At 59.2% G+C, this 56655-nt stretch carries 56 protein-coding genes and 5 pseudogenes (2 of these 61 running past the window's edge); 47 read left to right on the forward strand and 14 right to left on the reverse strand.

Annotated elements, in window-relative coordinates; translation table 11 throughout:
- Positions 1 to 169, reverse strand: the 5' portion of a protein-coding gene (locus CKA38_RS05535) for an L-ribulose-5-phosphate 4-epimerase (protein ID WP_108824600.1). 527 nt of this gene lie to the left of the window's left edge; the window shows 169 of its 696 coding nt (coding positions 1-169); its start codon is at positions 167 to 169; its stop codon lies beyond the left edge, outside the window.
- A 300-nt stretch (positions 170 to 469) separates the two neighbouring features.
- On the opposite strand from CKA38_RS05535, the gene CKA38_RS05540 reads away from it, so the two are divergent.
- From CKA38_RS05540 to CKA38_RS05590, 11 genes and pseudogenes are all read left to right on the forward strand, one after another.
- Positions 470 to 1810: a sn-glycerol-1-phosphate dehydrogenase gene (locus CKA38_RS05540; protein ID WP_108824601.1), complete on the forward strand. Its 1341-nt coding sequence runs from the start codon at positions 470 to 472 to the stop codon at positions 1808 to 1810.
- Between the two features lie 175 nt (positions 1811 to 1985).
- Positions 1986 to 3374, forward strand: a complete 1389-nt coding sequence (locus tag CKA38_RS05545) for an MFS transporter (RefSeq protein WP_108824602.1) — start codon at positions 1986 to 1988, stop codon at positions 3372 to 3374.
- A 198-nt stretch (positions 3375 to 3572) separates the two neighbouring features.
- A complete protein-coding gene (locus tag CKA38_RS05550; RefSeq protein WP_108824603.1) occupies positions 3573 to 4346 on the forward strand; it encodes a DeoR/GlpR family DNA-binding transcription regulator in 774 nt (257 codons plus the stop codon).
- A 50-nt stretch (positions 4347 to 4396) separates the two neighbouring features.
- A complete protein-coding gene (locus CKA38_RS05555) occupies positions 4397 to 5926 on the forward strand; it encodes a carboxypeptidase M32 (protein ID WP_108824604.1) in 1530 nt (509 codons plus the stop codon).
- Positions 5927 to 5964: 38 nt separating this feature from the next.
- Positions 5965 to 6771 (forward strand): TatD family hydrolase, encoded by an 807-nt coding sequence (locus CKA38_RS05560; protein WP_108824605.1) that lies wholly within the window; start codon positions 5965 to 5967, stop codon positions 6769 to 6771.
- A 22-nt stretch (positions 6772 to 6793) separates the two neighbouring features.
- On the forward strand, positions 6794 to 7168 hold the full coding sequence (locus CKA38_RS05565; protein WP_108824606.1) for a metallopeptidase family protein: 375 nt from the start codon (positions 6794 to 6796) through the stop codon (positions 7166 to 7168).
- A gap of 66 nt (positions 7169 to 7234) precedes the next feature.
- Positions 7235 to 7624: a hypothetical protein gene (locus CKA38_RS05570; protein WP_108824607.1), complete on the forward strand. Its 390-nt coding sequence runs from the start codon at positions 7235 to 7237 to the stop codon at positions 7622 to 7624.
- Positions 7621 to 8543 (forward strand): annotated as a pseudogene (gene nadC, locus CKA38_RS05575) (carboxylating nicotinate-nucleotide diphosphorylase). The gene CKA38_RS05570 and the pseudogene nadC overlap by 4 nt, the downstream one beginning before the upstream one ends.
- A gap of 15 nt (positions 8544 to 8558) precedes the next feature.
- Positions 8559 to 9578: a biotin--[acetyl-CoA-carboxylase] ligase gene (locus tag CKA38_RS05580; protein ID WP_108824608.1), complete on the forward strand. Its 1020-nt coding sequence runs from the start codon at positions 8559 to 8561 to the stop codon at positions 9576 to 9578.
- Between the two features lie 100 nt (positions 9579 to 9678).
- Positions 9679 to 10464: a type III pantothenate kinase gene (locus CKA38_RS05585; protein ID WP_108824609.1), complete on the forward strand. Its 786-nt coding sequence runs from the start codon at positions 9679 to 9681 to the stop codon at positions 10462 to 10464.
- Positions 10437 to 11672, forward strand: a complete 1236-nt coding sequence (locus tag CKA38_RS05590) for a helix-turn-helix domain-containing protein (RefSeq protein ID WP_108824610.1) — start codon at positions 10437 to 10439, stop codon at positions 11670 to 11672. Before CKA38_RS05585 ends, CKA38_RS05590 begins: the two co-directional genes overlap by 28 nt.
- Positions 11673 to 11731: 59 nt before the next feature.
- On the opposite strand, the gene CKA38_RS05595 is transcribed toward CKA38_RS05590, so the two are convergent.
- The gene (locus tag CKA38_RS05595; RefSeq protein WP_161554755.1) at positions 11732 to 12643 is read right to left on the reverse strand and encodes an archaemetzincin; all 912 of its coding nucleotides are present in this window, start codon (positions 12641 to 12643) and stop codon (positions 11732 to 11734) included.
- Between the two features lie 252 nt (positions 12644 to 12895).
- On the opposite strand from CKA38_RS05595, the gene CKA38_RS16315 reads away from it, so the two are divergent.
- Complete coding sequence (locus tag CKA38_RS16315) at positions 12896 to 13288, forward strand: YajG family lipoprotein (protein ID WP_236919174.1); 393 nt, start codon at positions 12896 to 12898, stop codon at positions 13286 to 13288.
- On the forward strand, positions 13285 to 13539 hold the full coding sequence (locus CKA38_RS16320; RefSeq protein ID WP_236919175.1) for a hypothetical protein: 255 nt from the start codon (positions 13285 to 13287) through the stop codon (positions 13537 to 13539). Before CKA38_RS16315 ends, CKA38_RS16320 begins: the two co-directional genes overlap by 4 nt.
- A gap of 24 nt (positions 13540 to 13563) precedes the next feature.
- Here CKA38_RS16320 and CKA38_RS05605 read toward each other — a convergent pair whose 3' ends face one another.
- Entirely contained in the window at positions 13564 to 13983 is a 420-nt protein-coding gene (locus CKA38_RS05605) for a hypothetical protein (protein ID WP_108824613.1), read from the reverse strand.
- 136 nt (positions 13984 to 14119) lie between these two features.
- Between CKA38_RS05605 and CKA38_RS05610 the strand changes: the two genes are divergently transcribed.
- On the forward strand, positions 14120 to 14953 hold the full coding sequence (locus CKA38_RS05610) for an ABC transporter ATP-binding protein (protein WP_108826437.1): 834 nt from the start codon (positions 14120 to 14122) through the stop codon (positions 14951 to 14953).
- A gap of 77 nt (positions 14954 to 15030) precedes the next feature.
- On the opposite strand, the gene CKA38_RS05615 is transcribed toward CKA38_RS05610, so the two are convergent.
- The gene (locus CKA38_RS05615) at positions 15031 to 15711 is read right to left on the reverse strand and encodes a TIR domain-containing protein (protein ID WP_108824614.1); all 681 of its coding nucleotides are present in this window, start codon (positions 15709 to 15711) and stop codon (positions 15031 to 15033) included.
- Between the two features lie 149 nt (positions 15712 to 15860).
- On the opposite strand from CKA38_RS05615, the gene ruvB reads away from it, so the two are divergent.
- Positions 15861 to 16907, forward strand: coding sequence for a Holliday junction branch migration DNA helicase RuvB (gene ruvB / locus CKA38_RS05620; protein ID WP_108824615.1), 1047 nt, complete (start codon positions 15861 to 15863; stop codon positions 16905 to 16907).
- Between the two features lie 30 nt (positions 16908 to 16937).
- Here the strand turns inward: ruvB and CKA38_RS05625 are convergent, their stop codons facing one another.
- Both CKA38_RS05625 and priA read right to left on the reverse strand, forming a co-directional pair.
- Entirely contained in the window at positions 16938 to 17909 is a 972-nt protein-coding gene (locus tag CKA38_RS05625; RefSeq protein WP_108824616.1) for a DNA polymerase III subunit delta', read from the reverse strand.
- Between the two features lie 61 nt (positions 17910 to 17970).
- A complete protein-coding gene (gene priA, locus CKA38_RS05630) occupies positions 17971 to 20232 on the reverse strand; it encodes a replication restart helicase PriA (protein ID WP_236919176.1) in 2262 nt (753 codons plus the stop codon).
- A 95-nt stretch (positions 20233 to 20327) separates the two neighbouring features.
- Here priA and CKA38_RS05635 point away from each other — a divergent pair, with 95 nt between their 5' ends.
- The 14 genes from CKA38_RS05635 (at position 20328) to CKA38_RS05700 (ending at position 30082) form a co-directional block, all read left to right on the forward strand.
- The gene (locus CKA38_RS05635; protein WP_108824617.1) at positions 20328 to 20798 is read left to right on the forward strand and encodes a Fur family transcriptional regulator; all 471 of its coding nucleotides are present in this window, start codon (positions 20328 to 20330) and stop codon (positions 20796 to 20798) included.
- A gap of 42 nt (positions 20799 to 20840) precedes the next feature.
- Entirely contained in the window at positions 20841 to 21227 is a 387-nt protein-coding gene (locus CKA38_RS05640; protein WP_108824618.1) for a TPR end-of-group domain-containing protein, read from the forward strand.
- 277 nt (positions 21228 to 21504) lie between these two features.
- A complete protein-coding gene (locus CKA38_RS05645) occupies positions 21505 to 22182 on the forward strand; it encodes a PduL/EutD family phosphate acyltransferase (protein WP_108824619.1) in 678 nt (225 codons plus the stop codon).
- Between the two features lie 98 nt (positions 22183 to 22280).
- Positions 22281 to 22550 (forward strand): BMC domain-containing protein, encoded by a 270-nt coding sequence (locus CKA38_RS05650; protein WP_108824620.1) that lies wholly within the window; start codon positions 22281 to 22283, stop codon positions 22548 to 22550.
- A gap of 68 nt (positions 22551 to 22618) precedes the next feature.
- The gene (locus CKA38_RS05655) at positions 22619 to 22897 is read left to right on the forward strand and encodes a BMC domain-containing protein (protein WP_108824621.1); all 279 of its coding nucleotides are present in this window, start codon (positions 22619 to 22621) and stop codon (positions 22895 to 22897) included.
- Between the two features lie 135 nt (positions 22898 to 23032).
- On the forward strand, positions 23033 to 24244 hold the full coding sequence (locus CKA38_RS05660) for an acetate/propionate family kinase (RefSeq protein ID WP_108824622.1): 1212 nt from the start codon (positions 23033 to 23035) through the stop codon (positions 24242 to 24244).
- 113 nt (positions 24245 to 24357) lie between these two features.
- A complete protein-coding gene (locus CKA38_RS05665; protein ID WP_108824623.1) occupies positions 24358 to 24651 on the forward strand; it encodes a BMC domain-containing protein in 294 nt (97 codons plus the stop codon).
- Between the two features lie 187 nt (positions 24652 to 24838).
- Positions 24839 to 25138 (forward strand): EutN/CcmL family microcompartment protein, encoded by a 300-nt coding sequence (locus CKA38_RS05670; RefSeq protein WP_108826439.1) that lies wholly within the window; start codon positions 24839 to 24841, stop codon positions 25136 to 25138.
- Positions 25139 to 25207: 69 nt separating this feature from the next.
- Complete coding sequence (locus tag CKA38_RS05675; protein WP_108824624.1) at positions 25208 to 26254, forward strand: phosphatase PAP2 family protein; 1047 nt, start codon at positions 25208 to 25210, stop codon at positions 26252 to 26254.
- The gene (locus tag CKA38_RS05680; protein WP_108824625.1) at positions 26251 to 26706 is read left to right on the forward strand and encodes a PI-PLC domain-containing protein; all 456 of its coding nucleotides are present in this window, start codon (positions 26251 to 26253) and stop codon (positions 26704 to 26706) included. Before CKA38_RS05675 ends, CKA38_RS05680 begins: the two co-directional genes overlap by 4 nt.
- Before the next feature lie 36 nt (positions 26707 to 26742).
- Positions 26743 to 28206 (forward strand): aldehyde dehydrogenase family protein, encoded by a 1464-nt coding sequence (locus CKA38_RS05685; protein ID WP_108824626.1) that lies wholly within the window; start codon positions 26743 to 26745, stop codon positions 28204 to 28206.
- Positions 28207 to 28269: 63 nt separating this feature from the next.
- Entirely contained in the window at positions 28270 to 28542 is a 273-nt protein-coding gene (locus tag CKA38_RS05690; RefSeq protein ID WP_108824627.1) for a EutN/CcmL family microcompartment protein, read from the forward strand.
- Positions 28542 to 28865, forward strand: a complete 324-nt coding sequence (locus tag CKA38_RS05695) for a EutN/CcmL family microcompartment protein (RefSeq protein WP_108824628.1) — start codon at positions 28542 to 28544, stop codon at positions 28863 to 28865. The genes CKA38_RS05690 and CKA38_RS05695 overlap by 1 nt, the downstream gene beginning before the upstream one ends.
- A 107-nt stretch (positions 28866 to 28972) precedes the next feature.
- Positions 28973 to 30082, forward strand: a complete 1110-nt coding sequence (locus CKA38_RS05700; protein WP_108824629.1) for a class II aldolase/adducin family protein — start codon at positions 28973 to 28975, stop codon at positions 30080 to 30082.
- A gap of 23 nt (positions 30083 to 30105) precedes the next feature.
- Here the strand turns inward: CKA38_RS05700 and CKA38_RS05705 are convergent.
- A pseudogene (locus tag CKA38_RS05705) lies at positions 30106 to 31022 on the reverse strand (phosphoribosylaminoimidazolesuccinocarboxamide synthase).
- 193 nt (positions 31023 to 31215) lie between these two features.
- On the opposite strand from CKA38_RS05705, the gene CKA38_RS05710 reads away from it, so the two are divergent.
- The 8 genes and pseudogenes from CKA38_RS05710 to CKA38_RS05745 all read left to right on the forward strand — a co-directional run bounded on the left by CKA38_RS05710 (position 31216) and on the right by CKA38_RS05745 (position 39956).
- Positions 31216 to 33360 carry an ATP-binding protein gene (locus CKA38_RS05710; RefSeq protein ID WP_108824630.1) on the forward strand — a complete coding sequence of 715 codons (2145 nt, stop codon included), beginning with the start codon at positions 31216 to 31218 and terminating at the stop codon, positions 33358 to 33360.
- A gap of 17 nt (positions 33361 to 33377) precedes the next feature.
- Positions 33378 to 34289 carry a nuclease-related domain-containing protein gene (locus CKA38_RS05715; RefSeq protein WP_108824631.1) on the forward strand — a complete coding sequence of 304 codons (912 nt, stop codon included), beginning with the start codon at positions 33378 to 33380 and terminating at the stop codon, positions 34287 to 34289.
- Between the two features lie 46 nt (positions 34290 to 34335).
- Positions 34336 to 34755, forward strand: coding sequence for a SufE family protein (locus CKA38_RS05720; protein ID WP_108824632.1), 420 nt, complete (start codon positions 34336 to 34338; stop codon positions 34753 to 34755).
- A 65-nt stretch (positions 34756 to 34820) separates the two neighbouring features.
- Positions 34821 to 35654 (forward strand): TatD family hydrolase, encoded by an 834-nt coding sequence (locus CKA38_RS05725; RefSeq protein ID WP_108824633.1) that lies wholly within the window; start codon positions 34821 to 34823, stop codon positions 35652 to 35654.
- 105 nt (positions 35655 to 35759) lie between these two features.
- Entirely contained in the window at positions 35760 to 36806 is a 1047-nt protein-coding gene (gmd, locus tag CKA38_RS05730) for a GDP-mannose 4,6-dehydratase (RefSeq protein WP_108824634.1), read from the forward strand.
- A 42-nt stretch (positions 36807 to 36848) separates the two neighbouring features.
- Positions 36849 to 37831: pseudogene (locus CKA38_RS05735) on the forward strand (GDP-mannose 4,6-dehydratase).
- A gap of 56 nt (positions 37832 to 37887) precedes the next feature.
- Positions 37888 to 39204, forward strand: coding sequence for a glycosyltransferase family 87 protein (locus CKA38_RS05740; RefSeq protein ID WP_108824635.1), 1317 nt, complete (start codon positions 37888 to 37890; stop codon positions 39202 to 39204).
- Positions 39198 to 39956 carry a polyprenol monophosphomannose synthase gene (locus CKA38_RS05745; RefSeq protein ID WP_108824636.1) on the forward strand — a complete coding sequence of 253 codons (759 nt, stop codon included), beginning with the start codon at positions 39198 to 39200 and terminating at the stop codon, positions 39954 to 39956. Before CKA38_RS05740 ends, CKA38_RS05745 begins: the two co-directional genes overlap by 7 nt.
- 146 nt (positions 39957 to 40102) lie before the next feature.
- Here CKA38_RS05745 and CKA38_RS16950 read toward each other — a convergent pair.
- The 7 genes and pseudogenes from CKA38_RS16950 to dgt all read right to left on the reverse strand — a co-directional run.
- Positions 40103 to 40647, reverse strand: a pseudogene (locus CKA38_RS16950) (transposase); the annotation flags it as partial.
- 239 nt (positions 40648 to 40886) lie between these two features.
- Positions 40887 to 42536, reverse strand: a complete 1650-nt coding sequence (locus CKA38_RS05760) for an ArnT family glycosyltransferase (RefSeq protein ID WP_108824637.1) — start codon at positions 42534 to 42536, stop codon at positions 40887 to 40889.
- 9 nt (positions 42537 to 42545) lie between these two features.
- On the reverse strand, positions 42546 to 43316 hold the full coding sequence (locus CKA38_RS05765) for a glycosyltransferase family 2 protein (protein WP_108824638.1): 771 nt from the start codon (positions 43314 to 43316) through the stop codon (positions 42546 to 42548).
- Positions 43316 to 43843 (reverse strand): class I SAM-dependent methyltransferase, encoded by a 528-nt coding sequence (locus CKA38_RS05770; RefSeq protein ID WP_257791571.1) that lies wholly within the window; start codon positions 43841 to 43843, stop codon positions 43316 to 43318. The genes CKA38_RS05765 and CKA38_RS05770 overlap by 1 nt, the downstream gene beginning before the upstream one ends.
- Positions 43844 to 44014: 171 nt before the next feature.
- The gene (locus CKA38_RS05775) at positions 44015 to 45088 is read right to left on the reverse strand and encodes an NAD-dependent epimerase/dehydratase family protein (RefSeq protein ID WP_108824639.1); all 1074 of its coding nucleotides are present in this window, start codon (positions 45086 to 45088) and stop codon (positions 44015 to 44017) included.
- Between the two features lie 13 nt (positions 45089 to 45101).
- Positions 45102 to 46159, reverse strand: a pseudogene (locus CKA38_RS05780) (NAD-dependent epimerase/dehydratase family protein).
- A gap of 103 nt (positions 46160 to 46262) precedes the next feature.
- Positions 46263 to 47597, reverse strand: a complete 1335-nt coding sequence (gene dgt / locus CKA38_RS05785; RefSeq protein ID WP_108824640.1) for a dGTP triphosphohydrolase — start codon at positions 47595 to 47597, stop codon at positions 46263 to 46265.
- Between the two features lie 200 nt (positions 47598 to 47797).
- Here dgt and CKA38_RS05790 point away from each other — a divergent pair, with 200 nt between their 5' ends.
- The 10 genes from CKA38_RS05790 to CKA38_RS05830 all read left to right on the forward strand — a co-directional run.
- A complete protein-coding gene (locus tag CKA38_RS05790) occupies positions 47798 to 49168 on the forward strand; it encodes a 3-keto-disaccharide hydrolase (RefSeq protein ID WP_108824641.1) in 1371 nt (456 codons plus the stop codon).
- A 63-nt stretch (positions 49169 to 49231) separates the two neighbouring features.
- Positions 49232 to 50575 (forward strand): Gfo/Idh/MocA family protein, encoded by a 1344-nt coding sequence (locus tag CKA38_RS05795; RefSeq protein WP_108824642.1) that lies wholly within the window; start codon positions 49232 to 49234, stop codon positions 50573 to 50575.
- Positions 50576 to 50733: 158 nt separating this feature from the next.
- Positions 50734 to 51291, forward strand: coding sequence for an elongation factor P (gene efp / locus CKA38_RS05800; protein ID WP_108824643.1), 558 nt, complete (start codon positions 50734 to 50736; stop codon positions 51289 to 51291).
- Between the two features lie 246 nt (positions 51292 to 51537).
- Positions 51538 to 52104: a hypothetical protein gene (locus CKA38_RS05805; RefSeq protein WP_108824644.1), complete on the forward strand. Its 567-nt coding sequence runs from the start codon at positions 51538 to 51540 to the stop codon at positions 52102 to 52104.
- Positions 52105 to 52272: 168 nt separating this feature from the next.
- Positions 52273 to 52773: a CD225/dispanin family protein gene (locus CKA38_RS05810; protein WP_108824645.1), complete on the forward strand. Its 501-nt coding sequence runs from the start codon at positions 52273 to 52275 to the stop codon at positions 52771 to 52773.
- A 124-nt stretch (positions 52774 to 52897) separates the two neighbouring features.
- Complete coding sequence (locus CKA38_RS16325) at positions 52898 to 53275, forward strand: DUF2752 domain-containing protein (protein WP_257791577.1); 378 nt, start codon at positions 52898 to 52900, stop codon at positions 53273 to 53275.
- Positions 53276 to 53364: 89 nt separating this feature from the next.
- A complete protein-coding gene (locus tag CKA38_RS05820) occupies positions 53365 to 55092 on the forward strand; it encodes a glycosyltransferase family 39 protein (RefSeq protein WP_161554757.1) in 1728 nt (575 codons plus the stop codon).
- Between the two features lie 85 nt (positions 55093 to 55177).
- Positions 55178 to 56338, forward strand: coding sequence for a DegT/DnrJ/EryC1/StrS family aminotransferase (locus CKA38_RS05825; RefSeq protein WP_108824647.1), 1161 nt, complete (start codon positions 55178 to 55180; stop codon positions 56336 to 56338).
- Positions 56339 to 56378: 40 nt separating this feature from the next.
- Positions 56379 to 56525: a hypothetical protein gene (locus CKA38_RS15685; RefSeq protein WP_161554758.1), complete on the forward strand. Its 147-nt coding sequence runs from the start codon at positions 56379 to 56381 to the stop codon at positions 56523 to 56525.
- Positions 56515 to 56655 carry the beginning of a glycosyltransferase gene (locus tag CKA38_RS05830; RefSeq protein ID WP_108824648.1) on the forward strand. 873 nt of this gene lie beyond the right edge of the window, so 141 of the gene's 1014 nt are visible here — the first part of the coding sequence; its start codon is at positions 56515 to 56517; its stop codon lies beyond the right edge, outside the window. The genes CKA38_RS15685 and CKA38_RS05830 overlap by 11 nt, the downstream gene beginning before the upstream one ends.

Here is a 56655-nt window from a genome sequence, read left to right on the forward strand (position 1 = left end):
CCATGTCGTCGGCGGAGAGCGCGTCATATTCCACACCGCTGGGTTTTATCACAATTAATCCGCGCTCGCGGTCGATCGCGCTGGCGTTTCCCCAAGTAAAAATGACCAGCCCGTATTTCACGAGGTCGAGATTTGCCTTAAGGACTTCTTTTTTAAGATGTTCCAACATTTTTTGAATAAACTAGTAATGGGTTGAGGTGAAAGCTAAATCGCTGAAACACAAGAATAGAAAGCAAAAGGAAAAGAAAAGGAAAGAATAATCCTTATTTTTCTTGTTTTTTGTGAATATTTTTTCCATTTAACTATTAAATAGTATGAAAAAGGAAAAAATTTGAGCGCGAAAAGAATACCTCCCGTGCTCTATTTTTAAGGTAGGACGAAACCAAGGTAGGGCGACCCCGCCGGGGGCGCCGAGATCGTGAGCGGCTTACCCGGAGGGGTCGCCCTACCAAAACAGAATATATTACCCATGAATAAAATACAAAACGCATTATCCCGCACAACCGACACCAAGGCGCTCATTATTGCCCGCGATGCGCTTCCCAAAACAGCGGAGATGTTCGCGGAGCTGTTTCCCGGCAGACGCGCGCTTGTCATGGCGGATACAAACACTTATCCGATTGCCGGGCAGGCGGTTGTTGATTCGTTTCGGCAGGCGGGGATTGGACAGGACGAGCCCGTTGTCTTTCAAGCGCCGGAGCCACATGCGGAATGGACTTATGTTGAGAAACTTATGGGCATTCTCAACGCCACCGACGCGGTGCCCGTTGCCGTGGGTTCGGGTGTGATCAACGATCTCGTCAAGGTCGCCTCGCATCGTTGCGGGCGGCGTTACTTGTGCGTCGGCACGGCGGCCTCGATGGACGGCTACACGGCTTACGGGTCGTCGATCACCTACAAGGGTTCGAAGCAGGCTTTCGATTGTCCGGCGCCGCTCGGAATGCTTATCGACACCCGCGTGGTGGCCGCCGCGCCGAGCGACATGTCCGCTTCGGGATACGCCGATTTGCTGGCCAAGGTGCCCGCCGGCGCCGACTGGATTCTCGCCGACGCCATCGGGGCCGAGCCCATGAACAAGCCCGCTTTCGACATGGTGCAGGACGGGTTGCTGAATGCATTGGGCGATCCGAAAGGTGTGAACGACGGACGGGAGGACCGCGTGGAGCCGCTCGTCGAGGGATTGCTGCTCGCCGGTTTTGCCATGCAGGCGCACCACTCCAGCCGTCCCGCGTCCGGCGCCGAGCACCAGTTCAGTCATCTGTGGGACATGGAGCATCACACTTTTAACGGGCAGGGCGTTTCGCACGGATTCAAGGTGGGCATCGGCACGCTCGCCTCGACCGCGTTTCACGAATTCCTGATCGCCGCGCCCGTCGGCGCGCTCGACATCGACGCGTGCGTCGCCGCCTGGGCGTCGTGGGACGAGACCGAAAAGGAAATACGGCGCGTCTTCAACAACGACGAAAGTTTTCTCGGACGCTGCATCGGCGAAACAAAAGCCAAATACGCGACCCCCGTGGAATTGCGCGCGCAGTTGTCGGCGTTGCGGGAAAAATGGCCGGAGCTGAAACCCGCGCTCGAAAAACAAATACTGCCCTTCGCGGAGATAAAACGCCGCCTGCGCGAAGTGGGCGCGGCACATGAGCCGGAGCAGATCGGCATTTCGCGCGCCAAGCTGCGCGAGACGTTTACCAAGGTGCCCTACATGCGGAGCCGCGTAAACGTGCTCGACGTCGCCGTCAGGTGCCGGTTTTTCGACGGCTGGCTCGACAGGCTCTTCGGCCCCGGCGGAGTGTGGGAAATCAAATGACCGCCGCCGCATGAAAAATCGAGCCGAGCGGCCGTCATGTTTCGTAGGGGCGCACCTGGCGTGCGCCCTAACGTTCGTCCGCTTTGTGGAAACGCACGCAAATAGTTTTTCGCAAACCAGGGCGCACGCCAGGTGCGCCCCACGAGTTAAAATTTCCAACCCCAAAAAAATTGAAATGACCCCCGAGCAAAAACAGAGATTCAAATACTGGCAGACGCGCACGCTGATAGGGACGATGTTTGGCTACGCGCTGTTCTATTTTGTGCGCAAAAACTTTTCGCTCGCCATGCCGGGCATCGAGGCCGACCTCGGCGTCACCAAAACCCAGCTTGGCATTTTCCTCACGCTCAACGGGCTGATCTACGGCGTCTCGCAACTCGTCAACGGGATGTTCGCGGACCGCAAAAACGCGCGCTGGTATATGTCGATCGGGCTCCTCCTGTGCGCATCGGTAAACATATTTTTCGGCTTCGGGGCGGATGTCGCGGCCTTCCTCACGGGCGAGCGCGACGGGGCGCAGTTCACCAGCACAATCGTGCTCTTTCTGGGCCTCATGTGGGTGCTCAACGGCATCTTGCAGGGCGCGGGATTTCCGCCCTGCGCGCGATTGCTGACCCATTGGATTCCGCCAAAGGAGCTCGCCACAAAAATGTCGATTTGGAACACCTCGCACTCGGTGGGCGCGGGCCTGGTGGTCATCATGTGCGGCTACATCATGACCAACATGGGCGAGGGGCCGAATCACGTCGGGGCGTGGAGATGGTGCTTCTGGATTCCCGGGCTGATCGCGCTGGCGGGCTCGGCGGCGCTCTTCATGACGCTGCGCGACACGCCCGCGTCCGTCGGCCTGCCCGAACTGGAGGGCACCGAGGTCAAGAAAAACGCCACCAAAAAAGAACAGTCCGCCGAAACCAAGCTGCTGATTCGCAAAAAAGTGTTCGGCAATCCGATCATGTGGATTCTCGCGTTCGCCAATTTCTTTGTCTACATCGTGCGCTTTGCGGTGCTCGACTGGGGGCCGTTTCTCCTGAGCGATTCCAAGGGCGTGAGCCTCGCGCACGCGGGCTGGCTTGTCGCCATGTTCGAAATCGCGGGCATCGCGGGAATGCTTTTCGCGGGATACGCCACCGACCGGTGGCTCGGCGGCAGGGCGCACCGCACCTGCGTGTTCTGCATGCTGGGCACGGCCATTTTCATGGCGATATTCTGGCGGCTCGAGCCGGGGATTCCCGTGTGGATTTATTACGCGACACTCTGCGCCGCCGGATTCTGCATCTACGGACCGCAGGCGCTCATCGGCATCGCGGCCGCGAACCAGGCGACCAAAAAAGCCGCGGCCACGGCCAACGGATTCAAGAGCATGTTCGGCTACGCGAGCACGATGATTTCGGGCGTGGGTTTCGGTTACGTGGCCCAGCACTACGGATGGAATTACACCTACTTGGCGCTGATCATCGTCTCGTTCATAGGCATGGGCATCCTCATGCTGATGTGGAACACCAAGGCCGACGGCTACGGCGATCTGGAACGCATTGAAAACGCCGAAGCCGGCGAAAAAAGATAGGGAAAGAATCAAAATTGGAATAGCCGCAAAAAGGCGCAAAAGGCTCAAAAATAAAGAAATGCATTTTATGATATGAAATTTTTTCACACCTCCCGCGCCTTTTTGCGGCTATTGGATTGCGAGATTTAATTTAGAACATTCTTTCAAGGACCCGGGAAAAAGGCATCGTCGTGATGTTAACCCGAAAGCAACCATCCCATGTTAAGCATCGCCGAAAGACATAAGTATATTCTCGACCTTCTCAACACGCACGGATTCGTGCGCGTCACGGACCTCGCGGAGCGTCTCGGCATGACAAAAGTCACCATTCGCAACGACCTCAAGATGCTTGAGGGAAAAGGCATGCTCTACCGCATGCACGGCAGCGCCAGCAAAGCCAACCCGCACGTGAGCGACGTGAACGTGAAAGTGAAGGGGCAGTTGAACAGCGAAAAAAAGCGCCTGATCGGACTGGAGGCGGCGCGGCACATTTTGGAGGACGACTCGGTGATCATCGGCTCCGGCTCGACCGTCGAGGCCTTTGCCGCGGTGCTCAAACCGGTGCGCCACCTGAACGTCGTCACGCTGTCGTTGCGCGTGTCCATGCTGCTCTGCGAGCAGGAGAACATCGACGTGCTGCAACTCGGCGGCAACGTGAATCACAACTCGCTTTCCGTGCGCGGGGATTATTCCGCCTCCGGGCTCGCCAACCTCGTCTGCTCGAAATTGTTCATCGGCGTCGACGGACTGGACCTTGAATATGGCGTCACCGCCTCCACGGTGGAGGAGGCCACGCTCACGCAGAAGATGATGCAAGTGGCGTCCCAAGTGGTGGTGCTGGCGGACTCGTCGAAGTTCGGCAAACGAGGTTTCGGCCGCATCGGATCGCTTGAGGACATCGACATGCTCGTGACCGACGACGGCATCCCGGAGCATTTCAAAACCGCCCTGGAAGACGCCGGCGTGGACGTGCGCGTGGTGGCGGCGGGGTGACCTTGTTTCTTGCGCTTGCTTGGCGGGGGCGTCGGTTTTTTCTGCTTTCCATGAAAAACGACGGTCAATTCGCGGATTCCGCGCTCAATGAACTTTCCTCGCTTCTCAAGCGCCCGCATTTGTTTCTCACGATTACCGAGCTCCTCGGCTGGGACGAGCAGGTCTATCTTCCCCCCGGCGGGGCGGAGCATCGCGCGGAGCAGCTTTCCGCGCTGGCCGAGGCGGCGCATGCGGCGGTGAGCGATCCGCGCATCGGCGAACAACTCGCCGCGCTCGAAAGTCCGGAGGCGTTCGAAAAACTGACCGCGCCCGGGCGCGCAATCATCCGTTGTGCGCGCCGCGATTATGACCGCGCGACAAAACTTCCCGCCGAATTTGTCCGCGAGAAAGCCGCGCAAACCAGTCGCGCTTATCATGCGTGGGCCGCCGCGCGCGAGAAATCGGACTTTGCCTCCTATGCGCCGATGCTGGAAAAAAACATCGAGCTCGTGCGGCGCGAAGCCGCGCATCTCGGGCATGGCGGCACAGGCGCCGAGGCTTACGATTACATGATCGACCAGCACGATCCCGGCATGAACGCGGCGGTAACCGAAAAGCTCTTCGGTGAACTGAAAGCCGGCTTGGCGCCGCTCGTGCGCCGCATCACCGAGTCGCCGGTGAAGGCGCGGCCCGATCTTTTGCGCGGATTTCCCGTGGAGAAACAGCACGCGTTTCTCCGCGATGTCACGGAGCGCATCGGGTTCGACTACAATCACGGCCGCATCGACATTTCGATCCATCCGTTTTGCTCGGGCACGGGCGACGACATCCGCATGACGACGCGCTACGACGAAAACAACCCGCTCGATTCGCTTTTCAGCGCGATCCACGAGGCAGGGCACGGCATTTATGAGCAGGGGTTGACCGCCGGCGTGCGCCACACCGCGCTCGGACAGGCCGCGGGCATGGGCGTGCATGAATCGCAAAGCCGCCTGTGGGAAAATCAAGTCGCCCGCAGCCGCGGTTTCTGGCGTTGGTTCGAGCCCAGGTTCCGCGCTGCGTTCCCCGAGCAGATGCGCGCGATTTCGCCGGACGAGTTTTACCTCGCGGTCAACGCCGTGCAGCCAACGCTCATCCGCGTCGATGCCGACGAGGTCACATACAACCTGCACATCATTCTGCGCTTCGAGCTGGAGAAAAAACTGTTCTCCGGCGAGCTCGCCATCGCCGACCTGCCGCGCGCGTGGAACGCCGCGTCGAGGGAGCTCCTCGGGCTCGAGCCGCAAAACGACCGCGAGGGCGTTTTGCAGGACGTGCATTGGAGCGCCGCGTCGTTTGGATATTTTCCGAGCTACTGCATTGGCAACATGGTGGCCGCGCAGCTTTGGTATTCCGCGCTGGCCGAGCGTCCAGCGCTCGAGGATGATTTTGCCCGGGGAGATTTTTCGTGGATGTTGAAATGGCTGCGCGAAAAAATCCACTCGCAAGGCAAGCAACACGACACGCTCGAACTCGTGCGCCACGCAACCGGCGGCGAGCTTTCGCCGAAATGGCTGCTGCGTTATTTGGAGGAGCGTTACGCGCCGCTGTATCTAAAGTGACGCCGGCATATCCATCGGGCCACCTGTTTTAAAAATCCATGCTCATCGACACGCACACACATCTCGAATCCTTCCACCGCAAGGGAACGCTTGACGCCGCGCTGGCGAACGCGCGCGAGGCCGGGCTTTCCGCCATGATCACCATCGGCACCTCGACCGACGACTGGGCGCTCTACCGTTCGCTCGCCGCCGCGCATCGCGGGTTTGTGCATTATTCGGCCGGGCTGCATCCGTGCTCGGTCGATGAGAACTGGGAGCGGGAGGTTTCGCAGATCGGGCAATTCTGGACGCGCCATGAAAACGATCCGCTTCCCGTCGCGCTCGGCGAATGCGGGCTCGACCGCTTTCATCTTCCGAAAAACGACGAGGCGCTCGCCAACCGGATTTTCGCGTGGCAGCGCGCCGCGTTTGCCGCGCAGCTCGAAATCGCCCGCAGTCTTGCGTGCCCGGTCGTGATTCATTCGCGCGGCGCGTTTGACGAATGCGTGCGGATGATTGACGAAAGCGGCGTTGATTGGACTCGCGTGGTGTTTCACTGCTTTGTCGAGGGCGCGCCGCAAATGCGCGAGCTCATGCAACGCGGCGGGCGGGGCTCGTTCACCGGCGTGCTCACCTACAAGAGCGCGGAAATTGTGCGCGAAGCCGCGCGCGAGCAGGGGCTTTCGCGCTTTATGGTCGAGACGGACGCGCCCTATCTCACGCCCGAGCCGCACCGTGGAAAACCCAACGAACCCGCCTTCGTGCGGCACACGGCGGAATACGCGGCGGGAAAAGTTTTCAACGTTTCCGCGGAGGAACTGGCCGGCGTGAGCACGCAAAACGCCCGCTCGTTTTTTGGCATTTGATGCTTTTTGATAAGATTGCCGCATGTCCCTATTCTCCAAACTCGTGGCCGAGGCCGAAAAAACCGTTGCGAAGGCGCAGCGCAAGCTGCCGCCCGATGTCGCGAAGTATGCCGCCGATTTGCCGGTCGTGTATCACGACTGGCCTGGCGAGGAGATTTTGGACGACGAGTTTGAGCCGGATATCCTCGGCCTGTTCGTGGGCGATCCGCTCGGTGTCGAACCGGGGCTGGGCAATGTCGCGCCCGCCCAGGTGCTTTTGTTTTTGGAGAGCATCTATGATTATGCGGAGGGCGACATGGCGATTTTTCGCGACGAGGTGCGTCTCACCTATTTGCACGAACTCGGGCACTACCTCGGTTGGGACGAGGACGACCTCGAGGCGCGCGGACTGGAATGACCGCCCCGAAACCATTCCCACAAAAACACTGGAATCGCGCGCGCCCCCCCGCATAGTGCGGTCACGATGAGCCATCATCCATCAACACAAGATTCGCCGCCGTCCGCGCCGCACGCCATTGAGGGCGTCTGGGTTGCCGTGCGCCTCGAATACGCCGGCGAGGCCGCGCCCGACATGGTGCTCGAAAAAACGGAAGTCATTTTTCGCAACGGCAACTACACCGTGCGCTTTGGCGGTGAGACGTCATTCGACGGCACATACTCGCTCACGGAAACACACATTCTCATTGAGGGCCGCCGCGCGTCCGACAAAAATTCGATGACCCTTCGCGGCATCTACCAGCTCGTCGGCAACCGCCTCCGCACCTGCCTCGGCATGGACGGCGTCGCCCCGGAAACCTTCGCGACCAAACCCGGCTCGCAACACTACCTCGGCACCTACCGCCGCATCTCATGAAACGCAACCGCACCGCTATCGCCCGCTCGCTCATCAAACGGCTCGCTTGGGACGAGCTCGACCCCGCGTATCTGCGCCGCCTGGTCGAAATCGCCCGCGACGAAGACCTCGCCGGACTCGGCCTGCGCGCACGTCCGCGCAAAACCGGCGATCGTTCCACGGGCAGCATCGCCGCCGCGCCGCGCGCCGCCGCCGCAAATCTCGTCGCCCGCCAGGAGCTCATCGCATGCGGACTTCCGCTCCTGCCCGTCATACTCGCCGCCTATGGCTCCGGCGTTTCCGTCCAGCTTCGCGCCAGGGACGGCAGCCGCATCCGCCCCGGCGGCACGCTCGCCACGCTCTCCGGCGATCCGCGCACGCTCCTCGCCGCCGAACGCATCATCCTCAATTTTCTCCAGCGATTCTCCGGCATCGCCACGCAAACCCGGCTCTATGCGGACGCCCTCGGCAAGTCGCGCACCCGGCTTTTGGACACGCGCAAAACCACGCCCGGCTACCGCATGCTCGAAAAATACGCAGTCGCTTGCGGGGCGGCTGGAACCACCGGCTCGGTCTCTTCGACCGCGTCATGCTGAAGGACAACCACCTCGCGCTCCTCGGCTCCAACGACGGGCTCGCCGCCGCCGTCGCCCGCGCAAAGAAAACCGGCCTTCCCGTCGAAGTGGAAGTTGACCGTCTCGACCAAATCCCGCCCGTGCTCGATGCCGGCGCCGACGTCATCCTCCTCGACAACTTCACCCCCGCCATGCTCAAGCGTGCGGTCGCCCTCGTCGGCCGCCGCGCGTTTACCGAGGCCAGTGGCGGCATCACCTTGAAAACACTTCCCAAACTCGCCGCGCTTGGGCTCGACTTCGTATCCACCGGCGCGCTTGTCCACCAAAGCATCTGGGTTGATATCGGCCTCGATTGGAAAAGCTGAAAAACTATCCTCGCAATGTCCGGTCACGACCTTGAAACCAGCATCCTCCGCGCGCTTCTCGAAGACCGCGCGCGCTTCATTTCGGGCGAGCACCTTGCCGAAAATCTCGGCATCACGCGCGTCGCGGTTTGGCAGCATCTGCAGAAGCTCCGCGCCGAGGGATTCGAGTTCGAGGCGATCCGCAACGTCGGCTACCGCATCGCAAGCCTTCCCGAGTCTCCCCATGCCGCGCTTCTGCGCATCCTAGTCGGCCCGCGCAAACACACGCCGACCATCATCGTTCACGAAACGCTCGACAGCACCAACGACGAGGCCACGCGCCAGCTCGCCGCAAATTGCCCCACGCCATTCATCGTGATTTCCCGCGCCCAAACCAAGGGACGCGGACGTTTCGGCCGCCCCTGGCACAGCAGGGAAAACGGCAATCTTTATATCACCTTCGCCTTTCGTCCGCGCGCCACGCCTTCGCACATGCAAACCTTCACGCTCTGGATGGGCGTCAACATTTGCGATCTCGTCACGGCGCACGTGAAAAATACTCCCGGCATCAAATGGCCCAACGACCTTCTTTTCGGCACTCGCAAGGCCGGCGGCATGCTCACGGAGGCTCGCATCGATGCCGACCAGATACGCGACCTCATCTTCGGCCTCGGCCTTAACATCAACAGCGCGCCCGCCGGCTGGCCCGCCGAGCTTCGACCCGTTGCGACTTCACTCGTTGAGCAAAACGACGGCGCCCCGCTCGACATGAACATCTTCACCGCCGCGCTCATCACGCGCATTCTCGACGCCTACGAGCAATTCATCGACGAACCCGAGGCCACGGCGGCGACCCTCGCCGCGCTTTGGAAAAAGCACGATCTCCTGCGCGGCAAACCCATCACCATTCTCTCCGGCAACGAACGCCTCACCGGCATCGCCGGCGGCATCGACCCCGAAGGCTCGCTCATCCTGAAACCCGAATCCGGCCGCCCCCAAAAAGTCCGCGCCGGGGAAGTCACGTTGGAGAAAAAGACTGAAGGGCTGAAAGACTGAAAGCCCCAACACCGGCAAACAAAACAAGAGAGATTGTTGTTTGGTTTTTTCCGTTTTTCTTTCAGCCTTTCAGCCCTTCAGTCCTTCAGCCTTTCCCTAAATGCTTCTCTGCATCGACATCGGCAACACCCACACGCACTACGGCGTCGTAGCCGAAGGCGAAGGCGCGCGCGCGCAATACGACACGCCCACGCGCACCCTTGAGGACGCTGCCAGCGGCATCGGCCCGAAAATCGCCGATCTCCTCGCGCGCCAGCCCGGAATCATCGGGCTCGCTTACTGCTCCGTTGTTCCCGCCGCCACCGAGGCGCTCCGCCGCGTCCTCGCACGCGACAGGTTTTCGCTTCCCGCGCTCCACCTCACGCACGACAAAAAACTCGGCGTTCCCATCACTTATCCGCGCCCGGGGGAAATCGGGCAGGATCGCCTCGCCAATGCCGCCGCCGCGCGCCTTCTCGGCGAGCTCCCCGCCATCGTTATCGACATGGGCACGGCGGTCACCTTCGACATCATCACCCGCGCGCACGGATACGAGGGCGGCATCATCGCCCCCGGCGTCGAACTCATGCGCCGTTATCTCCACGAGCAAACCGCGCAACTCCCCCTCCTCGACGAATCAATCGACGTTACCCGCGCCGTCGGCCAGTCCACAATCGAGGCCATGCGCATCGGCACCGTGGTTGGTTTTGGTGGGATGATCCAGGCGCTCCTCGACACCGTGATCGCCGACCTTGCCAAGCGTGGCGAAACAAACCCGCGCATTTACAGCACCGGCGGTTCCGCCGCCCTCTTGCGCGACCGCCTCAAAACTCCCTTCGAGGTTATCCCCGATCTCACCCTCCGCGGCCTCGCGGCCGCGTGGAAACTCAACGTGGCGCGTGCCTGAACAATTTGCCCTCTCCCTCCGATATCTTCCCTGGCATCCTCACCCGGGAGGCGTTTGAAAAACTCGCCGCCCGCTACAAGCGCGCGCACGGCCTCAACCTCGCCGCCATCGACTCCGCCGGCGAGGTTCTCGCCGGTCGTATCCATTGTGCGGATACAAAAACCGCCCGCGCCGCCGATCCTTCCGCCCTTTCCCACCCGGTCTCTTTCCGGCAGGCGCTCGAGGAAACCCTCCGCTGGGGCGATCCCTGCATCATGTGCTGCCCTTGTGGAAACGCGCTCTGGGCCGTGCCCGTGATGCGCAACCAGCAAATGCTCGGCGGGCTTCTCGTCGCCGGCGTCCCCCTTGAGCCCGACGGCCCCGCAGGCGAGCTTGACCGCAGCCTGCTCTCGGCCAGTCACGACCTTCTCAATCTTGCCGCGCGGGAAAACCTCACCAACACCGCGCTCCTTGAGCAAAACCGCCTTGCGGCGCGCCGCGAGTCGGGTCGCGCCGAGGCCCTGCACGACCTCAAGGAACGCCTCTACGACGAAATCCGCAGCGCCTATCTCCACGAGGAACCCGCGCTTCTCGCCGCCATCCAGCGCGGCGAGCGCGCCGAGGCGCGCGGCATCATCAACCGCATTCTCACGGCCATCTACGCGCGCGGCGCCGGACGCCGCAGCCTGCTCAAAACCCTCTCGCTCGAACTCGTCGTCATGATGGCCCGCGCCGCGGTGCAAGCCGGCGCCGAACCCGAAAAAGTCCTCGGCCTCAACTACCGTTCGCTCACCGAGCTCGCCGACGTGCATTCGCAGGAGGACCTCTCGCGCTGGCTCTGCGACATGCTCGAGCAGCTTATCGACGCGATGGGCGCACCCGCCGCGCACCCCAACGCCGTGCAGCTCGCCCGCGCCGTCGCCTACATCGAGCAACACTACGCCAACGACCTCACACGCGACGAAGTCGCCCGCGCCGCCGGTCTTTCCCCCGGGCATTTTTCGCACCTCATGCGAGAGCACGCCGGGGCCACCTTTACCGGGCTGCTCCTCCGCATCCGCCTCGACAACGCCCGTCGCCGCCTCGCCCGCGACAACGCCGCCGTCGCCGAGATCGCCCAATCCTGCGGCTTCAGCGACCAAAGTTATTTCACCCGCGTCTTCAAAAAAGCCTTCAGCGAAACACCCGCCGCCTACCGCCAGCGCGCCCGCGGCGCGGTAATCGGATAGGCGCGCAAATCACACAGGCAAAACATGCCTCAAAAAGGCCATTCGATTTTGGGTTGGTGTCACTTCACCTTCGCCAATTGCCTTTTCACCCATTCCGCTTCGTCGGTCATGTTGTGCTTGCGATAAAAGGCCTCCAGTTCGCGGTAGCGTTTCACGGGGTCAAAGCGGATTGCCTCGCGCAGTTTTCGGAGGCAGATTATGCACGCATGCTGGGGCTGCCGGTCCGCCTCGGCCAACGTGTTCGAGCCGTTTATCAGGCATTGATAATAAACACAGTGCCACAATCCAAACATGTGGGCGATCTCATGCGCGAGTGTGTGACAGCTTCGCCACAACATCCGCTTTTCGAAATCCGCCGGGCGTTGCGTCGTCCCGATGCCGAAGAACGCGGGATCATGCCTCGCGAAACTGAACACGCCCACGCGTTCCCTCAGTGACGCCTGCCCGAATACAAAATTCCACGACGCCTGCGGATGCAAATCCGTCATTGTCACCCCGATCATGCAGTAGGCGTCCTTTGGCAGCAGTTCGCGCAAAAACGCCATGATGCTTCCCGTGAGAATCTGCCGTTTTCCGCTGTATTTGTTGATGCGCGGCGAGAACAACTCTTCCGCAGGCTCGAAAACCGGAAGCACTCGCACCTCCATTTGAAAAAACACCGCCGCATATTCGCGCAACGCCTCCAGCGACGGGCTCGCTTCCTCCTCGAATTTTCCGATCGGAAAAAGATAAATCACGCGGCGCGCGTTGTCGGGCCGGTTGGCGTTGCTCCGCTTGTAATCCGGAAAAGTTTGCCCGCGTTCCTTGTGGCGCGACAGCCAGTCGCTCGGCCCCGGCTTTGCAATGACCTCAAAGTCCGCATCCGCCGCAAGCAGTTTTCGAAACGGTTCGGACTCGTCCGAAATATCACCCAGAGCCCTTGCGCGCGCCTCCTCCGACGGCGCGACAAATTCCGCGCCGCATGTTTTCACTGGCAAAACTATCAGGGCCAAAACAACGCACATGCGCAGGGGTATGTTCATGTTTCGCATGAAACTGTTTTTTTCCGGGAAATAAAGCGCAATGGACTTCCTGAAAAAACATCGCCGCATCCATGTTGTTGATTGCTCCTCTTTGGGATCCGATATTGCGGGTATGTGGTGAAGCGCACTTGACGCTATCAGCTTGTGGAGAGCATAAATCCATGCGCGATCGAAACTCCAACAAATCCCAACCCCCATATTATGAAAAAGTGCCTCATTGTCTTGTTACTCACCAGCGTAGCCCTGCTCAGCGGCTGTGTTACCGGTCGGCGTTCGGTTTCCCTTGGCGTTCCTCAGGTCACTCCGGGGGCCGTTGACAAGGGTGCCATCCAGATCACTTCGGTTGCGGACAATCGCGAATTTCAAAACAACCCGCTTGATGCGTCAGTGCCCTCAATCAACGGCGATGTTTCGACCATGACGCCCGAACAAAAATCAAAAATGATCGGACGCCAGCGCAACGGCTTTGGAAAAGCGATGGGCGACATCGCCCTCTCCAACAACGAATCCGTCCCGCAGCGCGCCCAGGCCCTTGTCGAGGCCGCGCTCAAAAACGCGGTTATAAAATCGCAACCGATGGCTCCGCGCCCGTGACCGCGTCGGTTTCGGTCGATGAATTTTGGGCGTGGTTCACGCCGGGAATGTGGACGATTTCTTTCGAGGCCAAAGTCGTCTGCACCATTACGCTCACAAGGGCGGGCTCGCCCGCAAGCGTCACTATACGCGGCCATGGCATGAACAAGGGCCAGGTTGCAAGTGATGAAAACTGGCAGCGCGCCTATGATCGCGCCTTTGCGGATTTCCTCGAGAAGTTCGACAAGGAGCTCGACGCCACGCCATTCTGACGCGCGATTCGCTCGCCCCGTTTTTTATCTTAGCAGCGTGATCTCGCGTCGCGCGGCGACGATCCGCTCATCGATTCCCGCGCCGGGAAATTTTTCCGCCGTCAACTCCAGCAACTGCCGCGCATACTGCCACGCGCCGCGCGCCAGCGCCTGTTGTTCCTTGTAAACATACACCCGCGCCATTTCCGATAGCAGGTCGGCTTGCAGCAGGCATTTTGCGCGCGCCTCGTCCGCCGCCTCGCCGAATGTCAGCGCGCGAAACTGCTCCTCCGGCGCGAGTCCCATGAACAACGCCGCCTTGCGCCCGAACAAGCGTTCCTGCGCCTGCAGGATCGCCATCATCGCGTCATCCGGCCGCTCCGCCTCGCGCAGCCGCACAACTTGCGAAAGAAATTCCCGCAGTTGGTCGAGAAGCCGCAAAATATAATCGCGTTGGAGGCTCATGCAAAAAACGTATCCCAAATGAAACGCACTCTGCCAAGCCGCATTGTGCGCGGCCGCAATCCCCCGGCCTGTGTTTTACGCTCCTCGCTCCGCGCTTGGCACGCCGCGCCGCTCCATGTTTCATGTTTTGTTTCACATGAAAAAATCCGCCGCCACGCCCGCGAAAACCGCGCCCATTCTCGAAGTCTCCGGCTTGCGCCTTGAGCGCGGGCAAACCGTCATTCTCGACGACATCGCGTGGCGCGTCGCGCGCGGACAGCACTGGGTTATTCTCGGCCCCAACGGTTGCGGCAAAACCTCGCTCCTGCGCGCGCTCACCGGATACATCTCGCCCACTTCGGGCGACGTTTCCGTGCTCGGCCACACCTACGGCGAATGCGACTGGCGCGACCTGCGCCTGCAAATCGGCATTGTCACCACCTCGCTCCAAGCCTCGATTCCGCCCGCCGAGCCCGCCATCGAAACCGTGATCAGCGGCAAATACGCGCAGCTCGACCTTTGGATAAAAAACACCCGCGCCGACGAGACCGCCGCGCTCAAGCTTCTCCGCTTCGCCGGCATCGGGCACCTTGCGCGCCGCGAATGGCTCTACCTTTCGCAGGGCGAGCGCCAGCGCATCCTCATCGCGCGCGCGCTCATGGCCAACCCGCGCCTGCTCATCCTCGACGAGCCCTGCTCCGGGCTCGACCCCGTGGCGCGCGAGCACTTTCTCGCTTTCATCGAAAAGCTCGCCCGCCGGCGCGCCTGCCCGGCTCTCGTCCTTGTCACGCATCACGTCGAGGAAATCACGCCCGCCATCACGCACGCGCTCGTGCTTCGCGCCGGGAAAATCATCGCGCAAGGCCCGCTCGCCACGGCGCTCACCGGCAAAACGCTTTCCGCCTCATTCGACTCGCCCATCCGCCTCACCCGGCGCGCAAACCGCCTTGGGTTGCAATTCACCGGACGCGGAAAGAACAGCGTGTTTTGAGGCCGCCGGGCCGGCGGCCGGCATGGGGCAACTTGGGGCCGAGTTGTATTAGTTTGTGGCGCGGCGTTTTTTGCCGCTCACAACAGGTCGCGATCGATTTTGTTTTCGAGGATGCGGCTTATGTGTTTGCGCAGCACCTTTTCCTTGCCCTTGAAACCGGGCATGAGCGCGAGCCAGCTGTAAACTTCCTCGCACAAATGTTTCGGCATGCGCGGTTTTGTTTTGATCGCGCGGTCGAGCGCGCGCACGCACGCCTGCGCGATCTGCTCGCACATCAACTGCGCGTAAACCGAGCTGTGCTGCCCCGCGAGTCGCACGATTTCATCGATCGCCGCGATGCGCCGGCGTTTCATCGACGTTTTGTAAAGGCCGGGGCTGTCGACAACCACCTTCACGGTGCGCGGGAAAAATCCGGCCATCGCCGTCCATGCGTCGCCGCGCGTGTCGCTGCGCAAAACGACGGCGGGAATGTCCGCAAACTTCGCGATCATGAACGCGGCGAGCGTGTCCGAATCGACCGCGGTTCCCTCGAAATTAAAAAGCGCGAGGTCGCATTCAAGCAGCTCCTTGATGTCGCGGTCGCGGGCCGCGCGGCTCGATGATTTTCCATGCTCGATGTTTTGCGGGAGCACGCACAAAAACCGCCCGTGCGACTTTTCATAAATCGCCTCCGCGAGATACGCGTTTCCAATGAGGTGTTTCTGGGAAAAGAGCTCGCCGGAAAAATAAACCGTGTGGTGCTTCTGCTTGTGTTTCATTCCGTGGTGTAATGCGAAACACGTAGCGAAATCGCGGCGAAATCCAATGGAAAACGCAGGGGCGGGATTCGGGGCGCCGCGCCGCGGGCGAAAACCCGCCGGCATCATTTCGCTCGTCACGTTTCCGTTTTCGACTTCTGTTTTGTCCCATGGCTTCCGCTCCTGAACCCAACAAAGGCCTCGGCTACATCAGCAACGCGCTCACTTCCCCGGTGACGGCGGCGGAGTCGGCGTTGCGCCCGTTGTCGTTCGATGATTTCGCGGGGCAGGCGAAAACCGTGGAGCGGTTGAAGGTGATGACGGATGCCGCGCGCCGGCGGGGCGATCCGCTCAACCATATTTTGATCAGCGGGCCCCCGGGCCTGGGCAAGACGACGCTGTGTTTCATCCTCGGGCACGAGATGGGGAAAAATGTGCGCGTGACCTCCGGCCCCGTTGTCGAGAAGGCGGGCGACCTGGCGGGGCTGCTCACTAATTTGGAGGAGGGTGACATTTTGTTCATCGACGAAATCCACCGCATCCCGAAGGCGGTCGAGGAGTATTTGTATTCGGCGATGGAGGACTTCCGTCTCGACATCATGATCGACCAGGGGCCGAACGCGCGCAGCGTGCGCCTGTCGATTCCGAAGTTCACGCTTGTGGGCGCGACGACGCGCGCGGGCCTGCTCACCGCGCCGCTGCGCTCGCGTTTCACGCTGCAAACGCGGCTTGATTATTACGGCGTGCCCACGCTCACCGGAATCATCAAGCGCAGTTGCGGCCTGTTGGGCGTGCGCATTGAGGAAACCGGCGCGAGGGAAATCGCGATGCGCTGCCGCGGCACGCCGCGCGTGGCGAACAACCTGATCAACTTCGTGCGCGACTATGCGCAGGAGCGAACCAAGACCGGCGTGATCACGCGCGAGGTCGCGGCGGCGGCGCTGGAACTGCTCGAAATCGACGCGACCGGCCTCGACGAAATGGACAAGCGCATGTTGCGCATCATCGCGGAGAACTATCGCGGCGGCCCGGTCGGCATGAGCACGATAGCGGTCGCCGTGGGCGAGGAATCCGAAACGCTTGAGGAAGTGCACGAGCCGTTCCTAATCCAGGAAGGCTACCTGCAGCGCACGCCGCAGGGCCGCATGATCACGCCGAAAGGTTATCACGCGATCGGTTTGAAGGCGGCGGTTGGCGCGCAGGACGAGTTGTTGTAGAACAAGGCGCGCCGCCGGGCGCGTTCCCGCTTATTTCGCCGTCGTCCAGATGCGCAGGGATGAAAGCAGGAAACTTTCCAGCGCGGCGGATTCGTTCATGTTCACCCGCAGGAGGCCGGTGGCGTGCTCGAGCTTGGCAACGGCCTCGGTGAGCGCGCGGCCGGCCTTGGGGTTTTCGGCAACGATTGCCGGCACGGCAAAGTCGCGCGTGGCCTGTTCGATTTCGATGAAAAGACGCGTGCGCAGGTCGTTGGCGATGCCGGTTTCAATGGCGATTTGCTCGGCCTCGCCGATGTCCGCGGGGAGATTCTCTTTTTGTTTTTTCCAAATCTCGTCGGTTGCGAATTCGAGAATCACGCCGAAACGCGAGACCAATCCATAGACGGTGAAGATGCTGTCGGCGACGTCGCGCCTTTCCATTTTGGGGCCGGCAAGACGCGCGAGCCACGCCTTGTAGTCGGCGAGCCACGCGCTCCAGCCGTCGGGCGAATAGGCGGCGGGGATGCTCGGGAAGCGGAAGTTGAGGCAGCGGCTGCGGATCGTGGGAAGCAGCGAATAGGGGCGCGTGGTGAGGAGAATGATCGTGGTGTTGGCGGGCGGCTCCTCGAGCGTTTTCAGGAAGATGTTTGCCGAGGCGGGGTTCATGCGGTCGCACTCGTAAATGATGGCGGTTTTCTTGACCGAAACATTTGGGGAAACCTGCACTTTTCCGATGAGCGCGCGCGTGGCGTCGGCGCCGATCTGGCGGACTTTTCCCGCGGGGCGCAGCGTGAAACAATCCGGATGGTTCGCGGGCGCAAAATAGGCGGAGGAGGCGTGTGTGTTGAGAATGCGGTCGGCGGTGCAATCGGCGATGCTGGCGAGGATTTCGATGTCGTCACCGGAAAGGAGCAGGCTGTGCGAGAGGCGTCCGGTCTGGATGGCCTGCTCGATCACGGCGATCGATGGTGAGTCGGCGAGCGCGGCGGGCCATTGGGTTTTGGGTGCGATGACATCGGACATGAGTGAAATTAAGAATTAAAAATTAAGGATTAAGAAAGCAGAAAGACTCGCGGCGGCCCGGCTACATCAGGCTCACCGGATCGACGTCGAGCACTTGGATCATGTCGTCGGGCCAGGCAAAATCCTGGCGCAATTTCGCGATCTCCGCCACGACTTTTGTCACTTGCGCCGTGAAATACCAGAGTTGGTAGCGGTATTCGTCCTTTATCTTTTCAATTGGCGAGGGCGCGGGGCCGCGCAGCTCGACTTTGTCGCCAAGGGTCTGCTCGATTTTTCGCGCCCATTGCTCGGCGAAAAACTGCAACTTTTCGGGATTCGGCCCGCGAAACACATGCTGAATCAGGTGCCGATAGGGAGGGTAGAGGAATTGTTCGCGCATCTTTAACTCGCCCGCCGCGAATCCGGCGAAGTCCGCGTGGCGCGAAAACTGGATCGCCTCGGACTGCGGTGTGAAGGTCTGCACAACCACCTCGCCCGCGCGGTCTCCGCGCCCGGCGCGCCCGGCCACCTGCACGAGAAGCTGGAATGTGCGCTCGTTCGCGCGGAAGTCCGGCACGTGCATCGAGATGTCCGCGTCGACCAGGCCGACGAGCGTGACGTTCGGGAAATCGAGCCCCTTGCCGATCATCTGCGTGCCCACGAGCACGTCGATCTTGCCCGAGCGGAATTGCGCGAGCACCTCGCGAAAACGGTTTTTGCGCGACATTGTGTCCGTATCCATTCTTTCGATACGCGCATGCGGAAGCACGTGGCGCACGGCCTCCTCGACGCGCTGCGTGCCGAGGCCACGCCAGCGGATTTTGAGCGAGCCGCATTTCGGACAGCGGAGGGGCGCGGGGCGCTCCGCGCCGCAAAGATGGCAGCGCAGCTGCTCGTCGTGGCGGTGATACGTCATCGCGATGCTGCAATGCTCGCATTCCTCGACGTGTCCGCATTCGGCGCAAAGCATGCTCGACGAATAACCGCGGCGGTTGATGAAGAGGATCGTCTGCTCGCGCTTTTCAAATCGATCCCGCATCGCGCCCACGAGCTGGCGCGAGAGCGTGGTCATGCCGCGCGTGCGCATGATCTCGATGCGCATGTCGACGATGTCGATGTCGGGCAGCTTGCGCGAGTCGATGCGCCGCGGGAGTTGCAGCAGGCGGTAGCGCCCGTTTTGCGCGTTGAAAAATGATTCGAGCGACGGCGTGGCGGAGCCGAGCAGGCAGTGCGCGCCGGCGAGTTTGGCGCGCATCACCGCGACATCGCGTCCGTGGTAGCGCGGTGTTTCGTCCTGCTTGTAGGCGGGCTCGTGCTCCTCGTCCACGACGACAAGCCGCAGGTTTTGCACAGGCGCAAAAATCGCCGAGCGCGCGCCGACCACGATGCGCTTCTCGCCCGTCGCCAGCGCGAGCCAGCCGTCAAGCCGCTCGCCGTCGGAGAGGTGGCTGTGCCAGACCACCGCGCCGTGGTGCGGGATGAGCGCGTTGAGCCGCCCGCGCAGGCGCGCCACGGTTTGCGGCGTGAGCGCGACCTCGGGCACGAGAAAAATCACGCCGCCGCCCGCCTCGAGCACGTCGTGGATCGCGTGCAGGTAAATCTCCGTCTTGCCCGAGCCGGTGACGCCGTGCAGCAGCGACACGCCGAATTTCCCCTCTCGCAACGATGCCGCGAGCGCATCGGATGCCGCGCGCTGCTCGTCGTTGAGCGCGGGAGGATGCGCGGCGACGATTTCGCCGGCGGCCCAGTCGTCGTCGTAGGCGATGCGCTCGATGCGGCGCTCCTCCTCGCGAATAATGCCGCGTTTGACGAGTGCGTTGGAGACCGCGGCGGTGATGCCGAGGCGCGAAAGCACGAGCGACTTGCGCTGCGGCTTGAATTGCTGCGCGAGAAACGCGTAGAGCTTGGCCTGCTGCGGCGCGCGGCGGTTGAGTGTTTCGAGCTCCGGCACGTCGAGCCGGCGAACGAGCGCGAGTTGTTTTTCGGTTTTCAGGCCCGCGCCGTTGCGCACGGAGGCGGGCAGCATCGTTTCGATGATCGCGTCGAGGCCGCACGCGTAGTAGGCGGCCATCCAGCGCGCGAGCGAAAGCAGGTCGGGCGTCAGCGCGGGGAAGGGGTGCAGCAATTGCGTGACATTCTTGAGCTTGCTCACCGGGAAATCGTCGGGCGCGCCGATCATGCCGACGATGCCAAGGTGCATGCGGTTGACAATTGGCACGCGCACCAGCGAGCCGACTTGCATGTGCGCGCGCAGCCCCTCCGGCACCTGGTAGTGGAGGAGCTTATCGAAGCCTGCGAGCGGATGGACGCCAACGATCATTTTGCGCAATTGGTGAGCGCCCATGACGGCGGGTGCGCGGGCCCGGCGCAAACTTTTTGGCGCGGGCACGCAAGCGCGGTGGCTTGACACCTCACCGCCGCGCTTCGACATTACTCTTCGTGAGCAACGACGCCGCACGCGAAAAATTCAAAATCTACCTCTCGAAAAAGGGTCATCGAGTGACCAATCAGCGTCTCGCCATCTTCGAGGCCGCTTTTGCGCGCACGGAACACTTCACCGCCGAGGAACTGCTTGATTACGCGCGCGACATCGACGACTCCGTGTCACGCGCCACCGTTTACCGCACGCTTCCAATCATGATCGAAAGCGCGCTCGTGCGCGAGGTCGACATCGGCAAAAACTTGAAATACTACCTGCCCAACAGCGACGACAACACGCAAGTCGCGCAGGTGATATGCGTTGATTGCGACCGTATTTTCGAGGTCAAGGCACCCTTCATGGAATGGTATGGCAGCACCGTCTCGTCGAAGCTCGGCCTCACACCCTGCTCGCAACGCCTCCAAGTCAACGCGCAATGTGATTCATTCCGCAAGACGGGCGATTGCAAGAACCGCCCGCAGAAACGCTGACCCGCGGATCATCCCGCGCTGGAATGGAGAGCCAGACTGCCCATGTCACGCAAACCGGAAGACGACCTGCCCTTTGTGATCTCCTTCTACGAGTCGATCCTGCGCCGCGACCCGCAATACGACTCGGTCATCGAAATCCTCGGCAGCCTTTACACAAAAACCGGGCGCATCGCCGACGGGCTAAAAATGGATCGCAAACTCGTGCGCATCCGTCCCGACGACTCCACCGCGCGCTACAACCTCGCATGCAGCCTTGCGCTCTCGCATAAGTTTGAGGACGCCCTTCAAACGCTTTCCGAGGCCATCTCGCTCGGTTACAGCGACGCCGACTGGATGGCCAAGGACGACGATTTGAAATGTTTCAACAACCACGCCGCATTCAAGGAGCTGATCGAGCTCGCGAGGAAAAACCAACAGCGGAACACGTGACGGGCGATTTTGGCGGGATGTAGTTTTTCAGCTGTAATTGAGCGCGGGGCGATGAGTTGTCCATGTCACTCAATTCCACGGTTTGGCAGTCCGCGCCTCTCGAGCCGAACGCTGGGTTTGATTCTTGTAAAGGGAGGAGTTTTTGAAAATTATATGATTGACTTGCGTCATAAATGAAAAAGTGTGAGCCTCTCTTTTCTCACAAAACAGCCCCAATTTTCACGGCATTCCACTTTTCCAATACTGTAATCCACGTCCGACATTCCGTATTTCACCCATGTCTCTCGCGCCTCCAGCTCCCCATCGCGCCACCATCGAACACCAAGTTCGCCGCGCGCTTTATGAGCGACTCGGACAACCGATGCCCAAGACCGTCCGCGCGCCCAATCCGCTTCTCGTAAACGTCTCCGCGCGCCATTGCCACCTCACCCCGCAGGCGGTCGAAATCCTTTTCGGCAAGGGCCACACGCTCACGCCGATGAAGTGGCTGTATCAAAAGGACCAATACGCCGCCAAGGAGGCCGTCACGCTCATCGGTCCGCGCTCGCGCGTCATCTCGAATCTCCGCATCCTCGGCCCGTGCCGCGACCTCAACCAGGTCGAGCTCGCATTCACCGACGCCATCTCGCTCGGCTTTGAAATTCCCGTCCGCAACTCCGGCAGCATCAAGGACACGCCCGGCTGCATGTTGATGGGGCCCGCCGGATTTCTCGAATTGCCCGTCGGCGTGATTCGCGCCGCGCCGCACGTGCACATGCACCCGGACGACGCCGCGTTTTACCGCGTTAAAAACGGCGATTATATGAAACTCCGCGTCGGCGGCGATTGCGGCGTAACCTTCGACCGCATGTTCGTGCGCGTCTCGCCTGATTTCAAACTCGAGGTCCACATCGACACTGACGAAGCCAACGGCTGCGGCCTCGGGCCGAACACGCCGTGCGAGTTGCTGAAGTGATTTAACGCCCGATACTACTCGCTACCCGCTACTCACTACCCGCCACTTTTCCCAAACCATCAACCACAACCCAAACCTAAAACAACACACACAATCCCATGAGCGAATCTCTCGGAATGATTGAAACCAAAGGCTACGTCGGCGCGGTCCAGGCCAGCGACGCGATGGTCAAGGCGGCGGGCGTTACGCTCGTCAAGCAAGTGCAAATCGGCGGTGGCCTTGTCACCGTTCTCGTCAAGGGCGACGTCGGCAGCGTAAAAGCCGCCGTGGACGCCGGAGCCGACGCCGCGAAACAAGTCGGCGAGCTCGTCTGCGCCCACGTCATCGCCCGTCCCCACGCCGAACTCCTCAAGCAATTCGGCATCTGAAGCGCGCGAACCACGACGCCAACAACAACAAACTCTAAACACCAAACCCTAAACTCATTTTTATCACCATGGCTCAAGAAGCACTCGGCATGATTGAAACAAAGGGATTCTGCACGCTCGTCGAAGCTGCGGACGCCGCCCTCAAAGCCGCCAACGTCACCATGACCGGTTACGAGGCGATCGGATCCGGCCACGTCGCGGCATTCTTCCGCGGCGACGTCGCGGCCCTCAAGGCCGCCATCGACGCCGGCGCTGAATCCGCCCGCCGCGTCGGCGACATCGTCGCCGTCCAGGTCATCCCGCGCCCCCACGAAGATATCGGCGCGCTCGGCAAGTGGATTGCGTGAAGTAATTTTCGATTTGGCAGACTGTCGGCCTGCGGCCTCGAAACGATTGCGCGCTACCGCGCGCGGTCGAAATAGGGGTGGGAGCGGCAGCTCCCAATCGAAAATCGAAAATCGAGAATCCAAAATCGAAAATCCATGAACGTTCTCGTCGCCAACCTCGGATCGACCTCGTTTAAATACCGCCTCTACGCCATCGACGGCGCGGAAGCGCGCCTGCTCGCGCGCGGCGGTTTTGAGCGCGTCACCGATCACGGCGCGGTCATTGACCAGGCGATGAACGAGCTCGCCGCGGCCGGTCACAAGACAATCGACGCCGTCGGTTTCAAAACCGTGCTCGGCGGCGACATCACCGGCTGCCTCCTCGCCGACGAAAAGGTCGAGCAGGCGCTCCTCGCCACCGCCGACCTCGCGCCCGCGCACAATCCGCCCTACGCCGCGGGCATTCGCACATTTCGCGAACGCCTGCCCGCAGTGCCGCGCGTCGCGCTTTTCGAGACGGCGTTCTACCAATGGGTGCCGCCCAGCGCGCACCGCTACGCCGTTCCCGAGGAGTGGTATCAAGCCGGCATCCGCCGTTACGGTTTCCACGGGGCGAGCCATAAGTTTGTCGCCGAACGCGGCGCCGAACTTCTCGGCCGCGACGACATCGCCCAAAAAGTTCGCGACCTCTACATCGCCGGCCCGCAATCCTCTGGCACTCTGGCCTCTGGCCTTCTGGCTTCTGGTCTCCGCGTGATTTCGTGCCACTTGGGCGGATCGAGTTCCGTGACCGGCATCCGCGACGGCGTTGCCATTGGCACCAGCATGGGGCTTAGCCCGCAGTCCGGCCTTCCGCAAAACAACCGCGTCGGCGATCTCGATTCCGGCGCGATTCCCTGCGCGATGCGCCGTCTCAAACTCTCGCTCGAGAATGTCGAAAAACAACTCACCAAGGAATCCGGACTGCTCGGCATTTCCGGCGTGAGCAACGACGTGCGCGACATCAAGGCCGCCGCCGACAAAGGCGACGCCCGCGCCCAACTCGCGCTCGATGTATTCATACATTCGATACGCCACTGGGTGGGCGCCTTCTGGCTCGAAATGGGCGGTTGCGACGCGCTCGTTTTCACCGCCGGCATCGGCGAAAACAATTCCTGGCTCCGCGCCGCCGTGTGCGAAAACCTCGCCGGACTCGGCCTCGTGCTCGACCCCGCGAAAAACGCCGCCAACGCCACCGAGCAAAACCTCGCCGCCGCCGATTCGCGCACCCAAGTGCTCGTCATCCCCGCCAACGAGGAACTCGTCGTCGCCCGCGAAACCGCCCGGCTTTTGCAAGCAAAAGCCGGAAGAGTGAATGGTGAAGGGTGAATGGTGAAAACAAACCTAAGACAACCCGCCACAGTTCTCCTGACTCCTGTATTCTGACTCCTGACTCCTTTTTTTCTTCAACCACAACAATCAACCAACCAACAAAAAACATCATGGCACAATCCGCCCTTGGACTCCTCGAAACCCGTGGCCTCACCGCGCTCGTCGCCGGTGTGGACGCGATGCTCAAATCCGCCAACGTCAAGCTCGCCGGCCCGATGAAACAGGTCGGCAACGCGCTCGTCACCGCCGTTGTCACCGGTGATGTCGCCGCCGTCAAAGCCGCCGTTGAAGCCGGCGCCGACGCCGCGCGCACCTACGGCGAAGTCGTCAGCGTGCAAGTCATTGCCCGCCCCCACGAAGACGTCGCCACCGTGCTCCCGAAGGCAGCAACCGCGAAAAAGTGATTTTTCGCGGTAAATTCCAATAGCCAATACTCAAATTCCAAAGGAACAGCCGCGCGCAAACCGCGCGCCACCTTCTTTGGAATTTGGAAATTGAAAATTGGAATTTTTTTGGAATTTGGCCGCTGGAATTTGGAATTTTTCCACTGTCATTTTCACGAACAACAGCAACCCAAACGCCCACCGCACCATGTTTCTCGCACGCGTCATAGGCTCAGTGGTCTCGACCAAAAAGGACGACACCATGAAAGGCCGCAAACTCCTCGTGCTTCGCCCGGTATTTCCCGACGAGGCAAACCCGACCAAACTCAAACCCGGCGGCAGCACAGTGGTGGCGGTTGACGCCCTCGGCGCGGGCGCGGGCGACCTCGTGCTCTTTTGCCAGGGCAGCTCCGCGCGCATGACCACCGGCATGAAAACACTTCCCATCGACGCCGCCATCGTCGGCCTCGTCGACACCGTCGAGGTGCTCGGTAAAAACGCAGCGTAATATTCCGTCGATCGTCGAACGGCTCATTTTTCCCCTCCGCAACAAAATAGAAAACAGGCAAAACGCATTATGAAAAAACGGCACATTACCCCGATCGTTGCATTCATCGTTGCCGCAATATGCCCCGCCGCCTCGCTTCTCGCGCAAGAGCAATCGGCGCGCTTTCTGCTCACCGCCGAGGCCGAAATCCTCGCGCAAATCCCGCCGCCGCCCGCACCCGGTTCCCCCGCGGACATGGCCGATATGGAAACGCTTTACCAAGTGCAGAAGAGCCGCACGCCGGAGCTGCTCGCGCGCGCCGAGCGCGTCAGTTCGCAAGACATCATGTCGCCGGGCGCGCTCGTGTTTGGATGGGAATTCAACAGGCAAAACCTCCCCCGCACGGCGGAGATATTGGAGCAGGCATACGTTGAGCACCGCCCCGCCGTCCTTGCCTCGAAAAAACAATGGGGCCGCGTGCGCCCCTACAATCGCGGCATCGGCATCACGCCCTGCGTGGAAATCGTGCCGAAGGACGAATCCTACCCAAGCGGGCACTCCGCCGAAAGCGGCCTCCTGGCGATTCTCTACAGCGAGGCGATGCCCGAATACAAAAACCTTTTCATGGAGGATGTGCGCGAAACCACTTGGGGCCGCATCATCGCCGGCGTGCATTACCCGAGCGACACCCAGGCCGGATGCCTGCTCGGTTTCACCATCGCGAAGGAAATGCTGAAAAATCCGCACACCAAAAACGCGATCAAGGAAATGCGCGCCGAGATTCTTGCGTTTCTGGAAAAGCATCCCGAGGCCGTAATGATCTCCGGCGTCCGCTCCGCTGGTGCCACCGCCGCGGAAATCGCCGCGCGCCCGGCGACAAAGGCGATCCGGATGCATTCACACAACGACTACAGGCAAAAGCGTCCCTTCTACCTGGCGTATTCCCAGCACGCGGATTCCATCGAGGCGGACATTTACTCCACGCCCGTTCCCGGCGAACTGCGCGTGGCCCATGACAAGGAGGAAGTGCCCTCCGCCCCTCGCTTGACGAAACCTACATCCGCCCGCTCGTCGAGGCGTTCAGGCAAAACGGCGGACGCCCCTGGAGCGGATCGGAAAAACAACTCACCCTGTTGATCGACCTGAAAACCTCCGACACCAACACGCTGGACAGGCTGGTTGCCAAATTGAGAAGACACCCCGATGCGTTCGACCCCGGCGTCAATCCGCGCGCCGTGCGCGTGGTGCTCACCAGCTCCGCCCCGCTCGCCGAGCGCTTTGGCAATTATCCGGCGTTTATCTTTTTTGACGGCTCGCACGCAAACTACACCCCGGAGCAGTTGGCGCGCGTTTGCATGATCAGCTACAACTTCAAAAAACTGTCGCGTTGGAAGGGCAAGACGCCGCTGCCGGACGAAGACCGCCTGCGCCTGAGCGAGACGATCAAGAAAGTCCACGCGCTCGGAAAGCCCGTCCGTTTCTGGGGCGCGCCCGACACCGAAACCGCGTGGAAAACGCTCCTCGAACTCGGCGCCGATTATGTGAACACCGACAAACCCGAAGCCTGCGCCGCCTGGCTCCGAAAATAATCACCAACGAGAAAAACAACAAACGCACTTTTACCCATGGCATTACAAATCGACGAAAATCTAGTCCGCTCAATCGTCAGCGAAGTCGTGCGCAACATCCGCTCCGGCGCCACCGCATCCGCTCCGGCCGCCGCGCCTTCCGCTCCCGCAATCGTCAGCTCCTCCGGCCCCGCATACGGTGTGTTTCAGGACGTGCCGACCGCCGCCGCCGCCGCGCAAAAAGGCTACGAGCAACTCCGCGCAAAAGGCGTCGCCGCGCGCAAGCAAGTTGTCGACATCATCAAAAAACTCGCCATCGCCAACGCCGATGCCTGGGGCAAATTCGAGTTCGAGGAAACCAAGATCGGGCGCCTCGAGCACAAGATCGGCAAACTCCACCTCGTCCCCCTCGTGCCCGGCGTCGAATGGCTGCGCCCCTACGCGCTCAGCGGTGACCACGGCCTCATGCACGAGGAATACACGCCCTTCGGCGTCGTCGCGGCCATCCTCCCCGTCACGCACTCCGTCCCCACGCTCTCCGGCAACATCATCAACGCCGTCGCTGCCGGAAACTCCATCCTCTTCAACCCGCACCCCGGCGGCGCGCGTTCCGCGGCCCTCGCCATCCGCGCCTACAACCAGGCCGTGCAAGCCGCCACCGGCATCGAAAACCTCATCTGCACAATCGAGAAACCCACGCTCGAATCGTTCGACGCCATCTGCAAATCCCCGCTCGTAAATCTGCTCGTCGTCACTGGCGGCCCCGGCGTCGTCAACGCCGCCATGAAATCCGGCAAGCGCGCCATCTGCGCCGGCCCCGGCAACCCGCCCGTGCTTGTTGACGACACCGTTTGCCCCGAGAAAGCCGCCAAGGACATCATCCACGGCTGCGGCTTCGACAACAACCTGCTCTGCATCGGTGAAAAACAAGTCTTCGTCCTCGACAAAGTCGCCAACGCGCTCATCCGCGGCCTCGAAAAAGCCGGCGCCGTTCGCCTCCTCCCCGCGCAAGTCGAGAAACTCGCCAGGGAAGTTTTCACCATGAAACCCGACGCCGGCGGCTGCTCGCACCCCGTGCTCAACCGCGAACTCGTTGGCAAAAACGCAAATGTCCTCGCCGCGCGCGCCGGCCTCAACCTCCCCGAGGCCACGCCCATCCTCATCGGCGAAACCGACGCCGATCACCCCTTCGTGATGGAAGAGCAAATGATGCCCATGCTCCCCATCGTCCGCGTGAAATCGTTCGAGGAAGGCGTCGCCCTCGCGAAAAAATCCGAGCACGGCTACAAGCACTCCTCGATCATCCACTCGCTCAACGTCGATCGCATGACTGAAATGGGCCGCGCGATGGACACGACGCTCTTCGTGAAAAACGGCCCCAGCACGACCGGCCTCGGCCTCGACGGCGAAGGTTACCTCAGCTACTCGATCGCAACGACAACCGGCGAAGGCATCACCAACCCGCAAACCTTCACAAGAACCCGCCGCTGCGTCCTCGTCGACGCGCTGAAGATTTATTGAGAACCACTGCACGATCTGTCCGCGCAGACCGATCCGACAAATCAGGTCGATTTTCCATCACCCATGAACCTCGCCCGCATAGACGGAACCATAATCGCCTCCGCATGCCATCCCAGCATGCGTGGCACGCGCACCGTCATTTGCCAGCCGCTTGATGAAAACGGCAACGACATCGGCAACCCCGTTCTCGCAATCGACACCCTTGGCGCGGGTCTTCACCAACGCGTCCTCATCAGCACCGACGGCTCGCGCACCCGCGAAATCGTCCGCGACAAACACAGCCCGCTCCGCAACCACATTCTCGGCGTCGTGGACGATAAAGGAGGAAACACCTAATGCGCCTCGGCACAGTCATCGGCCGCGTCACCATGACGCTTCAGGAACCCATCTACAAAGGCGGGCGCGTCCTCCTTGTGCAACCGCTTGGCCGCGCCGATATCGCCGCGCTCTCCAACGCCAAACTCCAAACCCAAACGGTGCCAAAACTCGCCAACGTTTCCACGCTCGTCGCCTACGATCAACTCGGCGCGGATATCGGCCACATCGTCGGTTTCACCGAGGGAGCCGAAGCCACCGCGCCCTTCACCGCCGACGCCCCCGTTGACGCCTACATCGCCTGCATCGTCGACCAAATCGACTACCATCCACCCAAAAGCTAATTCTAAAAACGCGATGGCATTTCCTCCTGACTCCTGACTCCCGCATTCTGACTCCTTTCCTTAATTTTTAACACTAAACCAAAAACTCTAAACTAAACTCGCACACCATGGCACAATTCCTCACAGCACGCGACGTCGAGAAACTCATTCGCAACGGCCAGCCCGTCCCGGCCGATGCCCGCCTCACACCCGGCGCGCACGATTATCTCCGCGACCACGGCCACTCCAAGCTCAACGCCGCCGCCAAGTCCGGCTCCGCCGCTTCCGGCTACGCATCCGCGCCCGTCGCGGGCATCCCCGGCAAAAAATACGACCCCATCGTTCCCGACTACGAATACAAATGGACGCCCGGCACCGACCCGAAGACGCCCGCTGAAATCGCCGCGTTCTTCAGTTCGCCCGCCATCGTCGCCATCAAGCACCGCATGGTCGACATCGGCCAGCGCATGTGGGCTCGCAACTACACCGACGGCAACGGCGGCAACCTCACCGTGCGCGTTGGCGACAACCTCGTGCTCTGCACCCCCACGCTCATCTCAAAAGGTTTCATGAAGATGGAGGACATCTGCCTCGTTGACATGGACGGCAAGCAACTCGCCGGCGCGCGCAAACGCACCAGCGAATGCATGACGCACATCGCGATCATGAAACGCCAGCCCCTCTGCAAATCCTGCTGCCACGCGCACCCCCCGCACGCCACCGCGTTCGCCGTCGCGAAAGTGCAGCCCCCCACCTGCCTCATTCCCGAGGCCGACATCTTCCTCGGTAAAATCGCCATCGCCCGCTACGAAACCCCCGGCTCACAACAAATGGCCGACACCGTCGGCGAAGTCGGCAAGGACAACCAGTGCGTCCTCCTCGCCAACCACGGCGTCATCACCTGGGGCAAGGACATCGAGGACGCGTATTGGAAAATGGAAAATGCCGACGCCTATTGCCAGACTGTCTGGGTAGCCTCGCAACTCGGCGGCGAACTCGGCTCCGGCGTGGGCGGCTCGAACGCGCGCGAATTCATCAAAATCCGCAAAGCCCTTGGCATGCCCGACAACCGCGAAGGCCTCAAGGAATGCGAGCTTTGCGACAACAGCGAATTCCGTCCCGGCGTGATGTGCCAGGTTCCCGACGCCGCTCCCGCGGAGCCAAGCGCGAACCCCGAAGTCGAGGCCCTCGTGCAACGCCTCACCGGCGAAATCATGAAACAACTCGGCGCGAAATAATCGCGCGCCGAGCGTCGTCCGTTTTACCCAACCAAGTTTTTCAACGCCGTCAGGTATTTCGCCTGGGTGTCGGCGATCACGTTTTCGGGAAGGCGGGGGCGGGCGGTTTTTTGTCCCAGTTGATTGCGAGCAGGTGGTCGCGCACGAATTGTTTGTCGTAACTCGGGGGCGATTGGTCGGGCGCGTAACTTTCGGCGGGCCAGTAGCGCGAGGAGTCGGGAGTGAGCAGCTCGTCGATCAGGATCAGGTTGCCCGCCTCGTCGGTGCCAAATTCAAATTTCGTGTCGGCGAGAATCATGCCCGCTTGCTTGGCGCGGTCGTGTCCGAGCTTGTAGAGCGCGATGCTGGCGGCTTTCACTTTTTGATAGAGCGCGGCGCCGACCGCGGCCTCGCCTTGCGCGTCGTTGATCGGCTCGTCGTGCTGGCCTTTGGGCGCCTTGGTTGTCGGGGTGAAAATCGGTTCGGGCAGTTTGTCGGCCTGGCGCAGTCCGGCGGGGAGTTTGATGCCGCAGACATCGCCGGTTTTTTGATAGGAGTCCCAACCGCTGCCCACGAGATAGCCGCGCACCACGCACTCGATTGTGAGGGGCTTGAGTTTGCGCACGATCATCGAGCGCAGTTGCAGGTCGCGATCCTTGATGCCGCGGCGCGCGAACTCGCCCGGCTGGTCGGACAGCAGGTGGTTGGGCACGATGTTTGCCTTTGCCGCCTGCGCGAACCACCAGTTGCTCATTTGCGTGAGAATGATGCCCTTGCCGGGAATGCCGTCGGGGAGAATCACGTCGAAGGCCGAAAGCCGGTCGCTGGCCGTGATCAGCAAGGCGTCCCCGAGGTCAAAGATGTCGCGGACTTTTCCCGAGGCGATTTTCGGGAATGGCAGCTCGTCAATGGAAGTGACGGCCTTGGCGGGCAGAGATGCGGCGATTTCGTCGTAGGTCATGGCGATGGAAAAAAGAACTAGTGAGTGCCGAAAAATGGAAAATAAAAGCCGGAAATTAAAAAACCGGCGGTTTTTCACATTATCGTTGAGATTGCGGGCCCGACATTGCCAGTTCTTGCAAAAATAACAGCATTGGCATATCGCATTGATAGTCCACCGCAATTCAACACACGCACTCACACGGCATTCGCTCATGACCAAATCGCACACACTCTTCAGGGACACGCTTAGTGAAGCTGAGAAAGATTTTCGCCGCATGTGCGACAACTCGCCCATTTGCATCTGGATGTCCAACACCTCGGGCACCGGGTTTTTCTTCAACAAGGCGTGGCGCTCCTACACCGGGGAGGATGTGGCTGAGCGTTTCGGGGAGTGGTATGAAAACATCCATCCGGACGAGCGCAACATGGTCAGCGCGCGCCACAATAAACATTTTGCCGCGCGCGCGCCCTACCGCGTCGAGTATCGCCTGCGCAGGCACGACGGCGTTTACCGCTGGATCATTTCGCACGCGTCGCCCTACTACGATTCGAAAAACCATTTCGCCGGCTTCATAAGCGCGTGCATCGATTTCAACGACCAGCACGAGTTTGAGAACACGCTTGCGATGCGCGCGCTCAAGCAAACCGCGCTCGCCGCCTACGGACGCCTCGCGCTCGAGGTGCGCAAGTTCGGCGAGCTCACGCACGAGGCGGTTAACGTGATTCTGGAGACGCTTCACGTCGATTGCGCCTATCTCACCTCGCTTAACCACGACACGCACGAGCTCACCCTTGAGGCCTTCGCCTGCCGTCTCGGCCAGAACCCGCCGAGCGAACTTGGCCACGTCAAACCCGTCGCGCTTTCAATCACGCGCGCGATGCAGATGGCCGACGACCGCGAAAATTTTCCGCTCGCGCAGCTCCTTGCCAGCAAGGGAATCCAGTCCTCGCTCATTTGTCCCGTCGGGTCGGGCGGGCAACTTTACGGTTACTTTTTCGCCAACACGCGCAGCGTCCGCACGTTTTCCTCGGACGCCATTGATTTTATCCAGGGCCTTTCCAACGTCCTTGCCGCCGTGCACCAGCGCGAACACGCCGAGAAGGCGCTGGCTGAAAGCGAGCAGAAACTCCTGCAGGCGCAAAAGGTCGAGGCGGTCGGGCTCCTCGCGGGCGGCATCGCGCACGACTTCAACAACCTGCTCACGGCCATCTGCGGTTACACCGAGCTTCTTCAAAAAGACATCACCCGGCTTTCGCTCAACGAGGACGCCACGCGAACACTCCGCGCGCACACCGCCGGCATCGAAAACGCCGCGCTCCGCGCCTCCAAGCTCGTGCGCCAGCTCCTTACCTTCAGCCGCACCCAGTCAACGCAAATTGCCCGCATAGACATCAACGCCCTCATCCTCGATTTCAAGGACCTCATCACGGCCTTTCTTCGCAGCGGCATCCACCTCGAGCTCAAGCTCGGCCCCGAGCCGGTCTACGCCTATGTGGATCGCAACCAAATCGAACAGGTCATCCTCAACCTCGCCATCAACAGCCGCGACGCCATGTCCAAGGGTGGAAGCCTGACGATCAGTGTTGCCAGCGCGGAGGTCGCGGCCTCTTCGGAAGCCAACGGGCTCGAGCCGGGCCGTTACGCGCAAATTTCCATCGCCGACACGGGCTCCGGCATACCGCCCGAGATTCAGGATAAAATTTTCACGCCCTTTTTCACCACAAAACCCAAGAGCCGCGGCACGGGCCTTGGCCTGGTTACTTGCGTCAACATTGTTAAGACCGCGCATGGAAAAATCAGCTTTGAAACTGCGCAAGGCAAGGGGACGACATTCACGTTGCTCCTCCCCGACATTGCGCCGGCGCGAACAGTCGCGCCCGCCGACGCCTCGGTATCGCCCTTCTTTCTTGAGCACGACAGCAACCCTCCAATTCCAGCGCCGCAACCCAAGCAGGATGCGCCCGCCGACGAATCCGATCTGCCCACCGGCGACGAGACGATCATCCTCGTCGAGGATGACGCCGCCATTCGCGAAGTCACCGCCGCCATCCTCGAATCACTCGGCTACACCGTGCGCGCCTATGGCACGGGCGAGGCGCTCCTCACGCAATATCGCGTCGATGTGAACACCGTGCTTGCGGATGCCAAACTCCTCATCACCGACATCAACATGCCCGGCATCAGCGGACGCCAGCTTGCGGACCGCATGCGCACCATGCACCCCGGGGAGATGCGCGTGCTCTTCATCTCGGGATTTGTCACCGCCTCCCTTCAAAAAAGCACCGCGCATTTCCTCGAAAAACCTTTCACCCGCGACATTCTTGCCAGAAAAGTGCGTGAAGTTTTGGATGAATAACCTTTCGCTCCATTTCAATGGATCTCATCACAACGCCCGCATTCATATTCTGCCTGTGCACCGTCGTGTGCATTGTGCTCTGCCACGCCATCTGGCGCTGGCGCGAGAATCGCAACAACGAGCGCGTCACCCCCGGCTTCAAACTTCTGCGCGGCCCCGGTGAATCGCTCCAGCGGCAAATCGCCGCCATCGACGACAAACTTTTCTCGTGGCTGCTCAACATCCTCGGCCTCCCGCTCATCATGCTCGCGAGCACGGCGGGCGCATACCTCCTGTCCGGAAAAACGGCGTTCGATGGATTTGTCGCCATCCTCATCCAGTATGTGCTGCCCCTTGTTTTCATCTGGACCCTCTACTCGACGATTTGCCTTCTGCGCCTCCTTTCCAAGCGCCGCAACCTCTACCTCGGTTATTTTGGCGAGCGCATTGTCAGCGAAAACCTCGACCCGCTGCGCGCAAAGGGAGCCTGTGTTTTTCACGATGTTCCGGTTTCGGCGGAACAGGGTCGCGTCAACATCGATCACGTCGTGATTTGTCCCGCCGGTGTTTTTGCCATCGAAACCAAAACCCGTCGCAAAGGCCCCGTGCGCGAAGGTCGTGCCGACGGCAAAATCATCTACGACGGCGCGCAACTCGCCTATCCTTGGGGAGAGGACACCTTTGGCATTTCCCAGGCCGCGAACAATGCGCTTTGGCTCGAAAAAACCATCGCCAAAACCGGCAACCCAAATGTGCCCGTTCACGCCATACTCACATTTCCCGGCTGGCGCATCGAACTGGCGGACTCCGCAGCCAACAGCGTCGTGTGCGTGCTCACACCCGCGCAAATCCCCCTTCACCTCGAAACGCTGCCGCCCAAGCTCACCGCAAACCAAGTCAAGCAACTCGCGCAACACCTCGAAACTCTTTGCCGCGATGTGGAGTTCTAAAAAGTGGCACGGGTTGCCAAGCTCGTGACTTCACCGCCCGCACCGTATGACGCTCGCCGAAAAACAACAACGCCTTGTCGACGATTTTCTGATTATTCCCGACCCGCAGGAACGGCTCGCCGCCGTCGTGGCGCATGCAACCCGCGCTCCCGCGTTTGATCCCGCCGGGCGCATCGACGCCAACCATGTCCCCGGCTGCGTTTCGACCGTGTGGCTCGTTGTCGAACGTGATCCGGCCACGCGCCGCCTCCGTGTGCGCGCCGACGCCGAATCCCCGCTTGTCAAAGGTCTGGTCGCGCTCATCTGCGAACTCTACGACGACACCGATCCCGCCGACGCCACGATATTTCAGCCGGAGCTTTTGGAAAAACTTCACCTCGCCCAAAACCTCTCGCCCACCCGTCGCGCCGGCCTCCTCGCCGTGCAAAAACGAATCAAGGAAAAGGCTGAAAAACTGACCTTGTAGGGATGTCGTGAACGACGCCCACCCCAAAAAAACTCATTCCGCATTCCGCAATCCCCATTCCACATTTGCTCTACGACGCTCACAATCACCTGCAGGATTCCGCGCTCGCATCGCACCTCGACGAGATTGCCGCCGCTTATGCGGAGATTGGTCTTGAGCGCGCCGTCGTCAACGGCACCTGCGAAGCCGATTGGTCTGACGTCACCGCGCTCGCTCGTCGTCACCAATTTGTCCTCCCCAGCTATGGCCTGCACCCGTGGGACGCCGGCAACCGCACGCCAAACTGGCTCGACACACTCCGTGCCACTCTCGATACAAACCCTGCCGCGCACATTGGTGAAATCGGTCTCGACCGCTGGATAATTGATCGCGCACGTCCCGACGATCCGCGCCTCGCCGGACTCCGCCGCGCTCCGCTCGATGAACAAGCCGAAGTTTTTCGCGCCCAACTCGCACTTGCCGCCGGGCGCAATCTTGTCGCGAGCATCCACTGCCTCGACGCCTTCGGCCTGCTTCTGGAAATCCTTGAAACCACGCCGCTCCCCGCGCGCGGGTTTCTCCTGCACGCATACAGCGGCCCGGCTGAAATGCTCCCACAATTCGTCAAACTCGGCGCCTATTTCTCCTTTAACGGTTCATTTCTATCCGAGAAACACATCCGCCACAGGGGCGTTTTTCGCCGAATCCCCATCGACCGCATTTTGGTCGAAACCGACGCCCCCGCCATGCCCCCGCCCGCAAAATATCGTCCGTTTTTATTTTCCGCGCCGGACGAAAAACTGAATCATCCCGCCAACATCGCCGGCACGCATGCCGGACTCGCCAATGCGCGGGAAGTTGAGCCGGTGGCGCTCGGCGTTTCTGTTGCGCAAAATTTCACCCGCCTCTTCGGTGGATAGCCCGGCGACGGGCTTTTTGCATTTAATAAGGACTCGCCCTAAATCTCTTTTTCGTTTCCTTACGAGATTCTCAATTTTTTCGTGTAGCTGAATTTATTTATCAACATGGCTTACAATACCGCACTCATCACTGGAATAACCGGCCAAGACGGCGCTTATCTCGCCGGGTTGCTTCTTGAAAAAGGCTACAAGGTTTTTGGCGCATACCGGCGCACCAGCTCCGTTAATTTTTGGCGGCTTGAGGAACTGGGTGTTGCCGGGCACCCCAACTTGCAGCTTGTCGAATATGATTTGACGGACCTGGGCGCGACGATCCGGCTTTTGCAGACGGCCAATGTGACGGAGATCTATAATCTCGCCGCGCAGAGTTTTGTCGGCGTGTCCTTTGATCAGCCCCAGACCACGGCGCAAATCACCGCGCTCGGACCGCTCAATTTGCTTGAGGCCATCAGGATCGTGAACCCGCAGATTCGATTTTACCAAGCCTCCACCTCCGAAATGTTTGGCAAGGTTCAGGCCATTCCTCAGTCGGAAACAACACCCTTTCACCCGCGCAGCCCCTATGGCGTTGCGAAACTCTACGGGCACTGGATCACGATCAACTATCGCGAATCCTACGGCATTTTCGGGGCCAGCGGCATCTTGTTCAACCACGAGTCGCCTTTGCGCGGACGCGAGTTTGTGACGCGCAAAATCACGGACGCCGCCGCCAGAATCAAGTTGGGCACGCTCGATGTGCTTGAGCTCGGCAACCTCAACGCCAAGCGCGACTGGGGCTTCGCCGGGGAATACGTCGAGGGCATGTGGCGGATGCTTCAAGCGCCCGAGCCGGACACCTTTGTCCTGGCGACGGGACGCACTGAGACGGTCCGCGATTTTGTAATCATGGCGTTCAAGGCCGTCGGAATCACGCTCCAGTGGAAGGGCAAGGACGAGCAGGAAATCGCCGAGGATGCCTCCACGGGAAAACTCCTTGTGCGCGTCAATCCAAAGTTCTACCGCCCCGCCGAAGTCGATTTGCTCATCGGCAGCCCGGCAAAGGCAAAAGAGATTCTTGGATGGGAGCCGAAGACCACGCTCGAACAGCTTTGCCAGATGATGGTCGAGGCCGATTTGCGCAGAAACACAAACGGCGGCGGAGGTTCCTTTTAACGCTTTAGGTTTTTTGCAACCCGCCCAAGTTTTCTTTGTAACATGCCGGAAAAAATTGCGTTCATAACCGGAATCACCGGACAGGATGGTTCGTATCTCACCGAGTTGCTTTTGGAAAAAGGCTACGCGGTGCACGGGCTTGTGACGCCGCTCGAGTCCGTCGCCAACGGCAACCTCCGCCATCTGACCGCCGACCCCGCCATCCTCGGCAAGCGCTTGTTTCTCCACGCCGGCTCATTCGAGGAACTCACGCATCTGCGACGCATCATCGACCGGACAAAGCCCGATGAATTCTACCACTTCGCCGGCCAGTCCAGTCCGCGACTCAGCTTCGAGCTGCCTGAAGTCACGGCAAACAGTGTTGGGATTGCCACGCTGCGGTTGCTGGAAATCCTGCGCGATTTGCGACACCCGACCCGTTTTTTCAACGCATCCAGCGCTGAGGTGTTCGGCACGCCTGCCAATTCCATTCAGGACGAGCAAACGCCCGTCAGCCCTGCTACGCCCTATGGCGCTGCAAAGGCCTTCGCGCAGCAGATGACGCGCATCTACCGGACCGCTCACAAACTCCCGGCGTGTTCGGCGATACTTTACAATCACGAATCCCCCGGCGCAACGAGTCCTTCGTCACCATGAAAATCGCCCGTGCCGCGGCGCGCATAAAAAAGGGCCTCCAAACGGAACTAAAGCTGGGCAGCATGACGGCGCAACGCGACTGGGGCTGGGCACCCGACTATGTCGAGGGCATGTGGCGGATGCTTCAAGCCGATCAATGCGACGACTATATTCTAGCGACAGGCGAACTGCACAGCGTGGCCGACCTTGTTGAAAAGGCCTTCCAATGCGTCGGCCTGAATTGGCGCGACCACGTGAAACAAGATCCCTCGCTGATAACCGCCGCGGAACCAGTCGCCCCATGCGGCAACCCCGCCAAGGCTGAAAAACAGCTAAACTGGTCCCGAACCGTAAACTTCGACAGCATGGTGGAACGCCTCGTGGCATCACAATACGACAGTATCGGATGATGTTTTATTGAGGGAAAATAATATTCGGGATTTAAAACAATAACATCGAAAAGCGCATGCTTCACAAATTTTTTCAATCTTCATATTGGACGCAAGTGTTCCTCGTGGCGCTCCTTGCCTTTGCCGCCCATGTGTTCATGACCAATCTCGGCATAAACATTGTGATGCGACACTACTGTCTAGGCGGGCAATATTTTCTACAAGGTGCCGATCCTTACAAATCCACCGAAAAATACGGGCACGCGGACTCATTTAAATATTCGCCACAATTTGCACTGCTGGCCGGCGGAGTCGCACGGGCGCTTCCGCCCGCGACATGCGACATGCAATCCCAGATCGCAACGCAAGGATTTTTTATATTTGAACAATCTCCCGGCAAGCCGCCCCGATTATACATGAGTTCGCAACCGGTGCTCGTCTTGGGCTTGTGGGTATTGGTAAGCACGGCGGCTTTTGCGCTAGGTTTGTGCCGATGGTGCAACCTGTCAGCCAAGGCTCCATTTTTTATAATTTTCGCTTTTATAGCCTCAATACTGGACTTGGTAATTTCGACAGGTGTCTATCAAGTAAACGCTCTCACCATAGGTCTCATGCTCCTTGGCCTGGCAGATTTTCGGGACGGACGTTATTACACTGCTGGCGCATTTTTGGTGCTTGCCGCAAACCTAAAAATATACCCAGTGATATTCCTCATTGTGTTGATGTTCAGATTTCGCCGCCAATACTTGATTGGCGCGCTTGCCTGTTGCGCCGTCTTTTTTATACTACCCGCATTCTGGGTTGGATGGACGCACAATTTCAACACACACATCGGATGGGTTAAGGCGGTTTTACAGGTGAGCGGTGACGAACGCATACTTGACCTTGTGGCATCCTTCGACCGTGCCGGCCTGGCGTGGCTTGGCATAGTGCTCGACAAGGTGGTTTTTGTCGTGTCGATGATAGTGTTTTTTGCATATGCCGCCATCATCAAGCGCATGGACTGGCGCCCGTGGATTGCCTTTGGCATTGCGGCCACACTGCTGGTAAGCCCGAGGTCTGAAGTATATACATACGTGCTGCTCGCCCCGGCATATCTCTATATGTTCTATTGGAGTTTGGAATCAGAAATTGTATTTATAAAAAATACGGGGCATTTATCATCACCGCGCTCGCGGTCGCGTGCGCCTCGATGCGGTTTATTGACCCCAAATGGTATCATTCTCAGGAACCGTGGGAAATCGTGCGAGTGCTCAGCTCGCTGGGTTTCTGGATATTCACTGGCACAGTGCTGGCCCTTTCTCTTTATAGCCATTACAATGAATGGCGCGCCAGCCGCAGTCTTGCAAATCCCGCCTGACAATGATTTGAAACAGATAATTTCGATATGCTGAACGTTGCAATCGCCATACCCACTTACAACGAGGCCAAAAATATTGGCAGGCTTTTGGAGTTGATACGCGCGGTTAGTCAAGTTCACCCGGAGGATTCATTTTGTGTTTATGTCCTGGATGACGCGTCGCCCGACGGCACGTCCGAGGTGGTTGCGGCTGAAAGCGAAAAACTGAAAGGACGCAATTTTAGAATCGAGCTTGTCAGGAGAAAAGGAAAGGAGGGGTTGGGGAAGGCGTATATTGACGGATTCCTGCACATCATGGCGCAATCTAATCCGCCGGATTATATCCTGCAAATGGATGCCGACCTGTCACACAACCCGGAATATATAACACAATTTATAGAGAAGGCCTCAGATGGGGCGGACTTCATAATTGGGGCGAGATATATTAAGGGGGGCGGAACGCCAGACTGGAGTCTGTTTCGAAAGTTTTTAAGCAGAGGCGCCAATATTTATACACGCTTGATGCTGGGACGTCGGATAAGTGATTACACGGGTGGTTATAATATGTATAATTCCGGACTGCTGCGCAAAATCGACGTCTCTAAAATAAGCAATCTCGGTTACGGATTTTTGGTCGAGTTGAAATATAAATGCATGAGAAATTGCGAAAAACTAGACGAAATCCCAATCGTCTTCATGGACAGGACGCACGGTGTTTCAAAAATTCCGAAATCCACTATTATAAAAAGTTTCATACTGGTGCTCAAATTGAAGTTTGGCGGCAAGCCGGCGAATTCCGTTAACTGACGAAGCCGAGGCCCGGGGTTAGCTTCTTCGGATTTTTTACAGACGACTCCGTGCTTATACGCAGAGCGGTCAGTGTAAGAAGTGTGTCTAGTGCAAAGCCCGGCGGCATGTGTTTAATTTCGATAAGATGCCTGGCATCGGAAGCCCGCGCAGCGCTGGTGTTTGACCTCGGGATAAAACTCCGCTAGGCTTTCCACTAGCCTGAGGCACTTGGCCGAGATGAACAACCGCACGTTTTTGAGTTAGCGCTCTTTTGGTCATCCCAGGAGGTTCTTCCACGAGGCCTTTGTGCTTTCCTCGACTCCGAGCAGCCCTCGACCTTCACGCCAACTGCCACTGGAATGCTCACGTTTTTGATCCCGCCTCTCCAGCCGTCGATTTGCGCGGCGATCTTCTGGTCGAGTTCGCTCAGCGTCGACGGGCAGTCACGCGACTTCCCCATAATGCTTCGGTTATGTCCTCGACGCGCCTCACAGACACTCCAGTCAGATACATCTCAACGAGTGCTTCCTCCGCGCTGCCGGTAACGTTCTATCATTGCCGTGACTCGCTTGTCGGTGTGCTCATAGCGCCCGGCTCTGCATAACAGCTCTCCCTCCGCGTCGAGCATTTGCTACACCGTGCTTACCGCCACTTTGGCGAGGTGTCCTTTGATCATGCTTTCGTCCACGCGGCTCACTCCCGAGAGCATCGCCTTGTTCCGGCGGCTGCTTGGCCGCACTCGTTTGTCTTTTCTGTGTATTCACTCATCAGGGCTGGTTTTTCCTGCTGCTACGGTCTTTATGAATCTGCGCAAGATACCGGACGTTGTCAACAGAACCACCCATACGGACACATCTACTGTCGCATCGTTGCCAGTTCCCTTAATACTATCTATGCTAAAGGCTGGTTTTATGGATCTAGGTCATGACATATTACAAGTGCCCAGCGTTATTTCAATGGGCGTGAGGCGGGGAGGGGGCCAGAATGGACGCGTTTCAGAACATAAACGGCCTCTACATTGCGATTATAATTTTTGATCGACTCGAAGCTTCTCCAAAAAAGTTCCGGACGGTGGAGGTCTTTCCAGAACACGTCAACGGTCTGGATATGGGCATAAGGTAATCTGTTTTTTTGAATAAACTTGGCCACTTCTATGATAGACGGACCGAAACAGATTATATAATCAGGAAGCTCAAGCCCCTTGTAGAACGGACGCGGTAGATTTTCATATTGTTTGGCAACAGGTGGGTAGGGAACCTGCCAGGCATAAGTAAGTTGGGGTGAATGAAAAAGAAGGGGGAACACCATGTGTCTGGGCAATACCCAAGCCGTTGCGTTGGTCTTGAGGTTTTCATTAATCCAGTTGGATGTTTTCCTATAGGGATCTTCAGGTGAGTTTTTGAGCTCTTTTACAAATTTAATTGGAGTTGATGCAACTCCGGATTTGGTAAACATGCCTCCATTGAATACATTGGTTGTAAAGGCGACCAAGGCTAAAATCATTGCAAATGGCGCGCAATTTTTTGAGAGAATTGTGATGACACGCGCTGAGAGCCAAATTAACAGCGGAATGATTGGCATGATGTAACGCACATCGCCCACGCTTGTCATCGCGCGAGCTTGAGGCATCACTGCCACGACAAAAATCATATATATGACGATCGCGAGAATGCCGCGCAAAATGATGGTGTCTTTTTTCCATATGCCCACGCCAAATATGGCAATGATTGCCCCATATGAGACGAATTCACACGCGTTAATATCGCGACAAAACCAAAAAAAGAGCATTATTCGATCCCATATTGTGTTACGAGACACAACCGAAGTGCCCAATTCCGTTTTATAGGGGTTCCACACAAGACACGCCAGTCCGCAAACCACGATTATTGGAACAAGGCAAATCAACCAGTCCCGAAGGGGGATTTTTCGGTGACGATGTTCAAAAAACACGTAATCAGCTAACATGGCGATAAAGAGCGCCATGAAATTCATATAATTCGAAAAGAACAAGCCAATGGATGCAAGGGGCAGCAGCCAAACATATAGGCGCCGGCGATCTCTGTATATATAGAGTAGAACAACAAGCACGCTGAAAAAGCAAGTTGCAGCATAATAGCGCGATTGCCTCAAATAAAGTAGCAGGGAAACATTGCAGGCTAGAGCGATACCTAATGTGACTATAAACGCACGGCTGTTGGTGTTTTTGATTGCGCACCACAAGAGAGCTGCGACAGTGAGCAGCCCCATGATTGCAAACGGTAGTCGGGCAGTAAGCGAGGTTTGACCAAAGAGGTGAAAAGAGATGGCTGTTATGTAGGCAGGAAGTGGCGGAGTTGACCGGTCATGTAGGTTAACGGATAATAGTCCATCTGCGTAGAGCACGATATTCCTGCCGTGATCGACGAGAATCGTGGTGTCTCCTGTTTCGAGCACGCCCTTTGCGCCTAGTGCATTTAACGCTTCATCATCCCATAGCGCATAGTTGTCCAGACCCCAGAACAGGAGCACCCCGATTAGCAATAGGAAACCGCTGGCAATGGCGATTCTTGAGCGATTCGTTGCAATGGGCCCATGCAGCGTTGACTGGGATGGCGTCATTGAGATATATTACGAGTTGTTGCCTTTGTGTTTGTAGTCGCCCCGGCTGAAATACTTTTCCAGCCAGACATAAGAGCATATAAAGAAGTATCTGCTGCCCATTTCCTTTATCTTGAGCTTGGCGACGCCGTGCTTGCGGTTCTTCCAGGAGATGGGAATGACTGTCCATGTGAAACCTCGCACGATGGCCTTCAGGGGTATTTCCACAGTCAGATTGAAATGCGGGGCGATCAGTGGACGGCAGCCATCGACCGCCGTGCGACGATATGCCTTAAAGGCATTGGTTGTGTCGTTGAGTCCGTGTCGAAATCCCAAGCGCACTAGGAAATTGGCAACTCGATTAACCCAAAGCTTGACCTTGGGATAATTGATTACCTTACCACCCTTTATAAAGCGACTGCCAAAAACACAGTCCCATCCCTCATTAAGCAAATGCCAGTATTTAATAGCATCGGCAGGTGAATCGGAGGCGTCGGCCATCATTATGACAACCGCATCTCCATGGCTGTGATCAAGTCCATAAATGATCGCACGCCCGAAACCGTGAGGCTCCGGATTTTGCACCGGTGTAAGCGTAGGGATGCTTGTAATCTTGAGGTTTTGAAGGACTTGCCATGTTTTGTCCCTCGAACCGTCGTCAATAACGACAATTTCGTGAGGAATACCCGCCGCTGTGAATAGGGAATAAATATCGGCAAGGGTTTCGGGTAGCGATTCTTCCTCATCACGGGCCGGAATGAGAACCGAATATAAACGAAGTTGTTTATTGCAGGATATCATTATTTACGTGCGACAACGAGAAACTGTTTGCCAAATATCGGCCAGAAAATAGGAAGTCGCAAATAGAGACCAACGAGGAAAGGGGGCATTTTTATGCCCCGGGCCATTGTATATGGAAGGAATCTTGCTTTGCATAAGGATACTTCAAACTTCAAACTTTGCAAACCTTCCGACAAAGACCGTTCCGTGATGGGCAAATAATGATCCCAAAAATCCCAATAGGATCCCGGCAAGTATCTGATGTTGGGACCCATAGCAATGAGCACGCCACCTGGGGTTAGGCAGCGTCTGACTTCGAGAAGTGTGCGCTGGAGCGTGGCCTTGTCGGGCAAATGTTCGAAGAAGTTGCTGGTAAATACCATATCAAGCGTATTATCCTCCATTGGCCATCGACTGGAGCAATCTTGAGCAAAAAGGGTCACGTCAGAATTGAGGTTGCCTTTTGTTTTTGGGTTCAAGTCCATTCCAAATTTTTCTGTGGCAGAAATATTATTTATAAATTCACCATAACCACAACCCAAGTCCAAAACACGCGTGCGGCCTCCGGGAAAAGAAGGGGGGGGGTAAACTGCTGAAAATAAGATTTAATGATTATCCTCCACACAGATTTTCTATATTCACGCATGGCATCGAAACGCTTCTCATAGATTCGTTGCAAGTCATCCGGATTATTATTAGTCGTCATGGTTTGAAGGCATTTATAATGCCGCGGATACATCAAGCCAGTTGGGATTGGCGTGCGCATGGGCGGCAATCTCCCCAAGGATTTCGCACGTTGTGGTCGCGGGGCGCCAGTCCCATAGGCGGGCGGCCTTGGTGGAATCAAGAACCATCCAAGGAATGTCAAAGGGGCGCGAATTCGGATCGGTGTCTATTTCGCGCGGTTCGAAGTTTTGCGCGCACCAGGCGCTGAGTTGGCGCAGTGACATGGCCGATGCGGAGCCGCCTGCGCAATTTATAATACGGTCGCCGCTTTCGAGCGCGCGTTGATTACCGATTTGTTTCAGCAGGAGCGGCACGAGGTCCTTCGGGTGCAGGCAGTCGCGAACTTGGTGCCCCTGTCCGTCGAAACCGATGTATTTCAAGGGGTGTCCGCGTAGGTAACTGTTTATCCAATATGAAAAAATACCCTGGTCGGCGCGGCCGAATTGTCCCGCGCCGGCGAGCACTCCGCAGCGGTTTATATACACGGGGAGGGCGAAGGTTTCCCCGTATTCGAGTCCAAGCGTTTCGGAGGCGAGTTTTGTGGCTCCGTAAAGCGAAACGGGGGCGAGCGTGGAAAAGGTTTCGGAGACGCCGTTCGCGCTGATTCCAGCGGGGAGCGCGGCGTCGGTTGCGGGTCGGTAGGCCTCGTTGTGAACTTCAACGGGGAGCGCGGCAAGCGGCGGAATCGAATACACGCGGCTGGTGCTCAGGAGTATAAAGCCCGCCTTGTGTCGCTTGCAGTATTCAAGAAGGTTGATCGTGCCGCAGAGGTTGTGCTCGACGAGCTGGCGCGTGCTGGTTTTTCCGTCAACGCCCGCGAGCACGCTGGGATTCGCGGCGGCGTCGATGACGAAATCGGCGGGCGGCAGGGTTTCGAGATCGCTGGCTACCCGAATATCGCCGTGTTGGATGCGGACGCCGATCGCCTTCAGTCGGGCGCGGTTGGTTTCGCTTCCGGGGCGTATGAAATTATCAAACCCAAAAACAGTGTGTCCATGGTTCGCGAGTTCGGAGGCCAGTGTGACGCCGACAAAACCACATATGCCCGAGATGAGTATTTTAGACATGGGCGGACGTGTGTTATTGAATGCGTTGTTGCCAGGCTTCCACTATCTGGCGGATTGTGTCCTCGAGTGACTGGGTGATGTCCCAGGCGGGGTAGTGCGCGCGCATTTTGCCCAGATCACTGTAATAACAGATGTGGTCGCCTATGCGATTTTGCTCAACGTAGGTGTATATCTGTTTCTTCTCGCTGAATTTTTCGGCAATCGCAAAGGCTTCCAATATGGAGCAGGAATTGTTTTTTCCCCCGCCAAGATTATAAACTTCCCCACACGGGGGGCGGCGGCGAAGGCGGCCATGAAGCGGGCGACATCAAGCGAGTGTATATTATCGCGCACTTGCTTGCCTTTATAACCGAAAACTTTGTATTCGCGGCCCTCCAGGTTGCATTTGACGAGGTAGGAGAGAAAGCCGTGCAGCTCAACGCCGGTGTGGTTGGGGCCGGTCAGGCAGCCACCGCGCAGGCAGCAGGTGGGCATGTTGAAATAACGGCCGTATTCCTGCACCATGACGTCCGCGGCGACTTTGGACGCGCCAAAGAGAGAGTGTTTGGACTGGTCGATGGTGAAGGTTTCCGCGATGCCGTTTGCATAGGCGGGATCGGCGTAGTCCCAACGGGTTTCCAGTTCGGTGAGCGCGATGCGGTTGGGCGCGTCACCGTAAACCTTGTTCGTGGACATGTTGATGAAGGGCGCCTCGGGGCAGGCTTGGCGCGCGGCTTCGAGGAGGTTGAGCGTGCCGACGGCGTTGGTGTCGAAATCGTCAAAAGGGATGGCGGCGGCGCGATCATGGGAGGGTTGCGCGGCGGTGTGGACGATGATGTCGGGACGGATTTCCTTGACGAGGGCGAGCACGCCGGCGCGGTCGCGGATGTCGAGTTCGTGGTGTTGAAAGGCGGGCAGTTCGCGGGCGAGGCGTTGCTGGTTCCAGCGGGTATCGCCTTGCGGGCCGAAGAAGACCGCGCGCTGGTTGTTGTCCACACCATGCACGGCGCAGCCGAGTTCACGGGCGAAGTAGGTGCAAACTTCAGAGCCGATAAGTCCTGACGAACCGGTGACGAGTAGTTTCTTGGGCATGAGTTTTGGCGAAAAAACGTAAGCTAGTTGTGAATGTGTGGATGTAAAGAGCGTAGCTGAACGCCCGGGGGCCCGCGGGCTTTGGCCTTATGGGCGACGGGGTTCAGCTCAGATCCCGGATGCTGCCGAACTCGGGGTCGACGAGGCGGCGGTAGGTGCGGACGATCATGCCGTCGGTCAGGCCGGCGAGCCAGTCGCAGATGCAGCGGGCCTTGCCTTCGCGCGTCTTGGCCTCGTTGATTTGGTGCGCGGCACGGATGGGGATGACTTTGATCGCACGACGGGCTTGGGGCGGCTCGACATAGTTTTCCCATGCGGCTTCCCAGAGCGTGTGCAGCACGCGGCGGGCTTTGTATTCGATTTGCTGGAGTTGCGGGCTTTCGAAAATGATGTCGTTCGCCATTTTCTTGTAGAACTCGGCCTCGGCGACGGCGGCGGGCGCGATGGTGAGTTCGAATCGGTAGCGGTTGGTGAGCGTCGACATGAAGTTGCTGCGTTCCTTCAGGCGCGTGGCGCGGACGAAGGTGCCGATTTTCGCCGCGAACATGCGCTCGAGCTTGTCGGCGCGAATGCCGTCGATGAGTTTCCTCAAGCAATCACCACGGGCTTTGGCGCTGAGTTTGAGCGGGCCGGTTTGCGCGTTCCAGTGAGATTCCGTTTTTTCAGCCCAGGCCTCGATGCGTTCGATTGTGAGAAAACCGGCTTTCACGCCGTCGACGATGTCGTTGAGCGAATAGGCCGCGTCATCGGCCCAGTCCATGATCTGGCATTCAACGGACTTGAATGCGTTGAGCGCGAGGCCGTCGTGAAGCTCGCCAGGGATCTTGCGGTTCGCGAAAACAAATGAGCGCTGCTTTTCCTGATAATCGTAGAGGAAGTGGTTTGTTGGTTTCGCCTCGGAGCCGGTGAATTCGCGGTAGAGTTTTTTGTATTTGAGAACACCGTCGGTGAGGGCGCGCGTGGGCTGCATGCCGCGCACGGCGGTTTCGGATTCAAAGATGGTCTCGCCGAGGAGGCGAAGCGTTTGCGCGTTGCCCTCGAATCCCCCGTGGTCGCGCATGATTTCTTGAAGCGTGCGCTCGCCCGAGTGGCCGAACGGCGGATGCCCGAGGTCGTGCGCGAGGCAAATGGCTTCGACGAGGTCGTCGTCGATATAAAAATCGGGGGCGAGAAGGGCGCGGCTCGGGCACTCCGCCGAGGCGAGATAGTGGCAGATGGAGCGGCCGATTTGCGCGACTTCCATGGAGTGCGTGAGGCGCGTGCGGTAGAAATCGTATTCGCCGGAGAGGAACACCTGCGTTTTCGATTGGAGCTTGCGGAAGGCGTGCGAGTGAATGAGCCGGTCACGATCAACCTGAAACGCGCTGCGATAATCTTTTTTGCGGGGTTCGCCGAGCGTTTGCGTGTCGAAGTCGGAATAAAACCGATTGTGTTTCATGAAAGATAAACTGGGAGTTGAGCATGAATGCGGCGGGGCGGGCGATGTTTTTTGCAAACAGAAAAATGTGAAAATAAAAGAACCGGAGGACTCCCCGAGGGTGTTTTTTTATGCAAGGCGTGCTCGCTTTTGTCTTTGCGGCGTGCTCAGTTTGAGGTCTGTTTTTTTAACACATCATTTTTCAGCTACCCTTTCATACTATGAAAAAAACACTCCGAGGCGTTCATGCGTTTGTTTTTGCACTGGCGGTCATCGCGCCGCTCGCGCTTTCAGCGGGTCCATGGGAGCCGCTTTTTAACGGCAGGGATTTGTCCGGCTGGAAGCAGGTCAACGGCACCGCGCCCTACACGGTGGTTGACGGCGCGATCGTGGGCACGACGGTGCCGGGTTCGCCGAACAGTTTCCTCGCGACCGAAAAGCTTTACGGCGACTTCATTCTCGAACTCGAGGTGATGCAGGATGCGCCGAGCAACAGCGGCATCCAGTTTCGCAGCGAATGCCGCGCCTCCGACGGGCGCGTGCACGGCTACCAAATGGAAATCGACCCGACGCCGCGCGCGTGGACGGGCGGCATCTACGACGAGGCGCGGCGCGGCTGGTTTTACACCGGCTCGATGAATCCCGCCGCGCGCGATCTCTACAAGCTCAACCAGTGGAACCGCGTTCGCATCGAGGCCATCGGCCCGTCGATTCGCACTTGGATCAACGGCGAGCCGGTCGCGCATGTGATTGACGACATGAACGCGCGCGGATTCATCGCGCTGCAAATCCACTCGATCTCGAAGAAGAAGCCCGAGGAGGCGGGTCGTCGCGTGTTCTGGCGCAACATCCGCATTCAAACCACCGACCTCAAGCCCTCGCCGGCGGACTCGCTTTTCATCCGCAACACAATCGTCAACAACCTTGCCGGCGCCGAGCGCGCGCAGGGCTGGAAGCTTCTCTGGGACGGCAGGACGACCGCGGGCTGGCGCGGCGCGGGCAAGAAGGCGTTTCCCGAAAAAGGCTGGCGCATCGAAAACGGCGAGCTGGTTGTCCAGAAATCCGACGGCAGGGAGTCGCAGAACGGCGGCGACATCGTGACCGAGGCGGAATACGCGGCGTTCGAGGTTGCGCTGGAATTCAAGCTCACCAAGGGCGCGAATAGCGGCATCAAATATTACGTGACCGAGAAATACGTGACCAAGGGCTCCGCCATCGGGCTGGAGTTCCAGTTGCTCGACGACGCGAATCATCCCGACGCGAAACTCGGCGCCGCGGGCAACCGCCAGCTCGGCTCGCTTTACGACTTGATCCCGATCAACCGGATGCCGGGCAGCCTCGGCGTCAAGCCGCGCCTCGGCGAATGGCAGCACGCGCGCATCATCTCGCGCGCCGACGGCACGGTGGAGCACTGGCTGAACGGCATCAAGGTCGTCGAATACACGCGCGGCTCGCCGCTCTTCATGGCGCTTGTCGAACGGAGCAAATACAACAAGCACGAGGGCTTCGGCCTCGCGAAGAGCGGGCGCATTTTGTTGCAGGATCACGGCGACGAAGTGCGCTTCCGCAGCATCAAGCTCCGCGAATTGTGACGAACAACCAATCCTCGCCTGTTTCACGTTTATTCACCCATCACCTTCACCCTTCACTCTTAGATGAATCGTCGCACGTTTATACAAAGTCTCTCACTCGCAGGGCTTGCCGTCGGGGCAGGCAGTTTGTCGCCGCGCCTGTTCGCGCGCGCGCGCGGCGCGAACGACCGGATTCGCGTGGGCCTGGTCGGGTTTGCCGACCGGTCGCGCGACACGCTCATCCCCGCGTTCCAACGACTGGCGGGCGAACTGAATTGCGAGATCGTCGCCGTTTCCGACATCTGGAACCGCCGCCGCGACGAAGCCGTTGCGTATTTCAAAAACAAATACAGCCAGGACATCGCCGTTTATCGCAACAACGAGGAGATGTATGAAAAGGCCGGCCTCGACGCGGTCATCATCGCCACGGCGGATTTTCAACACGCGCTGCATTGCATCGAGGCGGTAAAAGCCGGGTGCGACGCGTATGTCGAGAAACCCTTCGCCGAAACGATGGCGGACAATCGCGCCGCGCTCAAGGCCGTGCGCGCCAGCAAGCAGATCGTGCAGATCGGCTCGCAACGGCGCAGCGGACGCAGCTACCACGCCGCGCATGACTACATAAAGTCGGGCCAGTTTGGTGACATCGTTTTTGCAGAGATGAGCTGGAACGTGAACCAGCCCGGCCGCTGGCGCCGCCCCGATCTCGTCGCGGGACTCAAGGAGGGCGATGTGGACTGGAAGCGTTTTCTCATGAACCGTCCGCGCGTCGCCTGGGATCCGAGAAAGTATGTCGAGTATCGCCTGTTCTGGCCGTATTCGTCGGGCATTCCCGGACAGTGGATGTGCCACCAGATCGACACCGTGCACTGGTTCACCGGACTGCCGCATCCGCGCAGCGTGAGCGCCAACGGCGGCATCTACATGTGGAAGGACGGGCGCACCAATTTCGACACGATGACATCCGTCTTCGATTACGGCCCGCTCGACGACCCGACGAGGGGATTCCAAGTCGTCTACACTTCGCGTTTCAGCAACTCGGCGGGCGGCGTGAAGGAGGTTTATTATTCCAACGGCGGCGAGCTGAACCTCGACACAAACGAAGTTTCGCCGAAAGGCGGACTGACCGAGAAATACGCCACGCGCATGAAGATGCGGCCGAACCGGCTCAAGCCCGCGTCGTTGAAAGGCGACGGCCCCGCCGCGACCGACGCAAACACCGGCGTGGACAACATGGTGCTCGCGCACATGCGCAACTGGATGGAATGCCTGCGCTCGCGCAAGGAGCCGAACGCGCCCGTCGAGGCCGGCTACCAGCATTCCATCGCCACGATCATGGCCAACGCCGCCGCCCGCACCGGCGAAAAAGTGACCTTCGACGCCGCGCGCCAGGAAGTGCTCGCCGGCGGAAAAGTGTTTCACCTGTGATCCGGGCTCATTTCGAGATCGCCGGGCCCGGCCCGGCGTTCTCTCCCGCGCGCCCAGGTTTGCCCGCATGCCAATCCTTGACACTCCCGCCTGCGAACGCATAACCAATCAACCTTTTAACACTCGGAAAACACACATCCCTCAAACGTAATCAGCACATGCCCGCAGCAAACGACATTCGCAAAGGACAAGTTATCAAATACAATGGCGAGCCGCACCTCGTCATGGAAACACAACACCGCACGCCGGGCAATTTGCGCGCGTTCGTCCAGATCAAGATGCGCAACCTCCGCTACGGAAAGGCGCTCGACCAGCGCTTCGCATCGACCGACACCATCGAGGTCCTCCAGACCGACAAGCGCACGCTCGAGTTCAGCTACGCCGACCGCGACACCTACGCGTTCATGGATCCCGAGACCTACGAGCAGATCGAGCTCAACACGCAGCAGCTCGGCGACGTGGTCAACTACCTCGCCCCCGGCGGCAAGGTCGACATTCTCTTCGTTGATGAAAAACCGCTCAACGTCGATCTCCCCTCAGCCGTCGCGCTCAAGGTCATCGAAAGCGCCGAGGGCATCAAGGGCGACACCGCGAGCAACGTGCAAAAGCCCGCCAAGCTCGAAACCGGCCTCACAATCCAAGTGCCGCTCTTTGTGAAGGAAGGCGAAGTCATTCGCGTAAACACCGCCGACGGCACCTACCTCGGACGTGCTTGAAGCGCACCTGAACGAAAAACGATTTTTCGCTTTTTAAAAACAGCCCGCCAAACCGCGGGCTGTTTTTTATTTCGATTGCAATCGCAGGGGCGCGCCTTGATTGCGAGTTCCCCTCGGGGACCTTCAATGTCATCGCATGTTCATGGAAACTCGGGCGCCTTTTCCACTGCCTTGCGACTTGGCAAAGGGTGAAAATCTCGTGAAACTTCGCTCACTTTTTCGACAAAAACCATCAACAATCCATCCATGAATAACAACGAAAACCTGCCCGTCGTCCAACCCAAGCCCGAGACCTCCGAAGTGCGCAAAGCCAGCTTTTGGGTCAGCCAGATATGCGTCATCATTGCGACCGTCCTCGGCGTGTATCTCGCCGCCACCCAGGGTCTCAAGCAGGCCATCGCGTTCGACGACATCCGCTCCGACAAAAACAACGCTTACCTGCGCATGTCGCTCCGCACCGAGATGGCCGGCAACATCGAAGTCGTCAAAGACTACGTCGCCAAGGTTCGCAAGGACGGTTCGCTCGCATCCCGCAAGCGCGCGCTCGCGCTGCAGACGTTTGTTTGGGACAACATGAAATTTTCGTCCAACACCCTCGAAACCCCGTCCGAATTCCTCATGGCCAACGCGGACTTCCTGCGCACCATCACCTATCTCCACGGCGAGATCGCCGGCAGCGGCATTTCCACCGATAACGGACTCAAGCGCATGGAGGCGGCGATCAAAAAACTCGAGGAAACCGTGCTCCCGAAACTCGACACCAACGTGGAGGAACTCCGCACCAGTCTCAAAAAACGCGACATCGACATTTAATCCAAAAACACCGGGTTTCGACCCGGTGTTTTTGCAATGGCATTGGAATCGCCATGCGGGACCGGGCATCATGCTTTTGTCTCGCAACCTCGCTTGCCAAACGCCCGTTTTTTCGCGAACCTGCCGGCATCATTTCCCGACAAACGAACCACACACACATAACTCCCCATGACCTATCACATCGCCCGCAACAACCAGCAACTTGGCACTTTTCTCAAGGATGAAGTAATCGCCCGCTACAACGCCGGGGCGATTCTCCCGACCGATCTTGTGTGGACTGAGGGCATGGCCACGTGGGAGCCCGCCTCTAAAATTTTCGGCGCACCCGCGGCGCCTGCCGTTGGCGACGTCAGCGTCCCCGGCTCGCCCCCGCCTGTCACCGGAGTTGCGGAGCCGATGATGACGGTGCCTCCCGATGTCAAACCGGTCAAACCCGGCAACAATCTTATTGGCGCGATCATTGTCACGCTCTTGTGCTGCGTGCCATTGGGCATTGTGTCCATCGTGTTTGCGGCGCAGGTGGACGGAAAATACAACAAGGGCGATTATGCGGGCGCCGAGGATGCCGCGAAAAAATCGAAGACCTTTATGTGGCTGTCGGTGGTTCTCGGCCTTGTGGCCAGCGTCATTATTTTTGCGATGAGCTTCGCGGGCGCGCTGGCGCAGTAATTGCGCCCGCCAGTTTGAGGTTTGCCCGCGTCGCAATCTTGAGTGTGAAAACACAAGGCCGCCAGTTTTGACCGCGCTTGGAAATTTGTCCCGCGCCATTCGGCAACCGCGTGTGTTTGCCGCGGTGGCGCTGGTTGTTTTGATTTCCGGCTTTGCGTGGACTTATTATGCCGGCCCCTCGCCGCGGGCTTGGTATCCGCCATGTCCGTTGCGCGCAACGACGGGTTTGCTTTGTCCGGGATGCGGATCGGCGCGCGTGGTCCATGATCTTGTCCACGGAAATCTGCGCGCCGCGTGCGGGCACAATATCCTTGTTGTTGTCGTCGCGCCGTTCCTCGCGATATGGACGGCACGTTCACTCTGGCGCGCCCTTCGGCGCAATCTTCCGCCGCTGCCGGTGCGAACCGGCCTGGCGCGTGTCGTGCTTGTTGTCGTTGTTGTTTTCATGATCGCGCGCAACCTTCCGTGGTGGCCGTTTGCGCTCCTGGCGCCCGGACCGTAGGTGCGTTCAAAAATATAGATGCGCTTATCCATCAAAACATTCTCGCCCTGAATGCCCAAACCCCGCTCTATTCAGCTTTTCATCGCACGATGATCGCGGCTGAACAGAATTCGGGACTCTCCAACCCCCAAAATACCGACTCCACCTCGTGGCGTCGTGATTTGACATGGCTCGCGCTTATTCTCGTGGTGTGGTTCGGCCTTTTTCTCGGCTCGCGGCCGCTCAGCAATCCCGACGAGGGGCGCTACACGGAAATCCCGCGCGAGATGGCCGCGACCAACGACTACGTGACTCCGCGCCTCAACGGCGTTAAGTATTTCGAGAAACCGCCGCTGCTCTACTGGCTCATCGCGCTCACCATCGAGGTTGCCGGCGTCAACGAATGGACGGCGCGCGCGTGGGTCGCCATTTTTGCGACGCTCGGCTGTCTCGCCACGTATGCCGCCGCGCGCGGGCTTTTCGGACGCGCCGCGGGCTGGTGGGCCGCCGTCGTGCTCGCGACGATGCTGCTCTACTACACGCTCAGCCGCGTTGTGATTCTCGACATGCCCGTGTCGGTTTTTGTCGCGACCGCGCTTTTCGCGTTTTTGTTCGGCATACGAGCGCCCGCCGGTCCCGGGCGCCGCTGGCTCTTCTGGGCGTTCTACGCGAGCATGGCGCTCGCCGTCCTCTCGAAAGGCCTCATCGGATTTCTCCTGCCGTGCACCGTCGCGTTTGTGTGGCTGCTCGTGTTCAACCAATGGAAACGCCTGCGCCCCTGCCATCCGTTCACCGGCGCGCTTATGCTGCTCGCCATCGCCGCGCCGTGGCACGTGCTCGCCGCGCGCGCCAACTCTGACTTCGCGCAATTCTATTTCATCCACGAGCACTGGACGCGTTTCACAACAACCGTGCACGAGCGTTACCAACCGTGGTGGTATTTCGCGCCCGTGCTGCTCGTCGGCATTTTTCCGTGGACCGTCTTTGCGTTCCAGACGCTTCGCGTAAACGTGCGCGGCGGCTGGCGCGCGATTCGCAACGAGCGCGCCGACGAGTGGTTCTTCATCGTGTGGGCCGTGGTGATTTTTCTCTTCTTCTCGAAATCACAGTCGAAACTCCCGCCCTACATCCTGCCGATATTTCCCGCCATCGCGGTGCTTATCGGCAAATGGCTTGCCGACGCGTGGCGCGCGCGCAAGGCGCCGGGATTGCGCGCCGGCCTCGCCACCTACGCGATCCTTTCCGCGCTGCTCGGTCTCGCGCTCGCGTTCTGGCCCCTTGTCTGGTCCGTGCCGGAGAAACACGCCGCGGCCACCAAACTCATCATCGGCGAGTCCATCTGGTTTGCCGTGATCTTCCTCGGCAGCGCCGCCGCGCTCGCCTGGTGCCTGCGCTGCGGAAAAATGCGCGGCGCCCTGGTCGTGATGACCGCCGGTTTCGCGCTCTGGCTCGCGTCGGGCAACCACCTCGGCGACGAACTCGACACGCGCTCCTCAAAACCGCTGTCACTCGAACTCGCCCGCCGCCTCGCGCCGGGCGACACCGTGTATTCAGTCGGTGAATACATTCAGGACGTCGCGCCCTACATCGGGCGCGAAATCTCCGTCGTCGATTATTTGGGCGAGCTCGAGTTCGGCGTGCGCGCCGAGCCGGAGAAGACCGACTCGCGCTTCATCGACAAGGCCGAGTTCACGCGCCGCTGGCTCGCCTTCGATTCGCGCGCCTACGCCATTGTGCGAAAACGCGCCGCCGATCGCTATTTCTCCTCGCTGCCGCACACCGTGGTCGGCGAAACCTCGCGCTACCTGCTCCTTGTAAACAAGCCCGACGCACAATAATCAACGCGCCCATGTTTTCCCAAACACAAAACATCCACGCAAACGCCTCCGCAGGGGCGCACCTTGCGTGCGCCCCATATCACGCATGAGCCCGACCGACGACACAAAGCCGTTTCTTCCTTTCACGCGTCCCGACATCGACGAGGAAACCATCGCCGGCGTCGCCGACGTGCTTCGCTCCGGCTGGATCACCTCGGGCCCGCAAGTGAAGGCTTTCGAGGCCACGCTTTCGCAACTTTTCGGCGGACGCCCCGTGCGCGCCTTCAACTCCGGCACCTGCACCATGGAAATCGCGCTGCGCATCGCGGGGGTGGGGGAGGGCGACGAGGTTATCACCACGCCGCTTTCGTGGATCGCCACAAGCAACGTCGTGCTCGAAACCGGCGCGAGCCCCGTCTTCATGGACATCGACCCGGTCACGCGCAACATCGACCTTGAAAAAATCGAGGCCGCCATCACGCCGCGCACCAAGGCGATCATCCCCGTTGATCTCGCCGGCCTGCCCGTTGACCGCGACCGCCTTCACGCCATCGCGCAAAAACACAATCTCCGCGTCGTCGAGGACGCAGCGCAAGCGGCCGGCTCCAAATGGCGCGGCAACCTCATCGGCACGAAAGCTGCGAGCCGCGATTTTGCCTCCTTCAGTTTTCATCCCAACAAAAATATAACCTCCATCGAGGGCGGCTGCCTCGTCCTCAACGACGAACGCGAGGCCGCGCTCGCCGAGCAATACCGGCTGCAAGGCGTCGTCCGCACCGGCTTCGACGGGATGGATGCCGAAGTGCTCGGCGGCAAATTCAACCTCACCGATGTCGCCGCCCGCGTCGGCCTTGGCCAGCTCCGCCGCCTCGACGAGTTCAACGCAAAACGCCGCGCCCTTGCGCAACACTATTTCAAGCTCCTCGACGCCCCCGCCGCGCGCGCCCTCAACCTCGGCCTGCCGCCCGCCGATTTTGAGAACAGCAACTGGCACATGTTTCAAGTGGTGCTCCCCGAGGGTCCCGGCTGTCTCACGCGCGCGCAAGTGATGGAGAAAATGCGTGCCGCGAATATCGGAACGGGAGTCCATTACCCGCCCATCCACCTCTTCACGCTCTATCGCAATCTCGGCTGGAAGCCCGGCGATTTCCCCAACGCCGAACGCATCGGCCGCACGATCCTCACGCTCCCGCTGTTCCCCGCGATGACCGCCGATGATGTCGGGCGCGTGGTCGCGACGTTGGGAGAAATTTTGCAGAAAAAATAAACCGCTAATGGACGCGAATAGACGCGAAAATTTTCAAGTCATGAATAGCCGCCAAAAGGCACAAGAGGCACCAAGAGAAAAAGGATTGTTTGGTTTTGCGCCTTTTTGCGGTTATTCATTCAGTCTTTCATTGGCATTTATTCGCGTTCATTCGCGTCCATTAGCGGTTAAAAATTATGAGCACTAATTCCTCCGCCTCCCTCACCCAAACGCCCTTTGCGCCGCCGTCCCTCGATGTCTCCATCGTCATTCCTGTTTACAACGAACAGGGCAACCTGCCGCTTTTGTTTCAACGGCTTTATCCCGTGCTCGACGCG

The organism is Ereboglobus luteus (genome assembly GCF_003096195.1).
Classification (GTDB): Bacteria; Verrucomicrobiota; Verrucomicrobiia; order Opitutales; family Opitutaceae; genus Ereboglobus; species Ereboglobus luteus.

What these genes read in the sequence shown, in the direction of transcription:
- CKA38_RS05540 (WP_108824601.1), top strand. Translation starts at nt 470, where the DNA reads ATGAATAAAATACAAAACGCATTATCCCGCACAACCGACACCAAGGCG.
- CKA38_RS05545 (WP_108824602.1), top strand. Translation starts at nt 1,986, where the DNA reads ATGACCCCCGAGCAAAAACAGAGATTCAAATACTGGCAGACGCGCACG.
- CKA38_RS05550 (WP_108824603.1), top strand. Translation starts at nt 3,573, where the DNA reads ATGTTAAGCATCGCCGAAAGACATAAGTATATTCTCGACCTTCTCAAC.
- CKA38_RS05555 (WP_108824604.1), top strand. Translation starts at nt 4,397, where the DNA reads ATGAAAAACGACGGTCAATTCGCGGATTCCGCGCTCAATGAACTTTCC.
- CKA38_RS05560 (WP_108824605.1), top strand. Translation starts at nt 5,965, where the DNA reads ATGCTCATCGACACGCACACACATCTCGAATCCTTCCACCGCAAGGGA.
- CKA38_RS05565 (WP_108824606.1), top strand. Translation starts at nt 6,794, where the DNA reads ATGTCCCTATTCTCCAAACTCGTGGCCGAGGCCGAAAAAACCGTTGCG.
- CKA38_RS05570 (WP_108824607.1), top strand. Translation starts at nt 7,235, where the DNA reads ATGAGCCATCATCCATCAACACAAGATTCGCCGCCGTCCGCGCCGCAC.
- CKA38_RS05580 (WP_108824608.1), top strand. Translation starts at nt 8,559, where the DNA reads ATGTCCGGTCACGACCTTGAAACCAGCATCCTCCGCGCGCTTCTCGAA.
- CKA38_RS05585 (WP_108824609.1), top strand. Translation starts at nt 9,679, where the DNA reads ATGCTTCTCTGCATCGACATCGGCAACACCCACACGCACTACGGCGTC.
- CKA38_RS16315 (WP_236919174.1), top strand. Translation starts at nt 12,896, where the DNA reads ATGAAAAAGTGCCTCATTGTCTTGTTACTCACCAGCGTAGCCCTGCTC.
- CKA38_RS05605 (WP_108824613.1), bottom strand. Translation starts at nt 13,983, where the DNA reads ATGAGCCTCCAACGCGATTATATTTTGCGGCTTCTCGACCAACTGCGG.
- CKA38_RS05610 (WP_108826437.1), top strand. Translation starts at nt 14,120, where the DNA reads ATGAAAAAATCCGCCGCCACGCCCGCGAAAACCGCGCCCATTCTCGAA.
- CKA38_RS05615 (WP_108824614.1), bottom strand. Translation starts at nt 15,711, where the DNA reads ATGAAACACAAGCAGAAGCACCACACGGTTTATTTTTCCGGCGAGCTC.
- ruvB (WP_108824615.1), top strand. Translation starts at nt 15,861, where the DNA reads ATGGCTTCCGCTCCTGAACCCAACAAAGGCCTCGGCTACATCAGCAAC.
- CKA38_RS05625 (WP_108824616.1), bottom strand. Translation starts at nt 17,909, where the DNA reads ATGTCCGATGTCATCGCACCCAAAACCCAATGGCCCGCCGCGCTCGCC.
- priA (WP_236919176.1), bottom strand. Translation starts at nt 20,232, where the DNA reads ATGGGCGCTCACCAATTGCGCAAAATGATCGTTGGCGTCCATCCGCTC.
- CKA38_RS05640 (WP_108824618.1), top strand. Translation starts at nt 20,841, where the DNA reads ATGTCACGCAAACCGGAAGACGACCTGCCCTTTGTGATCTCCTTCTAC.
- CKA38_RS05645 (WP_108824619.1), top strand. Translation starts at nt 21,505, where the DNA reads ATGTCTCTCGCGCCTCCAGCTCCCCATCGCGCCACCATCGAACACCAA.
- CKA38_RS05650 (WP_108824620.1), top strand. Translation starts at nt 22,281, where the DNA reads ATGAGCGAATCTCTCGGAATGATTGAAACCAAAGGCTACGTCGGCGCG.
- CKA38_RS05655 (WP_108824621.1), top strand. Translation starts at nt 22,619, where the DNA reads ATGGCTCAAGAAGCACTCGGCATGATTGAAACAAAGGGATTCTGCACG.
- CKA38_RS05660 (WP_108824622.1), top strand. Translation starts at nt 23,033, where the DNA reads ATGAACGTTCTCGTCGCCAACCTCGGATCGACCTCGTTTAAATACCGC.
- CKA38_RS05665 (WP_108824623.1), top strand. Translation starts at nt 24,358, where the DNA reads ATGGCACAATCCGCCCTTGGACTCCTCGAAACCCGTGGCCTCACCGCG.
- CKA38_RS05670 (WP_108826439.1), top strand. Translation starts at nt 24,839, where the DNA reads ATGTTTCTCGCACGCGTCATAGGCTCAGTGGTCTCGACCAAAAAGGAC.
- CKA38_RS05675 (WP_108824624.1), top strand. Translation starts at nt 25,208, where the DNA reads ATGAAAAAACGGCACATTACCCCGATCGTTGCATTCATCGTTGCCGCA.
- CKA38_RS05685 (WP_108824626.1), top strand. Translation starts at nt 26,743, where the DNA reads ATGGCATTACAAATCGACGAAAATCTAGTCCGCTCAATCGTCAGCGAA.
- CKA38_RS05690 (WP_108824627.1), top strand. Translation starts at nt 28,270, where the DNA reads ATGAACCTCGCCCGCATAGACGGAACCATAATCGCCTCCGCATGCCAT.
- CKA38_RS05695 (WP_108824628.1), top strand. Translation starts at nt 28,542, where the DNA reads ATGCGCCTCGGCACAGTCATCGGCCGCGTCACCATGACGCTTCAGGAA.
- CKA38_RS05700 (WP_108824629.1), top strand. Translation starts at nt 28,973, where the DNA reads ATGGCACAATTCCTCACAGCACGCGACGTCGAGAAACTCATTCGCAAC.
- CKA38_RS05710 (WP_108824630.1), top strand. Translation starts at nt 31,216, where the DNA reads ATGACCAAATCGCACACACTCTTCAGGGACACGCTTAGTGAAGCTGAG.
- CKA38_RS05715 (WP_108824631.1), top strand. Translation starts at nt 33,378, where the DNA reads ATGGATCTCATCACAACGCCCGCATTCATATTCTGCCTGTGCACCGTC.
- CKA38_RS05720 (WP_108824632.1), top strand. Translation starts at nt 34,336, where the DNA reads ATGACGCTCGCCGAAAAACAACAACGCCTTGTCGACGATTTTCTGATT.
- gmd (WP_108824634.1), top strand. Translation starts at nt 35,760, where the DNA reads ATGGCTTACAATACCGCACTCATCACTGGAATAACCGGCCAAGACGGC.
- CKA38_RS05740 (WP_108824635.1), top strand. Translation starts at nt 37,888, where the DNA reads ATGCTTCACAAATTTTTTCAATCTTCATATTGGACGCAAGTGTTCCTC.
- CKA38_RS05745 (WP_108824636.1), top strand. Translation starts at nt 39,198, where the DNA reads ATGCTGAACGTTGCAATCGCCATACCCACTTACAACGAGGCCAAAAAT.
- CKA38_RS05760 (WP_108824637.1), bottom strand. Translation starts at nt 42,536, where the DNA reads ATGACGCCATCCCAGTCAACGCTGCATGGGCCCATTGCAACGAATCGC.
- CKA38_RS05765 (WP_108824638.1), bottom strand. Translation starts at nt 43,316, where the DNA reads ATGATATCCTGCAATAAACAACTTCGTTTATATTCGGTTCTCATTCCG.
- CKA38_RS05775 (WP_108824639.1), bottom strand. Translation starts at nt 45,088, where the DNA reads ATGTCTAAAATACTCATCTCGGGCATATGTGGTTTTGTCGGCGTCACA.
- dgt (WP_108824640.1), bottom strand. Translation starts at nt 47,597, where the DNA reads ATGAAACACAATCGGTTTTATTCCGACTTCGACACGCAAACGCTCGGC.
- CKA38_RS05790 (WP_108824641.1), top strand. Translation starts at nt 47,798, where the DNA reads ATGAAAAAAACACTCCGAGGCGTTCATGCGTTTGTTTTTGCACTGGCG.
- CKA38_RS05795 (WP_108824642.1), top strand. Translation starts at nt 49,232, where the DNA reads ATGAATCGTCGCACGTTTATACAAAGTCTCTCACTCGCAGGGCTTGCC.
- efp (WP_108824643.1), top strand. Translation starts at nt 50,734, where the DNA reads ATGCCCGCAGCAAACGACATTCGCAAAGGACAAGTTATCAAATACAAT.
- CKA38_RS05805 (WP_108824644.1), top strand. Translation starts at nt 51,538, where the DNA reads ATGAATAACAACGAAAACCTGCCCGTCGTCCAACCCAAGCCCGAGACC.
- CKA38_RS05810 (WP_108824645.1), top strand. Translation starts at nt 52,273, where the DNA reads ATGACCTATCACATCGCCCGCAACAACCAGCAACTTGGCACTTTTCTC.
- CKA38_RS05820 (WP_161554757.1), top strand. Translation starts at nt 53,365, where the DNA reads ATGATCGCGGCTGAACAGAATTCGGGACTCTCCAACCCCCAAAATACC.
- CKA38_RS05825 (WP_108824647.1), top strand. Translation starts at nt 55,178, where the DNA reads ATGAGCCCGACCGACGACACAAAGCCGTTTCTTCCTTTCACGCGTCCC.
- CKA38_RS15685 (WP_161554758.1), top strand. Translation starts at nt 56,379, where the DNA reads ATGAATAGCCGCCAAAAGGCACAAGAGGCACCAAGAGAAAAAGGATTG.